Source organism: Lentzea miocenica (assembly GCF_033949945.1).
GTDB lineage: Bacteria > Actinomycetota > Actinomycetes > Mycobacteriales > Pseudonocardiaceae > Lentzea > Lentzea miocenica.
In genome coordinates this window covers 165,813-222,565 of the sequence record NZ_JAXAVW010000003.1, presented here as the reverse complement: position 1 = coordinate 222,565, position 56,753 = coordinate 165,813, and the positions used below count along the sequence as shown (strand labels likewise).

Here is a 56,753-nt window from a genome sequence, read left to right as displayed (position 1 = left end):
GACCAGGCCCAGGTCGGCTTCTCGCAGGCGGACGCGGTCGAAGGCGTCGAGGGTGCCTCCCGGTTGCGTGCGCTGGCGCGCATGCACGACGACTACCTGCAGGTGATCGTTCGCGCCGATCTGCCGGCGACGAAGCTGCGCGAGCTGACGGGACTGCGCGTGTCGATCGGCGCGACCGGGTCGGGCGTGGAGATCATCGCGAGCCGGCTGCTGCGGTCCGAGAACGTCACGCCGCAGGCCGTGAACCTCGGTCTCGACGACTCCGCCCAGGCGATGCAGGAGGGCAGGATCGACGCGTTCTTCTGGTCGGGCGGCCTGCCGACGAGCAAGATCACCGACCTCACCAAGGGCCTCGGCGTGCGGATGCTCGACCTGAAGGACGAGCTGCCGAAGTTCCGCCAGCAGTACCCGGTGTACGGCTCGGCGACGCTGCCCGCCTCCATCTACAACCTGCAGTCCGGCCCGGTCATCACCCTCGTCGTGCGCAACTTCCTGCTCGTCCGCGAGGAGATGCCCGACGACGTGGCCGAGGCGCTCGTGCGGCAGCTGTTCGAGGGGCAGCCCGATCTCGTGAAGGCGCACTCGGCGGCACGCACGATCGAACAGCGGTCGGCGATCGAGACGTCACCGGTACCGCTGCACCCCGGCGCGATGCGCTACTACCGCGAAGCCAAGGTCTAGGCGGCGGGCAGCTCGATCACGACCTTCAACCCACCGTCCTCCGGCGACTCCAGCCGGACGTTGCCGTCGACGCGCTCGACGACCAGCCGCACGATCGAGAGCCCGAGCCCTGACCCCGGCACGTTCTGGTGAGCCGGACTCCGCCAGAACCGGTCCGTCGCGCGTTCGAGCTCGTCGGGCTGCAGACCGGGCCCGTGGTCGGCGACGGAGAGGCGGATGACGCCGTCGGACTTGCGGGCGTCGACGACGATCAGCGTGCCCTCCGCGGTGAACTTCAGGGCGTTGTCGAGCAGCGCGTCCAGGATCGTCTCGACTCCGCGGGGCGGGACGAGGGCCATGCCGACCCGTTCCCCGTCGAGCACGAGGTGCACCTCCTTCGCCGCCGCGGCAGCCGACCACGCCGACAACCGCGCCGCCACGGACTTGTCGACGTCGACCGGAACCGGGTCCACGGAACTGGACTCGGCCCTGGCCATGGCGAGCAGCTCGTCGAGGATCCGGTTCAGCCGGTCGGTCTCGCTCAGCGCCTCGACCTGGTGCACCTCGGCCTCGGCGTCGACGTGGCCCTCCAGGTTGGACAGACGGAGTTTCAGGGCGGTCAACGGATTGCGCAGCTGGTGTGAGGCGTCGGCGACGAAGGCCCGTTGCGCGGCAAGCACATCGCTCACGTTCGCGGCCATCTGGTCGAACGACCGGGACAGCTGCCGCAGTTCCGGCGGCCCGCTCTCCGCGCCCACCGGCGGCACCGGCCGGCCCGACACCACGGCCGCGAGGAGCTTCCCCGTCGCGTCGTCCAGCGCCTGCACCGGCCGCAGCGTCCAGCGCACCACCGGCAGCGCCAGCAGCACCGCCAAGGCCAGCACCAGCAGCGATGCCGCGAGCAGCAGACCCCACCAGGCCAGCACCTCGAAGCGGGTCTTGGACGTCGGCGAGAACGTGATCACCGCGCCACGCACCTCGCCGTCGACCAGGACCGGTTCGGCGAGCACCACCACCGCGTCACTCCACGGCATGAACAACGGCGGCGCGACCGGCAGCCGTCCGGCCAAGGCCTTGCTCACCAGGTCCTGCACACCGGCGTCACCGAGCGCGAGGTCGTTGCGCGACGCCACCATCGCGACGGTCGGCGCGTCGCGGGCCACCACCGCCACGCCGATGTCGTAGAGCTCGTCGTAGCGCTCCAGCTCGGGCCGCAGCAGGTCCGGCTTGTCGTCGATCAACGGCCGCTGCGCCAGCGAGGCGAACCGGCTGGTGTCGGTGAGCCGGTCGAGGAACATCTCCTGCTGCTCGGCGGCCGCCACGCCACGGCCCAGCGGCACGCCCAGACCGACGAGCACCAGCACGATCAGGGCGAGCACCACGCCCAGCAGTCGGGACCTCACGAACCGTCACCCCACCCGGCCGCGACACGCCGAAGGAAGATCACCCAACGGAAGATCACCCAATTGAGATCACACCTGCCCCAGCCGGTATCCGACGCCGCGCACGGTCTCCAGCAGCGCGGGCCGGCCCAGCTTGGTGCGCAACGTCGCGACGTGCACGTCGAGTGTCCTGTTGGCACCCGACCAGGTCCGTCCCCACACCTCGGCCAGGATGCGCTCCCGCGTGCACACCGCGCCACCCGCCGCCATCACCAGCGCGAGCACCTGGAACTCCTTGCGGGACAGCGCGACCGACTCCCCCGCGACGGTGACCTCGTGCCGCCCCAGGTCGACCCGCACGTCGCCGGTCTCGAAGACCTCCGTCGACACCGCGCCCACCCCGACCGGGTCGGCGCCGCGGCGACGGCGGACGGCGTGCACGCGGGCGACGAGTTCGCCCACGTCGTAGGGCTTCACGAGGTAGTCGTCGGCCCCGGCGTGCAGGCCGAGGATCCGGTCGTCGATCTCCCCCCGCGCCGACACGACGATGATCGCGACGTCCGAGGCGGCACGGATGGCACGGCACAGCGTCACGCCGTCCATGTCGGGCAGGCCGAGGTCGAGCAGCACCACGTCGACGCCGGCGAGGCGGTCGAGCGTGCCGCGGCCCGTCGCCTGCCGGTCGACGTGGAAACCACGTCTGGTCAGGGCTGGGACCAAGGCCTCGGCGACCCTGTCGTCGTCCTCGACGAGCAGCACGCGCACTTTCGCTACCTCCCGGGCAACCGATGTCTGCCTGTGACAGAGTTGAGACCCTAAGTCTTGCTCAATGTCCTGGACTGGTGTGGTGGCGGACACCTAGGTTTCCGCCAACGCCGACGACCCCCAAATGGAGGACTGGATGACTGCCGCCTCTGCCCCGCCGATGATTCGTGTGGCGGGTGTGGACAAGTTCTTCGGCCCGTTGCACGTGCTCAAGAACGTGCAGCTGGAAGTGCCGAAGGGGCAGGTCGTGGTCGTGCTGGGGCCGTCGGGTTCCGGTAAGTCGACGCTGTGCCGGACCATCAACCGCCTCGAGCCGATTGATTCCGGTGTCATCGAGGTCGACGGGCAGCCACTTCCCGCCGAAGGAAAGGAACTGGCCCGCCTGCGCGCCGATGTCGGCATGGTGTTCCAGTCCTTCAACCTTTTCGCGCACAAAACCATCGTCGAGAACGTGATGCTCGCTCCGACGAAGGTGCGCAAGACCCCCGCGGCCGACGCCCGCAAGACCGCGATGGAACTGCTGGAGCGCGTCGGGATCGCCAACCAGGCGGAGAAGTTCCCGGCACAACTGTCCGGTGGGCAGCAGCAGCGTGCGGCGATCGCCCGCGCGCTCGCGATGAAGCCCAAGGTGATGCTGTTCGACGAGCCCACGTCCGCGCTCGACCCGGAGATGGTCCAGGAGGTCCTGGACGTCATGACGGGCCTCGCGAAGGACGGCATGACAATGCTGGTCGTCACGCACGAGATGGGCTTCGCCCGCAAGGCCGCGGACCGGGTGATCTTCATGTCCGACGGCGAGGTCGTCGAGGATTCCACCCCGGAAGAGTTCTTCTCGGCCCCGAAGTCCAACCGCGCGAAGGACTTCCTTGGCAAGATCCTGACTCACTAGTAGTCAGCCCACTTTCGAACGAATGGCAGGAGAAGGACGATGAGGGTTCGCACCCTTGCGGCGGTGCTGCTTACGGGCGCACTGGCCCTGACCGCGTGTGGCAAGGAGGGCTCCCCGACCGACCAGGCGGCGCCCGCCGGCCTCTTCGAGGTCGCCAAGGACGTCAAGGTCGACGGCTCGCCCACGTTCGAGAAGGCCAAGGCGCGCGGCAACCTCGTCGTCGGCGTCAAGGAAGACCAGCCGGGTCTCGGCTACAAGGACCCGACGACGAACAAGTACAGCGGCTTCGACATCGACATCGCGCGGCTGGTCTCCGCGAAGCTGGGTCTCGACCCCGAGAAGATCCAGTTCAAGACGGTCCAGTCCGCCGCCCGCGAGCAGGCGCTGATCAACGGTGACGTCGACTACTACGTCGGCACCTACACGATCAACGCCGGCCGCAAGGAGAAGGTCGGCTTCGCCGGGCCGTACTTCGTCGCCGGTCAGGACCTGCTGATCAAGGCCGACAACACCACGATCACCGGCAAGGACACCCTCAAGGGCAAGAAGGTGTGCTCGGTGACCGGCTCCACGCCGGCCAAGCGCATCAAGGACGAGGGCCTGACCGAGGCCGCGAACGTCATCGAGTTCCAGGGCTACTCGCAGTGCGTCACCAAGCTCCTCGAGGGTGAGGTCGACGCGGTCACCACGGACGACGCGATCCTCAAGGGCTACGCGGCCGCCGAGGAGGGCAAGCTGAAGGTCGTCGGCAAGACGTTCTCCCAGGAGCCGTACGGCATCGGCCTGCCCAAGGAGGACAAGGCCCTGCGCGACAAGGTGAACGACATCCTGCAGGCCTCGCTCGACGACGGCTCGTGGCAGAAGGTCTACGACGGCACCCTGGGCAAGTCGGGTTCGTCCGCGGAGAAGCCGAAGATCGACCGGTACTGACCGGCCGGGCACGTGGCCGGTGGATCCCACGTGGGTCCACCGGCCGTTCCTTTGATGGCGGACGACGGCAAGGAAACCGATGAGCGTCCTCACCAACAACCTACCGCTCTTCCTGGACCTGTTCTGGAAGACACTCCAACTCTTCGCGGTCTCCGCGGTGTTGTCGCTGCTGCTGGGCACGATCCTCGCCGCGCTGCGGGTCAGCCCGGTGCCGGTGTTCCGGGGCATCGGCACGACCTACGTGACGGTGCTGCGCAACACGCCGTTGACGCTGGTGTTCGTGTTCTTCGTCTTCGCGTATCCGCTGCTGGACATCCTGAAGATCGACAACTACACCGCGGCCGTCGTGGCACTGTCGCTCTACACGGCGGCTTTCGTGTGCGAGGTCGTGCGGTCGGGCATCAACACCGTGCCGGTCGGCCAGGCGGAGGCGTCCCGCGCGCTCGGTCTCACGTTCACGCAGATGCTCGGCAACGTGGTGCTGCCACAGGCGCTGCGCTCGGTGGTACCGCCGATGACGAGCACCATGATCGCGTTGCTGAAGAACACCACGGTGGCGTCCGGGTTCGCCGTCGCCCAGGCGGGCAACATCCGCGACTCGCTGGCGGAACAGGGTGAGAACGTCATGTTCGGCCTGCTGTGGGTGGCGCTCGGGTTCGTCATCCTGGTCATGCCGCTGACGTACGTCCAGCAGGCTTTCGAGAAGCGGTGGAGCGTGTCCCGATGAGCATGGTGCTGTTCGACGTCCCGGGCCCGAAGGCCCGCGTCCGACACAAGATCATGGCCGTCATCGGCATCGCGGCGGCGCTCGCGGCCGTCGCGTACGTGGCCATGCGGTTCGTCGCCACCAACCAGTTCTCCGCGCGCAGGCTCGACTGGATCAACTACAAGCAGATCCAGCTCTCGCTCGTCGAGGCCATCGGCAACACGCTCAGCGCGTTCGCCGTCGGCGCGGTGCTGGCGCTCGCGTTCGGTGCGATCTTCGCCGCGGCACGGCTCTCCGACCACGGCTGGGTGCGCGCTCCCGCGGCGGTGATCGTCGAGGTCTTCCGCGCGATCCCGCTCGTGATCATGATGTTCTTCTTCTACTACGGCCTTCCCGTGGCCGGGGTGAAGCTGACCGCGTTCACGGCGGTCGTGATCAGCCTGATGCTCTACAACGGCTCGGTGCTCGCGGAGATCTTCCGCGCGGGCATCAACTCGCTGCCGAAGGGCCAGAGCGAGGCCGCGTACGCGCTGGGCATGCGCAAGACGCAGGTGATGACGTTCGTGCTGCTGCCGCAGGCGTTGCGGGCGATGCTGCCGACCATCATCAGCCAGCTCGTGGTGCTGCTGAAGGACACCGCGCTCGGCTTCCTCATCACCTTCGAGGAGCTGCTGCGGTGGGGTACCCGCATCGGTGGTGACGCGGTGAACTTCGGCCGTCCGATGATCTCGGTGATGATCCTGGTCGCCCTGATCTACATCGGACTGTGCCTGCTGCTCTCGTGGCTCGCGACGTACCTCGAGAAGCGCAACCGCCGCAACAAGAAGGTCATCCACGTGGATGCCGACGACATTCCCGAGATGGCGCCGGTCTGACTCGCGGCAACCGAACGGGGCGTGTCCACGTCGGACACGCCCCGTTCGCTATTTCCAGACCAGGGATTCGCAGTTGTTCGCCACGTAGTCCGCGGCCAGTGAGCCGTCGCCCGCCTTGGCCTTCGCGGCCGTCTCGCGAGCGTAGCGCTGCCCGTCCGGGTCCTCCGGCGAGAACCTCGGCAGCACCTCGTCCATCACCTTCAGCGCGGCCGTCGCGGCACTCTGGTCGCCGCGCTTGCGGGCGTCCTCCCAGCCGAGGTACCAGGCGCACGAGTTGGTGATCTCCAGGACGATCCGCTCGCTGCCGGCCGGTGCCTCGTCCGGTCCCGGCCCGGATCTCTCCGCGAGCACGGTGAGGTCCGGCGTGCGCCCCTCCGGCCAGGTGAACGCGGAGGAGTTGTCCCGCATGGCTTTCGTGTACTGCTGCTGGTCGACGAACGACGCCGGTGCCGTGGCCGGTTGACGGGTGGCGCAACCGGCCACCAGCGCCACCGCGGCGAGCGCTGCGATCAGTTGCCGCTCCACCACAGCGTTCCTCCGACGGTGCCCGAGGTGTACGGGCTGTTCGACGCGAGGCAGAACTTGGTGCCCGCCTTGAAGTTCGTGCCGACGTGCTTGCGGGTCTCCTCCATCCGCACGAACGCTCCGCGCGTGTTGCGGTCGCCGCACTTGTACCAGGCGAGCTGCATGACGCCGCCCAGCGCGACCTGGGCGTCGATGTTCGACCCCGCGACGGTGATCGTGCGCGCGGTGGTGAACCACGTGATCTGGTTGTGCTTGAACGGCACCGTGATCGTGGTCGACGCCGCGTGGGCGGGCGTCGCCGACAGCATCGCGAAGCCCACGGCGAGCAGGCCGGCGAGAGCGCGTTTCATCGAGAGTCCCCTTCGGAAGGTCAGACGTTCCAGTCGACGACACCGCACCAGTCCTGACCCGCCCTGCCCACCACGTCGAGGCAGAACGTGGTGCCGGCGCGGAAGTTCGACCCGAGGCGGCGGCGCGAGCGATCCCCCGCCGGGAACAGCACGGGACTGCCGGCCACCCGGCGGTCGCCGTCGCGGTACCAGCGGATCTCCAGGTCGACGGGACTGGACGTGACCCGCAGGTAGACGTCCGAGCCGTCGACGGTGATCGTCCGGGTGGTCAGCAGATCGGCCGATGCGGTGCGCATGGCGCGGAACGTATCGACGTGAGCGGAACCGGGTCGTCTCACGAAGAGTGGATCTCTCGTCAACTTTCGCGGTACGCTCTGAGTTGGGGGATCTACCGCGGTGACGTCACATGAGTGAGGGGCATTGTGACGCGCGTGCTCGTTGTCGACGACCAGCCGTTGTTCAGAGCCGGCCTGGTCGCGTTGCTGAACGCTTCACCTGATCTGACCGTCGTCGGCGAGGCCGCGGACGGCGACACCGCCGTGCGCCTGGCCGAGTCGGCGGAGCCCGACGTGATCCTGCTGGACATCCGCCTGCCGGGGCTCACGGCGCTCAAACGCGTCGCGACGTCCGCGCGGGTGCTGGTGCTGACGACCTTCGACCTGGACGAGTACGTCCACGAGGCGTTGCGCCTGGGTGCCGCCGGGTTCGTGCTGAAGGAGTCCGAACCGGCCCGGCTGATCGCCGCCATCACGGCTGTCGCGTCCGGGGAGATGCAGTTCAGCCCCACGGTGATGCGCAGGCTCGTAGCGGCGTATCTGAGGGGCGATTCGGCGGTCTCGCCGTGGAGTTCGGTGGGGCTGGACGAGCTGACGGACCGCGAACGCGAGGTGCTGCGGCTGGTCGGCACGGGTCTGACGAACACGGCCATCGCGACCAGGCTGACCGTCACCGAGGGCACGGTGAAGACGCACCTCAACCGCGTGATGACGAAGCTGCGGCTGACCAGCCGGGCTCAGGCCGTCGTGATGGCCTACGAGTCCGGGCTGGTCATACCGCAGACCGTCGCTAAGACCGCCTGAACAGCTTGTTGCCGAGCCAGACGATCGGGTCGTACTTGCGGTCGGCCACGCGCTCCTTCATCGGGATGAGCGCGTTGTCGGTGATGTGGATGTGCTCGGGGCACACCTCGCTGCAGCACTTGGTGATGTTGCAGAGGCCGAGGCCGTGCTGCTCCTGCGCCTGGTCGACGCGGTCCGCCGTGTCGAGCGGGTGCATCTCGAGTTCCGCGACCCGCATGAGGAACCTGGGGCCCGAGAACGCCTCCTTGTTCTCCTCGTGGTCACGCACCACGTGGCAGGTGTTCTGGCACAGGAAGCACTCGATGCACTTGCGGAACTCCTGCGAGCGCTCGACGTCGACCTGCTGCATCCGGTACTCGCCCGGCGCCAGATCCTTCGGCGGCGCGAACGACGGCACCTCGCGCGCCTTGGTGTAGTTGAAGGACACGTCGGTCACCAGGTCGCGGATGATCGGGAACGTCCGCATCGGCGTGACCGTGATCGTCTCCGACTCCTCGAAGATCGACATCCGGGTCATGCACAGCAGCCGCGGGCGTCCGTTGATCTCCGCGGAGCACGAGCCGCACTTGCCCGCCTTGCAGTTCCACCGCACAGCGAGGTCCGGCGTCTGCGTGGCCTGCAGCCGGTGGATGATGTCGAGCACGACCTCACCCTCGTTGACCTCGACGGTGAAGTCCTCCAGCGCGCCGCCGGAGTCGTCACCGCGCCACACCCGGAACTTACCCTGGTAGCTCATGACAACTCCTCGGCGGTGAGGTACTTCTCCAGCTCGCTGCGGTCGAACAGGTCCAGCAGGTCGTTGCGGATCGGGATCTGCGGTTTCTCCTCGACGGAGACCGTCTCACCGGAGACGTTGCACACCAGCAGCTTCCGTCGCCATTCGGCGTCCATCCCGGGATGGTCGTCACGGGTGTGCCCGCCGCGCGACTCCGTGCGCAGCAGCGCCGCTTTCGCCACGCATTCCGACACCAGCAACATGTTGCGCAGGTCGAGTGCGAGATGCCAGCCGGGATTGAACTGCTGGTGCCCCTCGACCGTCAGCGACTGGGCGCGCTCCTTGAGCTTCTCCAGGCGCTGCAACGCTTCCTCCATCTCACCCGCGCGCCGGATGATGCCGACGAGGTCGTTCATCGACTGCTGCAGCTCCATGTGCAGCGTGTACGGGTTCTCGCCGCCCTCGCGCTGGAACGGGTTGAGCGCGGTCGCCCGTGCCTCGGTGATGGTCTCCTCCGGGCACACCGGCCGTTCGCCCATCGCCCGCACGTACTCCGAGGCGCCCGCGCCCGCACGCCGGCCGAACACCAGCAGGTCCGACAGCGAGTTGCCGCCGAGCCGGTTCGAGCCGTGCATGCCGCCGGAGACCTCGCCGGCGGCGTAAAGCCCCGGCACTGAAGAGGATCCGGTGTCCGGGTCGACCTCGACGCCGCCCATCACGTAGTGACAGGTCGGGCCGACCTCCATCGGCTGCGCGGTGATGTCCACGTCGGCCAGTTCCTTGAACTGGTGGTGCATCGACGGCAGCCGGCGGCGGATCTCCTCCGCGGGCAGACGCGTGGACACGTCGAGGAACACGCCGCCGTGCGGTGATCCGCGCCCGGCCTTGACCTCGGAGTTGATCGCGCGGGCGACCTCGTCGCGTGGCAGCAGTTCCGGTGGGCGCCGGTTGTTCGCCTGGTCGGTGTACCAGCGGTCGGCTTCTTCTTCGTTGTCGGCGTACTTGTCCTTGAAGACCTCGGGGATGTAGTCGAACATGAACCGCTTGCCGTCGGAGTTGCGCAGCACGCCACCGTCACCGCGCACGGACTCGGTGACGAGGATGCCCTTGACGGACGGCGGCCAGACCATCCCGGTGGGGTGGAACTGGATGAACTCCATGTTGATCAGCGAGGCGCCCGCGCGCAGGGCCAGCGCGTGGCCGTCGCCGGTGTACTCCCACGAGTTCGAGGTGACCTTGAACGACTTGCCGATGCCGCCGGTCGCGAGGATCACCGCGGGTGCCTCGAACAGCACGAACCGGCCGGACTCGCGCCAGTAGCCGAACACGCCGGAGATCCGGTCGCCGTCCTTGACGATGTCGGTGACGGTGAACTCCTGGAACACCCGCAGGCGTTCCTCGTAGTCGCCGAACTCCTTGTGGTCCTCCTGTTGCAGCGACACGATCTTCTGCTGCAACGTGCGGATCAGTTCGAGTCCGGTGCGGTCACCGACGTGCGCGAGACGCGGGTACTCGTGGCCGCCGAAGTTGCGCTGCGAGATCCGGCCGTCCTTGGTGCGGTCGAACAACGCGCCGTACGTCTCGAGTTCCCAGACCCGTTGCGGCGCTTCCTGGGCGTGCAGCTCGGCCATCCGCCAGTTGTTGAGGAACTTGCCGCCGCGCATGGTGTCGCGGAAGTGCACCTGCCAGTTGTCGTTCTCGTTGGCGTTGCCCATCGCGGCGGCGATACCGCCCTCGGCCATCACCGTGTGAGCCTTGCCGAACAACGACTTGCAGAGAACGGCGGTGCGCATGCCGTGCTCACGGGCCTCGATCGCGGCTCGTAGTCCGGCACCACCGGCGCCGATCACGAGAACGTCGAACGAGTGCCTTTCCAGCTCGGGCAAAACCACTCCTTAGTTGATGAAGCGGAGGTCGGAGATCGTTCCCGAGGCGACCAGCGCGACGTACAGGTCCGTGAGGCAGACGAAGATCAGCGACGCCCAAGCGAGCTGCATGTGCTTGTTGTTGAGCTTCGAGATCTGCGTCCACATCCAGTAGCGGACCGGGTGTTTGGAGAAGTGCTTGAGCCGCCCGCCCGCGATGTGGCGGCACGAGTGGCACGACAGCGTGTACGCGCCCAGCAGGGCGACGTTGGCCAGCAGGATGATGTTGCCCAGGCCGACGCCGGTGCCGAACGCGAGGACCGCGTCGTAGATGTTGATCAGCAGCAGGAGCGAGGCCGCGTAGAAGAAGTAGCGGTGCAGGTTCTGCGCGATCAGCGGGAACTTCGTCTCACCGGTGTACTTGCTGTGCGGCTCGGCCACGGCGCACGCGGGCGGTGACGCCCAGGCGGCCCGGTAGTAGGCCTTGCGGTAGTAGTAGCAGGTGATCCGGAAGCCCAGCAGGAACGGGATGATGATCACCGGCGGGGTGAGGAAGCCGGGCAGCGCCGGGAACCACTGACCGAAGTGCGCGGCCGCGGGGACGCACTCCTCCGTGAGGCACGGCGAGTACATCGGTGTGAGGTAGTGGTACTGGTCGACCCAGTAGAAGTCCCCCTGGAACGTGCGGAACGCCGCGTAGATCGAGATGAGCAGCAGGCCGACGAATGTCGTCAGCGGCGGCAACCACCATCGGTCCGTGCGCAGAGTCCTGGCGGCGATCTCTGCCCTCGCCATTGCTCACCTTTCTGGGGGTCCACGTCGTTGTGGAGGAACGCACCCAAAAGAAAATGGGTACGGCCCCCGCGTCAGGCGGGGGCCGTGTGATCAGCTCGGCTCAGGTCCGGTTGCGGTAGCCACCGAGTCCTTCGTCGTCTGCGTCCTTCCAGAGCGACTCGTCGTAGGGCGTGTCTGGCACGACCACGACCTCGCGTTCCACTTGAGGCGCTTCGCGCTGCCTCGGGGTGCTGAGGTCGACGAGTTCGGTGGCGTCGATGTCCATGCGTTCCACGTCGTTGGCGAGTCGCTGCACGGCCGCCACGTCGCCATACCTGCCGCGCAGCGCGCTGACGGCATGCCGCATCTGACCGATGACCCGGCGCAGTTCGACGATCTCCGTAGAAGTCATGGGACACCTCCGTTCCAAGGTCGTGCCCCGCACTCTGCCCAATCTCAAGCCATGTGACAAGCACCACACGCCAAGATTCAAAACTGGATCCCTCCCAGCTACTGAATCGTTTTTGTGTCTACGACCAGCCATGACTTACTGTGTGTGGCGTCACGCCCGTCCGTGGGACGCCACCGTTGTCGTCTCGTAAGGGCCCCACCACGGCCCGTGATGACCCGGAGACCCCCATGACCGAACTGCATCCTGTTCTGACAGAGGTGACACGCCGAATCGCCGCCAGAAGCGCGGACACCCGGCGCATCTACCTCGAACGTGTGGCAGCGGCCGCGCAGGACGGCACGTCCCGGTCCGGCTTCGCCTGCAGCAACCTGGCGCACGGCTTCGCCGGAATCACCGGCGGCGACAAGGCGGCGCTGCGGGCGCTGCGCAGGTCCAACGTCGCGATCGTGTCCTCCTACAACGACATGCTGTCCGCCCACCAGCCGTTCCAGGAGTACCCGGCCTGGATCAAGGACGCGGTCCGCGCCGTGGGCGGCGTGTCCCAGTTCGCCGGCGGCGTGCCCGCGATGTGCGACGGCATCACCCAGGGCCGTGACGGCATGGAGCTGTCGCTGTTCAGCCGCGACGTCATCGCCATGTCCACCGGCGTGGCCCTGTCGCACGAGATGTTCGACGCCGCCGTGCTGCTGGGCGTCTGCGACAAGATCGTGCCCGGCCTGCTGATCGGCGCGCTGTCGTTCGGCCACCTGCCGTCGATCCTGGTGCCCGCGGGCCCGATGGCGTCCGGCCTGTCAAACAAGGAGAAGGCCCGCGTCCGCCAGCTCTACGCGGAGGGCAAGGCCTCGCGCGAGGACCTGCTGGAGGCAGAGGCCGCCTCGTACCACTCCCCCGGCACCTGCACGTTCTACGGCACCGCGAACTCGAACCAGATGGTCGTCGAGGTCATGGGCCTGCACCTGCCGGGTGCCTCGTTCGTGCCGCCGGGCACGGGCCTGCGCCGAGCCCTGACCGAGCACGCCGGCCGTCGCGCCGTCGAGATGGCCAAGGGCGAGGGCTACACGCCGATCGCGCACATCGTCGACGAGAAGGCCGTGGTCAACGGCGTTGTGGCGTTGCTGGCCACCGGTGGCTCCACCAACCACACGATGCACCTGGTCGCCATCGCCGCCGCCGCGGGCATCGAGCTGAGCTGGGACGACCTCAACGACCTGTCGGCTGTCGTGCCGCTGATCGCGCGGGTCTACCCGAACGGCAGCGCCGACATCAACCACTTCCAGGCCGCGGGCGGCGTCCAGTTCGTCGTCGGCACCCTGCTGGACGCCGGCCTGCTGCACGGCGACGTCAACACCGTCGTCGGACACGGCCTCGACCGCTACCGCCAGGAGCCGATGCTGCTCGACGGCGAACTGGTGTGGGTCGACGGCCCCGGCCGCTCACTGGACCTCGAGGTCCTGCGCCCGGCCTCCGACCCGTTCGCCTCCGACGGCGGCCTGCGCATGCTCTCCGGCAACCTCGGCCGCTCGGTCATCAAGGTCTCCGCGGTCGCGTCGGAGAACCACGTCGTCGAGGCGCCCGCCCGCGTGTTCACCACGCAGGAGGCCTTCCAGGCGGCGTTCAAGGCGGGCGAACTCGACCGCGACGTGGTCGTCGTCGTCCGCCAGCAGGGTCCCCAGGCCAACGGCATGCCCGAACTGCACAAGCTGACGCCGCCGCTGGGCGTGCTCATGGACCGCGGCTACAAGGTGGCCCTGGTGACCGACGGCCGCATGTCCGGCGCGTCGGGCAAGATCCCGGCGGCCATCCAGCTGACCCCGGAGGCCGCTGTCGGCGGCCCGCTCGGCCGGGTCCGCGACGGCGACGTCGTGCGGCTGGACGCCACCGCCGGAACGCTGGAGGTCCGCGTGCCCGCCGAGGAGCTGGCGTCCCGGCCCCTCGTGGACTTCCCGCCGACCGGCCGCGAATGGGTCGGCACCGGCCGCGAGCTGTTCGCCGCCCTGCGCCGTACCGTCGGACCTGCCGACCGCGGCGCGACGGTGTTCGGCCCCATCACCGCCGACCACTTCGCCCCGGTCACGCACCACTGACCCAGCCCGGCACCACCAATATATTGCCCCCGACACCACCGCTGACCTGCCCCTTAGCAATGAGACTTTGGACTTCGTCCGCAAAGGACTCGTTGCAAAGGGGCGGTGACGCCCGACCCGGCCCACCCGCGGACCCGCCTCGGCGCCTCACCTCGCCCACCTTTGCAATGAGTCTTTTGCGGACGTCCGCAAACGTTTTTTGCATCCGGGCGGGGTGCGCGAGGGGTGTGGCAGCATGCGATATATCGGTTTTCGATCAAGGAGTGACTCGTGACCAGCGGTGACAATCCTCGGGCGACCACCGGAGCCGACCTGCTCGCGCTCTCGCCCGTCATCCCCGTCGTCGTGGTCGACGACGCCGACCACGCGGTGCCGCTCGCCCAGGCGCTGCTGCGCGGCGGCGTCCGCGTCATCGAGCTCACGCTGCGCACGCCGGCGGCGCTCGCCGCGATCGAGAACGTCGCGCGCGAGGTGCCGGAGATCGTCATCGGCGCGGGCACCGTCACGGCGCCGGAGCACGCCGAGCAGGCCGCCAAGGCGGGGGCGGCGTTCCTCGTCACGCCCGGCACCACCGACCGCGTGCTCGACGCCGCCGACGCGACCGGGCTGCCGTACCTGCCGGGTGCCGCCACGGTGTCCGAGGTGATGCGGCTGGCCGAGCGCGGGCTCAGCGCGCTGAAGTTCTTCCCGGCCGAGGCGGCCGGCGGGGTCGACTACCTGAAGTCGATCGGCGGCCCGATCCCGCACGTGAGGTTCTGCCCGACCGGTGGCATCACGCCGCAGACCGCGCCGAACTACCTCGCGCTGCCGAACGTCGGCTGCGTCGGCGGCTCGTGGCTCGCCCCGAAGGACGCCCTCGCCAACGGCGACTGGGACCGCGTCGAGACCCTCGCCCGCGAGGCCAGCCGGCTCGGCTGACACAAGCTGGGGTAACCCAGGTCACGAACCGGAAAATCGGCTCACATCACGAGACCGGCGTCCCACCTCGTTGGATTCTTCACCCAGCAGGCGGTGACGCCGGTCTCGTGTTGACCAAAGGTTGAGGAACGAAGAAGCGAACCAAAGCCTATTGAGATTTCTTCCGGAATAACGCTCAGCACCGCGGTGTCACACTTGCTCGTTGCAATGGCGCACGAGAGGAGCAGGTGTGACTGTCCAGGAAGCCGACGTCGCGGGGTTGGTCGGAGAACAGCTGACCATGTCGGCATTCAACCAGCTGTCCGGCAGTCTGGGTGGTTATTCCTTCGTCAAGGTGGTCGTCGATCGGCAGAACGAGACGATCCACTTCCTGAACAACGCGCGCCACGAGTTCCACGCGCTCTACATCGGCCAGGAGATCCTCGGCATCGGCGGCGAGGAGATGCGCGCACGGATCGACGAGTTCAACCAGAGCTTCTACCACGCCCCTGACCGGCGGTTCTTCCTCGGCATCCTGTCGCTGCACAAGCGCGAGGACAAGCGCATGTTCTCGCTGGAGACCGTCGAGGTCGACACCATGTCGGCCGACATGATCGAGTTCTTCTACGCGGAGGTGCGCCGGAACGTCGACGCCGCGACCCCGTTGTTCTTCAAACCCGCCAACCACCTCCAGGAACAGGCGGTGGCGGAACTTCCCGTGGAAAGACTGCCCCGGATCCTGGCGCACGAATTGTTCTCGACGGCGGAGTTCGTCGCGTTGAATCCCGGCACGACGAAAGGCCGGTTGCGCGCATTCCGCAGTGAGCAGGAGTACCGCGAGAACTCGCTGGAGTGGTACGACATCGTCGTGATGCACCGCGTTCCCGACGACATTCCGCGGTTGGCCGGCATCATCAACGCGAGCCACACCACTCCCCTGTCGCACACGAACGTCCTCGCGACCGGCTGGTCCATCCCGAACGCCATCCAGCGCGGCGCGTTCGACCTGATCGATCGGGAGAACCTCGACGGCCAGTGGGTCGAGTACGAGGTGTCGCCGCGCGGCGCCGAGGTCGGGCTGCGGCTGATCGACGAACCACAGGACCTCGGGCAGCGCCCCGCCTGGTACGCACAGCGCGTCACGCTGGAAGAGCCCGAACACACCTACAACGCGATCCTCAACCTCGGCAGGATCCGCTACAACGACAGCCACCGCTACGGCACCAAGGCCGCGAACCTCGGCGAGCTGCACCACGTGCTCGCGACCGAGACGCCGCGCCGCCTGCTCGGCTTCTTCTCGGTGCCGCGCCCGCCGCGCGACAACCTCATGCCGTATCTGGGAAAGCTGCTCGGCCATGAGGGTGACGACCTGCTCGCCGCCGCCCAGCAGCTGCTCGCGGAACGGGTCCGGGTGCCGCGCGGCATCGCGTTGCCGTTCTCGATGCACCAGGGCTTCCTGGAGTCGTCACCGAAGATCCAGCAGGCCATCGGCAAGCTGAAGATGGCGCTGGAGCTCAACGCCCGCGAGATCGAGCCGTTGTGCGTGGAGCTGCAGCAGCTCATCCGCAAGACCCGCGTGCCGGACTACCTGCTGTCCGAACTGGATTCCGCGCTCGTCGAGAACCTCGCGGGCGTGCGGACCTTCGTGGTGCGCAGCTCGTCGAACGCCGAGGACCTGGCCGGGTTCTCCGCCGCGGGCATCTACGAGTCGTACAACCACGTCACCAGCGCCGAGAGGATCGTGGAGTCGGTCAAGGAGGTGTGGGCCTCGCTCGTCTCCGCCCGCAGCGTGCGATTGCGGCAGCAGGCCGGCATCTCACTCGACGACTGCTTCATGGGTGTGGTGATCCAGGAGCAGGTCAAGGCGGACTTCGGTGGCGTCATGGTCACCACGAACCCCATGAACCGCAACGACTTCCGCAACGTCTACATCAACGTGTCGCCGAACGTCACCGACGTCGTCGAAGGCTCGAAGCAGCCGATGCAGTACCTCTACTCCACTGTGGAGGGTGGCGGCCGCACGGTCTCGCTCGGTGACGCCGAGGAGGATCTGGGCGTCGACGGGCACGCGCAACTGCAGCGGCTCGCCATCGTCGGCCGGTTGCTCCAGTCGCACTTCTCGCCGGACTACACGTTCGACTCGCCGGTCGACATCGAGTGGCTCGCCACCGACGAGGTCCTGTACGTCCTGCAGCTGCGGCCGTACTCGATCTGATGCTGGGACTTCGCGTACCGGCGACTCCGGATGTGGCGCGGGCCGTCCGCCTGACCTACGGCTTCCAGTTCTTCTTCGGGCTGCTGCTGTGGATCCCGATCTTCTACGAGTACCAGAAGCAGCTCGGGCTGAGCGACGCCGAGATCTTCGGCATCCAGTCGATCTACTACATCGCGTTCTGCCTGATGGAGATCCCGACCGGGATGGTCGCGGACCGCTTCGACTACCGCACGTCGTTGTGGCTCGGTGCGAGCGTGCTGGTCTTCGCGAACTTGGTGCCGGTGTTCGCCGGCAACTACACCGGGTTCCTGATCCACTTCCTGCTGATCGCGCTGGCCAGGTCGTTGATCTCGGGCGCGCAGAGCGCCTACCTGTACGAGTACCTCAACGCGCACAACGCCGGGCACCTCTACCTCAAGGTCGAGGGCGTCGGGCGGTCGTACAGCCTGGTCGGCAAGATCGTGTACTGGCCGGTGATCGGCTTGCTGATGCAGTGGAACATGCCGTCGCCGTACTGGCTCACCGCGATCAACGCCGCGATCGCCGTTGTCCTGGCTCTCAGGCTCCCGCCGATTCCGGGGTGGGAACGACCGGAGGGCAAGACGTCCAAGCTGCTCGCGGGTGTCGGTGGCGCGTTCGGCTCACTCAGAACCTCGCGCTGGCTGCTCCTGCTGATGGTCCAGGGCATCGCGATGTTCACGCTGGTGCGGATCCTGCAGGTGAACCTGTTCCAGCCGGTGCTCGAGTCGAAGAACGTCTCGGTCAACTGGTACGGCTCGGTCCTCGCCGCGATGACGATCTTCGAGGCCGTCGCCGCGGCACGACCGCACTGGTTGTCGAAGAAGATCGGGCCGGCGAAGTCGGTGTTCCTGCTGACCGTCGTGATGGCGTTGGCGATCGGCTTCATCGTGCCGTCCGGTGGCATCGTGACGATCGTGTTGCTGTGCCTGTTCTCCGTCACGGCGGGCATGAGCTTCCCCATCCAGAAGAAGCTGCTCAACGACGCGATCCCGGACTCCCGTTACCGCGCGACGCTTCTCTCGATGGAGTCCATCATGGACCGTGCCGTGTGCGCGGTCGTCGCGGTCGCGCTCGGCGCCTACCTCGCGGGCGGGCGGCTCAACGAGTTCCTGGTGCTGTCGTCCGTCGTCACCGTGATCCTGATGGCGTTGCTGGCGGGCCTGTTGATCGTCGTCAGGACCACAAGGCGGCGACGAGCTCAGCTCGTCCCGTGATGCCGAGCTTGCGGTAGGCGCTCGACAGGTGCAGCTCCACCGTGCGGCGGGTCAGGTGCAGGGTCTCGGCGATCTGCCGGTTCGTCAGACCCTGCGCCGCCATCCGCGCGACCCTGTTCTCCTGCTTGGTCAGGCCCTGCACCTGGTCGTCCCCGTCACGGACCTCGTCGCCGGCGAGCTTGGCCAGCGGGTGCGCGCTGAGGCGGCGGGCCAGTTCGTACGCCTGGCGCAGGTGCGGGGCGGCCGCCTCCATGCGGCCCTTGCGGCGCAGGTGGTGGCCGAGCCAGTACGTCGACTGGGCGTGCAGCAGGCGGTGCGGTGACGAGGCGAGAACCTGTTCCGCTTCAACGAGGACATCGACGTCGTCGGTGCTGATGCCCACGCTCATCAACGCGGTTCCCACGACACGGGTGGAACCCCACCTCTTGGCCAGGTCGAGTTCCTCGTGCGCGAGCCGGGCCGCGTCATCTCGGTTGCCCAACGCCAGATACGCGCGCACCGCGTGGTGCCGCCACGCGACCAAGGCTGGGTTGGGCATCTCGCGTGCGGCGAGCCGCCGGCCTGCTTCGAGCAGGTCCTCGAGCGCGCCCTCCGCGTGACACGACGCGAGCTTGAGCCGGCCGCGGGCGTAGACGAGGTTGATGTGCTGCAACAGATCGCCGTCTTCGGCGACCAGCGGGGCGGCCTCGTCGAACTGCCCCATCTCGACGCACACCTCTGCCAGTTTCGCGGTGGCCAGCAGGACCGCGGGGCAGTCGAGGTTGCCGGTCGAGACCGGTGGCGTCAGGAACGTGTAGGCGCGCGCGAGGTCACCGCTGTTGTGGAAGGCGGTGGCGCGGGCGATCATGCTGAGCATGCCGCGGCGCAGGTGCGGGTCGTACGAGACCGGCGCGGTGCTGTGCGAGAGCCAGAACTTGTTGGTGTGCTCGGGATCGTCGCCGAGCACCGGCACCAGGAACGTGAACAGGTAGGGCTCGCCGAAGACGTCGACCCACTCGCCGTCGAGCGCCTCCAGCGTGTGCCGGACGGCTTCGGCTGACGAGTCGCCGCTGCGGGCGTTGCCGACCGCGAGCAACGCCGACCGCGCGCGCTTGAGGCTCGGGTCCCGCGGAACGTCGCCGACGAGGTCGTCGAAGTACTTGCCCGCGCAGTTCGCCATCCGCGCGTCGCGGTTGGCAGCGAGCAGGTAGGTGGTGCAGACGAGGTTCCAGACCAGGTCACGGTCCTCCGGCAGCAGCCGGGCGATGACCATGATCGCCAGCGAGACCGCGAAGTGGGCGTCCGAGCCCGTGCACATGCGCTGGATCAACGACAGCGCGACGTTCGCGGCGAGGCGCGGGTCCTCGCACTGGACCAGCGCGTCGCGGACGCGGTCACGGCCGAGTGCGTTGTCCTTCAGGTGTTCCGCGTGACCCAGTTCGACCTCGATCGACAGCCGGTCCTCGTCGGACAGGTGCTCGTCGAGCGCCCGTTCCAGGTGCTCGACGCCGCCGACCTCCCGCAACAGGTCGACAGACCACGGCAAGCGGACCGATCTGGCTTTCAGCACGTGCTCGGCGACGCGTTCGTCGGGGGCGTCCGACTCGAACAGCAGCCAGGCGGCGCGGGCGTGCGCGGCGGACCGGACCGCGACCGGCATGTCGGCGAGGATGCTGTTGCGCACGAACGGATGCCGGAACGTCAGCGGGTCGGTGTCGGCGAGCACGCCGAGACGGACGAGCGTGTCGACGGCGGGCAACGCGTCGAAGCCGGTGAGCGCGGACAGCAGTTCGAGGCCGGCGTCACCGTCCAGCACGGCGGCGGACCGGGCGACCTCGGCGGCGCCGGTGTACTCGCGCAACCGCATGCCGATCATCTCGCCGACCGCGGCCGAGCCCTCGCCTTCCTCGCGCAGCAAGGCTTGCAGCAGGTAGGGGTTGCCGCCGGTGAGCTCGTGGCAGCGCTTCGCGTCCCGGTCGGGGAAGTTCTCGACGAGGCGTTCAACGGCCGTGACGTCGAGACCGTCGAGATCGATGCGGTGCGGGTGGCCGCCGGCGATCTCGGGCAGCGTCACCTCGTCCGTGGACAGGTAGCCCTGCGACGCGCCGAACGCGATGACGACCGGCATGTGCTGCAACCGTGGACGCAGGTAGGCGAGCGCGCGCTTGGAGAAGGTGTCGGCGACGTGCACGTCGTCGATGACCATCAGGATCGGCGCCTTGCGGGCGGAGTTCGCGGCGCGCGTGTAGAGCTCTTCGAGGTCGTGTTCGTTCGCGAGGCACGGCGCGAGCTGGCGGACCACCGCGCCTGGCAGGTGGCTCTCCAGCCGTGCGCTCTTGGCCAGGCGGACCGTGAAGCCGCGCTCACGGGCCTCGGCGGTGAAGGCCTCGAGCAGCGCCGACTTGCCGATGCCGAAGCCTCCGGTGACGACCACGCACGAGCCCGATCCGAGCACCGCGTCGTCGAGCAAACGTCCGAGAGCCGCGAGTTCCGCGTCCCGGCCGAGCAGTGGAGATGTCACCTCTGTCTACCCCTTGACTTCGGTACCGAGAGGACCGCAGGTCGAAGGTTTCGGTGTTCCTTCGGTGAGGACCGTAGAGACCTGCGCTTCGTCGTCGGGCAAACTTACCCACAGGTAACGGTTAACGGAACTGTGAGCTGTGCGGGAGCGAGCGATGATCTGGGCCAGGCTGGTGAGCGGATGGCTCCGCCTCGCCTGCGCGCTCGCGGACACGCTAACTGGCACGATCACCGCCACAGTCAGCGGGTCAGATCTGCCAGAACAGCGGAAACGGCTCGCCGCGAGCGGGCTCCGCACGCGTGAGGTTGCCGATCTCGACCGGGTCGTCGAGGTCGGAGGACCACGACTCGGCGACCGACAGCACCGCGGCCACGGCCACCACCACGCCCGCCGCCACCACCAGGATGCTGCGGGTGAGGCGACAGGGCGGATGCCCCACGGGCCGGCTGACGGCCTGACGCAGCACCGGCGCGAACATGCCGAAGTCGGCCGCGTCGCGCTGGCAGCTCTCGCACCCGGCTAGGTGCCGGGAGAAGATCACGTGCTGCGCGGGGTCGAGGACTCCGAGCACATACGCCGCGACATCACCGCACGGCCCTTCCGGGCTCGTGCGGTTTTCGTCGTCTGCCGCATCTCCGTCTACTGGGTCTACGTCCTCGTGATGTGGTTGACGAGTCACCATCACGCTAGCTCCTGTCCTGCAGCGCCCGGCGGATCGTGTGCATCGCCTTGTACAGCCGGGACTTGACGGTTCCTTCCGGGACTCCCAGAACGATCGCGGCCTCCTTCACTGTTCGTCCCAAGACATACGTTTCGTAGATAGCTGAACGGTGTTCATCACTCAATTGGCGTACTACGTCGGTAATGACCATCACCGAAAGTGTCTGTTCGGTGTCGTCCGGAGATTCAGCGATGTCCGGGCGAAGCAATTCCACTTCTTGCGGACGCGCCTGACGACTGCGCCATCCGTCGATCACAATGCGACGAGCCACAGTACAAAGCCAACCGCGCAACATCCCCGGTTCACGAACGAGATGTTCGGAGTTCTGCCAAGCCCTGATCAACGTCTCCTGAACAACGTCTTCCGTCCACTGACGGTCGTAGTTGGTCAGGCACAGGACCTGCGAGAACAACATCCGCTGGAACTGCCCGTAGAGCAGCGTGAGCAATTCCTCGTCCTGATGGGCTTGTGCGACCTTGCCCTGATCAGCCATGAAGCTTGCGACCTCCCCAGATATCGGCGACGTGTTCGCTTCGGGCGGCGGACCTAGCGACTCGGTGGCCGAGTGTGGAATCCACCGGATACTACATCGGGAACGCGAAAACCTCTCGGGTACGTAAATTCAGTCCAAATGGTTCGGCCGGACTGCTGTGATCCACGTCACATAAGCATTTGCGCATGTCCGGTGAACTACCAGCCGACCTGCGCGTATCACCTTCGAAGGCAGCTCGATCGCGGGGAGGAACGGGCACTATGCGTTACCGGCCGGGCACGCTGGGGCAGCACGCAGCGCTGTTTACCGCCCTATCTGTCGTATTTCTCGGGGCCCTTGTGGGAGCGGTCCCGGCAAACGCGCAGTCCACTGAAGTACAGCCGTCGGACCGCTCTTTCATGGTATCTCTGCGCCAAGCAAACTCTTGGTTGGTACCTGTGAGCAAAGACGCTCCGGCGCGCACGACGAATGCGGGGATCAGCAACGCAGGACGAGACATCTTCGAAGGCCACACACGACTCGACGTCGATCTTCTGAAATTCGCCACCGATCTCGGCGTGGTACTGCCGAACGACGTGAGCAGTGAACACCAGTCACTCATCAACGAGATGGCGGAACGCACTGGAGACAACCATGATCGCGCCTACGCGACGATCGTCCGGCAGGCCCAGGGCGGGCTTCTGGTAATGGCCACGCAAGCGCGGGCCACGACCCAGAACACCACAATCCGCACGCTCGCCCACCAGACCCTGCAAATGCTCATCCGCACGATGACGGTCCTCGAGAACACGGGACTGGTGGACCCGTCCGCACTCGAATTGGTGACGGCCAAGGCACAGGTGAACGCGGTCCGCGTCATCGGCCAGAACGTGGAACCGTCGGACCGGGAATTGCTCGTTCTGCTCACCCAGCACACGCTTTGGCAGAAACCGGCCAGCAGGGAGAGCTCCGATCGGGCACGGGACGCGAAGGTCCGCAAGGTCGCGGGCCAGCTCGCCGCCGAGCACAGCCAGCTCACCGCAGCGGTCGCCGATGCGGCCAAGCAGATCGGGGTGGACCTTCCGTCCGAACCGACGACCGAGCAGAAGTCGTGGGCGACCGCCATCTCGGCCAGCTCGGGCGAGGAGCTCGACCGCATGTACGCGAACCTGTCCCGAGCGGCCGACGGCTCGCTCATCGTCCAGGTCGCCCAGGCCCGCGCGACGACCAAGAACCTCCCCGCCCGTGTCGCCGCGCAGACCGGCCTGACCTTCCTGCTCAAGCACATGCTGCTGCTGGAAGGCACCGGCCTGGTCAAGTCGAACTCGCTGCAGATGACCGACCCGGCCATCGCCCAGACGAAGGCCAACACCAGCCCGCCACCCCAACCCGACGACTCGTCCACGAGCATCGGCTTCCTCACCGGGATCGCCGTCCTGGTCGTCGCCGGCGCCGGCACGCTCTGGCTGGTCCGCGCCGTCGGCCACCACGGCGAGCACCGCCGCTAGACCCACCGGTACATCGGCTGTCGCCCTCGCCAACCGATGTGTCACCGCCCGCCTCAGGCCTTGGCAATGAGTCTTTTGACGACGTCGTCAAAAGACTCATTGCCAAGGCCGAGGTCAGCGGGTTGCTGGGTTGACATAATCAACGTCGAAGGCGAAACGTGCCGAGCACCTCGATGTTGGGACGTCCACCGGTGCCACCGCCGTTGCCGGTGTCGCGGACGACCGCGACATGGTCGGCTTCAGGCGGTACGGGCACCACGACGGTGAGGACGCGTGGGGTGTCCGAGCTGGTATGTGGATCTTGGGGGAAGGTTTCGACGGTGCTGCCGAGGCCCGTCCGCACCGGCACGCGGCTCACGGTCTGGCCGTCGCGGTCGCGGACCTCGACGTAGTCGCCGGCCTGCTGGGCGCCGAAAATGCCGACGGTGACGTTCACCGGGTGCTGCTCCAGCAGCCGGACGCCGTCCGCGGTGAACTCGAAGATCATGCGCACGGACCTGGCCGGCGGGGCGTCGGTCATGGCGAGCTCCTCCAAGGGGTGGGCAGGGCCCTTGTAGGAGGCATCGGCCGCGGGGCTAAGTACGTGTCGACGTTTGTGCTGTGTCCACCCGTTCGACGGCATGCGCCTCGGTGACGTCGACCGTCTCCCACTTGTCGACGAGCCGGTCGATCACCGCGGCCGGGACCGGTTCCGGACGGGCGCGGTTGCGGGAGTGGATCACGTTCCTCGGTGCTTCGAGCCCGACCAGGGTGACGCGGGCGCGGTAGTCCGCGGCGAGTCCGATGCACCGCTCACGCAGCTGCCGGGAGATGTTGGTCGCGTTCCAGACGAACCGCTCCCCGGCACGAAGCAACGTCCGCGCCTCCTCGAACGCCGCGGCCGCCACCGCGCGTTGGTCGCCGTCGGGGGCGATGCCGAGCCGGGAGCGCACGGAGTCGAGGCTCACCACGGGCCAGCCCGGCCGATGAGTGGCGATCCAGTGGTCCTTGCCGACACCCGGCAGGCCGGACAGCACCGTCACCTCGACGCGAGTGTCGTCGTAGGCGGCGTAGTCCGGGTCGCGGCCCGGTGTGCGGAAGTACTGGAACCGGGCGTGGTCGGACGCGAAGGCGCGCGGGCGGTCCAGGCAGTCGCGGTCGCGGCAGTACTCCTCGAACAGCGCAATGTTCTCCAGCACCGACTCGGCGTCGCCGCAGATCCGGCCGAGGATGTCGGCGCGGGCGAGCGTCGCCAGGTCGTCGTTGCGCGCGAGCAGGCTCACCCGGAACGCGATGCGGTCGAGATCAGGTCGCTCCAACGCCCAGAACGGCACCTGGTGGTGCCGCACCAGCGCGGCGACGTGCTCGCGCCAGGCGATCGGCCGTCCCATCTCCCACAACACCTTGCGCGCCAGCAGATCACCGGCGCGGGAGTGGCCGTGCGCGGTGATCCGGCCGTCGTCGATCTGCGTGCGGAACGGCTTCGCGACGTCGTGCAGCAGGACCGTGGCGAACAACCGCACGCGGTCCGGTTCCGGGCGGGCACGCCATTCCGGCAGCGACACCAGTGCCTCGCACGCCATGCGGGTGTGTGTGGCGACGTCGCCTTCCGCGTGGTGGATCGGGTCCTGCGGCACGCCTTCCATCGCGCGCACCCAGGCGAACGCCGAACGCACGGCGCCCCAGTCGACAGTCCACTGTGGACCAGTCGGGCAGAGTGACTCAAACACGCGACACCACCCGGTTCGGCAGGATCGGGCGGTCCTGCCAGTGGCTGCCCGAGTCCAGCACGGCCGTGTTGAACGTCGGCCGCACCCACTTGTACCGCTCGACCGTGCGCCCGTCCTCCTCCACCTTGATGTAGAGGCCTTCCATGTGGTCGTCCGAATCCGTTTCCGCGACAACGACTTCCGGATCCTGGCCCGCCACCCGCGCCGCCTCGACCAGCACGTCACGCCAGCCGGGCGTGCGGCACGTGGACGGCCCGATCAGCGCGGTCAGGTCCTTCACCGTGCGCAGCGGTCCCTCGTGCAGCACCGGCACGGGCACCACCGGCGTTCCGGAAAGCAGACGACGACGTTCCGGTGTGGACAGGAAGTCACCGGTCTCCCGGTCGAGCACGTCGAACTCGCAGAAGTGGTGCGGCAGTGCGTCGTAGAACACGGTGTGCTTGGCGTACAACCATTCCCCGTACAGAACAAAGCGCGTGCCGAGCCGCTCCCACAGCACTCCCTGATGCGTCGCGGCCCACGCCTTCAAGGGCGCGAACTGTCGCTCACGGGGTCCGCCGGCCAGGAAATGGCCGCGTGACTGCAACTTCAGCGTCCCGGCCGGGTCGAAGCTGATGCCCGCGTTGGCACCGTCGAGTTTCTCCTCGACGACGAGGTGCCGTCCCGCGATCGCGCGGAACGGCACCTGGTCGAGGTCCTCGTCGCCTGGTTGCAGGCGCGAGCCCTCGAGGTGGGGCGTTCGCGGATACTTGCGCAACATGCCCCGATTTGTAACCCGTCCGAGCGCCCGCTGGCGAACGGTTTACGCCTGACCGACGAACGCTGCCTTGTCGGAGTTGAAGCTCGGCTCGAACACGAGCTGCATCTCACCGGGCTGCGCGCCGACGGAGTACGCGACGTCGTAGGTGTAAGTCTTGCCGGGCAACACCGTCGCTGTGTCGTACGCGCTGCCGCAGCCGCCACCGTTGTCGAAGATCCGTTCAGCCTTCTGCCCGTTGAACTGCGCGTCGTTGCCCAGCGACAGCAGCGCGGTCTCGAACGCGGCGCTCGTCCCGTTGGTGATGGTGACCTGGAACTTCACCGCTCGCGCGATGTTCGACGGGGACGCGTACTGGCCGGGCGAGCACGCGACGGGCGCGGCGACGTCGACCGAGAGGCCGTTCTCCCACGTGTACCGCTTGCCCCAGGTCGGAGGTTCGATGAGGGCGTCCTGCTTCGGGGTCTCGCCCCCGACGCCGACCTGTCCCTGGTTCGTGCCGCCGTCGAGGATCTTGTCGAGCTCTTTGACCGCGGACTGTTGTGCCACCACGGTGAAAACGATCGCTGTGACACAAAGGCCGGCGCCGATGGTCGCCAGGATCTTGCGCGTGCCGAACAACGCGATGATGCCGAGCACGAGCCCGACGAACGCGGCGATCGCGGTGAGGTTGTTGAAGATGATGATCGGCGAGCCGACGACACCGACGATCCCGAGGATCAACGCGGTCCAGGCGAGCGCACCGAACCTCGCGGGCTTCTGCGGTGCGACCGGTGGCGGGGCGTAGGCGGGCTGCGTCGGGTAGGTCATCACGGCTCCTGGCGGTTGCGATGTGTGATCACGACGTCGATCGGTCCACGGCACCCGTTAGCCCTGGGCCGCAGCGTCACTCGATCGAGTTACGAGGGGCCAGTCAGCCGACTCCCGTCGGTAGCGAGACGGATACGATCCGTACAGGCTTGGCGTTGGATGCCATCCCTGAAAGGAACCCTGCACATGGCACGACGATTCGCGGGATCCCTGCTCGCGGCGATCGCGGTACTCGGTGTGACAACGGCACCCGCCCAGGCGGCCGTCGACTTCACCGGCACCGTGAAACTCGACAACTGTTCCGGTTCGCTGGTCCGCCTGCCTGGATCAGCGCCCGCGGACAAGGCGCTCGTTCTCACGAACGGGCACTGCGTCGAGCTCATGAAGGCGGGCCAGGTGTACGTCGACAAGACGCCGCCGCAGCCGCGCACCTTCAAGCTGCTCAACAGCTCCGGCGCGGAGATCGGGACGCTGAGCAGCACCAAGATCGTCTACGCGACGATGACCGGCACTGACGCCGCGTTCTACCAGCTCAACACGACCTACGGGCAGATCCAGCAGCAGTACCGCATCCCCGCGCTGGAGCTGTCAGCCTCGCATCCCGTTGCCAAGACGGACATCAGGGTCGTCTCGGGCTACTGGAAGAAGATCTACTCCTGCCAGGTCGACGGCTTCGTGCACCAGCTCAAGGAAGCCGGCTGGACCTGGCGCGACTCGCTGCGCTACACGTCGTCGTGCAACACCATCGGCGGCACCTCGGGCTCGCCGATCATCGACAACACGAGCGGCAAGGTCGTCGGCGTCAACAACACCGGCAACGAGAGCGGCGGCCGCTGCACGATGAACAACCCGTGCGAGGTCGACGCCGCGGGCAAGGTCACCGTCCGCAAGGGCATCAACTACGGCCAGCAGACGTTCGGCTTCGTCTCCTGCTTCGGTCCCGGCACGACGCTCAACCTGTCGCTGCCCGGCTGCAAGGTCGCCAAGCCGTAGCTTCTCCGGACATGGCGAAAGCCGGGGCGCCCCTGCCGCCCCGGCTTTCCGCTTCTACTAACGCGCCGCGCGCACGATCAGGTCGGCGACGGTTTGCGGCTGGGACACGGCCACCGAGTGCGAGGCGTCGCGGACCTCGACGACGGCACGGGCGTGGGCGCGCTCGGCCATCCACTTCTGCGCCGCGATCGGGATGTTTTTGTCCTTGCCCGCCACGACGAAGTACGACGGGATGGAGTGCCACGCGGGCTCGCCGGCCTTCTCGGTCAGCGCGGTGTCGTTGATCGGCCGCTGCGTCGCCGCCGCCAGCGCCGCGTCCTTGCGGGACACGTCGGCCGCGAACTGCTGCCAGTACTTGTCCTGCTGGATCGTCAGGTCCTTGCTGCCGTCACCGATGTCGATGACCGACAGCGTGTCGCCGAGTGTGCTGCCGGGGAACTTGTTCGACAGTTCCAGCGCGCTCTCGCCCTTCTCCGGCGCGAACGCCGCGACGTAGACCAGCGCCTTCACGTTCGGGTTGCCGAGCGCGGCCTGCGACTGGACCATGCCGCCGTAGGAGTGTCCGGCGAGGACGATCGGCCCCTCGATCGACGCGAGGACCTTGCGCAGGTAGTTCGCGTCACCGGTGACCGACCTCAGCGGGTTCGCCACCGCGACGACCGGGAATCCCTTGCGCTGCAGGCGTTCCACGACACCGTTCCAGCTGGCTCCGTCGGCGAACGCGCCGTGCACCAGCACGATGGTCGGCTTCTTGGCGCCGGACTTCTCGGTCTCGTCCGCGGCACCGGCACTCGACGGAACGACAGCAGCCAGGGCCAGCAGGGTTCCAAGAACGGCGAACACCTTACGAACTCGCATCGGTCTCTCACTCTCTCGTCGGCACCTTGGCGGTGGTGCATCGCGCTCGATTAGGTCGTGCACGATGTAAGTTACCCGACGAGTTACCTCGTGCGCGATGTGTTTCAGCTCACGAGCGCTCGGCGCCGTGCTTGACCCGGTTCAGCGCCTTGCGGAGAACGGTGATCTCCTCGAGTGTCATGCCGAGCGCCTTGCCGAGCTGGTTGAACATCTCGGCGCCGATCCACTGCAGGTCACGGCCCTTGTCCGTGAGCTGGACGAGCACCGAACGCTCGTCGTCGGGATGCGTGACGCGGACCAGCAGGCCGCTCTTCTCCAGCCGTTTGATCAGCGGAGACAGCGTGCTGTACTCGAGGTCGAGTTCGTGGACGAGCTCCCGGATCGGCCTCGAATCCCGCTCCCACAGCAGGAGCATCACCAGGAACTGCGGGTAGGTGATGCCCGCCTTGTCCAGGATCGGGCGGTAGAAGCCGGTGACCGCTCGCGACGTCGTGTAGAGGTCGAAGCAGAGCAGGTCGGAGACCGTGGGAGTCACGGCGGACGGCGCGTCGGGAGTGGTGCTCACAACTTTCAGGTTACTCGGGGCGGACCGGTCAGGCGGCGAGGTCGGGCAAGCGAGCCTGCCCGCCCTACGACCAGGGCTCGTCCAGAGCCGACGCCTCAGCGCCGGCCGAACGCAACTCGTCGCGCACCACGCGGTACGCGAGCCCTTCCGCGTAACCCTTGCGCGCCAACGCCCCCACGAGGCGGCGGATCTTCGCCGTCTCGTCCACGCCGGACATCGTGCGCAGCCGTTTGCGGACCAGCTCGCGCGCCTTCTCCTCCTCGGCCTCGCCGTCGACCGCGGCGACCGCTTCGGCCACCACCTCGTCGGCGACACCCTTGCGGCGCAACTCCATGGCCAGGGCGCGGCGGCCCAGGCCGTTGTGGTTGTGCCGGGAGCGCACCCACATCTCGGCGAACTCCGCGTCGTCGATCAGGCCGGCGCGGTCGAACTTGCCGAGCACCACCTCGGCGGCGCCAGGGCTGATTCCCTTGCGCAGCAAGGCGTCGTGCAGCTCTTGCCGGGAACGGGCGCGAGCGGTGAGCAGCGCGTAGCAGATGTCCCGTGCTTTGCGCTGCCCCTCAGCCTCGTCCAACCTTCACAGCCCCTAGAACTCGACGGGCGCGGGGACCGTCTCGTCGGCGTCGAGGGTGGCACCGATGCCGAGCTTGTCCTTGATGCGCTTCTCGACCTCGTTCGCGATGTCCGGGTTGTCCAGCAGGAACTTGCGGGCGTTCTCCTTGCCCTGGCCCAGCTGGTCGCCCTCGTAGGTGTACCAGGCGCCGGACTTGCGCAGGATGCCCTGGTCGACACCCATGTCGATGAGCGAGCCCTCGCGGCTGATGCCCTTGCCGTAGAGGATGTCGAACTCGGCCTGCTTGAACGGCGGCGCGACCTTGTTCTTCACGACCTTGACCCTGGTGCGGTTGCCGACGGGCTCGCCGCCGTCCTTCAGGGTCTCGATGCGGCGCACGTCCAGACGCACGGAGGCGTAGAACTTCAGCGCCTTACCGCCGGTCGTGGTCTCCGGGGAGCCGAACATCACGCCGATCTTCTCGCGCAGCTGGTTGATGAAGATCGCGGTGGTGTTGGAGTTGCTGAGCGCACCCGTGATCTTGCGCAGCGCCTGGCTCATCAGGCGGGCCTGCAGACCGACGTGGTTGTCGCCCATCTCGCCCTCGATCTCGGCGCGCGGCACGAGGGCGGCGACCGAGTCGATGACCAGGATGTCGAGCGCGCCGGAGCGGACCAGCATGTCCGCGATCTCGAGCGCCTGCTCACCGGTGTCGGGCTGGGAGACCAGCAGCGCGTCGGTGTCGACGCCCAGCTTCTTCGCGTACTCGGGGTCGAGCGCGTGCTCCGCGTCGATGAACGCCGCGATGCCGCCGGCCTTCTGCGCGTTCGCCACGGCGTGCAGCGCCACGGTCGTCTTACCCGACGACTCCGGACCGTAGATCTCGACGACCCGGCCACGCGGCAGGCCACCGATGCCGAGCGCCACGTCCAGCGCGATCGCGCCGGTCGGGATGACGGCGATCGGCGCACGGCCCTCTTCGCCGAGGCGCATCACGGAGCCCTTGCCGAACTGCTTGTCGATCTGCGCCAGGGCCAGCTCGAGCGCCTTGTCCCGATCGGGTGCTGCGGGTGCCATGTTGGGTCCACCTTTTGTCGTCTGCCGTTGCTTCGTCATGTTGGACCTGACGCTACTGGCGGGGTCTGACAATTTTGCGAAGCCGGGGGTCGGGGCCACTGTAGCCGAACACGTGTTCGAGCACACGTGACACTCCGAACCGCCGGATCAACGCCGATTTTCGGGAATCTCGAACGCGTCGCAGACCGCGATCCAGACCTCCTTGGCGCCGAGCCCCGCTTCCAGCGCCTCGTCGGCGGTGCGCCCTCCCAGTGACGACAGCACGTGGTCGTGGGCGATCATCTCGGCCCTGACCTGGCCGAACTCCCCGGCCATGAGTTTGCGGAACATGGTGATGCGCACCCGCAGACCCTAACGAACGGGCCTGCGCAGTGATGCGAAGAGGCACACGACCAGCAGCGGCAGCGCCGTGAACCCGACGATCAGCCCGAGCGCCGCGTACGACCAGGCCGTCACGACGATCCCGGCCACCGCGCCACCAACGGCCCCGCCGACGTTCATCACCAGATCGGACAGGCCCTGCGCGGCGGGCCGGTCCTCCACCCGCACGGACTCCGTCAGCAGCGCGGACCCCGACACGAGCCCCGCCGACCAGCCGAACCCGAGCAGCGCCAGACCCGCGGCGAGCTGTGGAGCGTCGTGCGACGGCGCCATCCCCGCGACCCCGGACGCCGCCACCACCAGCGACGCGCCGATCGCGAGCACCGGCACGCGGCCCAGCCGGTCCGCCATCCACCCGAACAACGGGCTGGCGGCGTACATCGCGGCGACGTGCAGGCTGATCACCACGCCGACCACGCGCAACGACGACCCGGCGTGGTTCATGTGCACCGGCGTCATCGACATCAGCCCGACCATCGCGGTGTGGCACAACATCACACCAACGAGTGCGAGCCGGGCCATCGATCCGAGTGATCCCCAGATCTTCAGAGCACCGGGAGTCGCGCTGGAACCGCCGGCGCAGTGCGCGGGTTCGACCGGCCGGGTGCTTCTCACGACGACCAGCGGGTCCGGTCGCAGCCCGAACTGGATGACCAGCACGGCGGCCACGAGCACCACGGTCGCCAGCAGGAACGGTCCCACCCCCACCGGCATGCCCAGCCAGGCCGCCAGTCGTCCGGCGGGATCGGCGAGGTTGGGGCCGATGATCGCGCCGATCATGGCCGCCCACACCACGCGCGACAGCTCCCGCGCACGACGTTGGGGATCAGCCAGATCCGTTGCGGCGTAACGAGCCGCGTAGTTCGCGCTGGACGCCCCTCCGAACAGGAGGAGCCCTGCCAGCAGCACCTGCCACCAGCCGAGGCCCACGGCGACGGCGGCGACCAGCGCACCGAGCGCGCCCATGCCGTAGCCGAGGATGAGAGCGGGGCGACGCCCACGGCGTTGCGCGAGACGTGCACCGGGCAACGCGAGCACCGCGGCACCGGCGACGGCCGCCGTCTGCGCGAGTCCGCCGACGGCCTCGGACCCGGACAGCGACGCGGCGATCAGCGTGCTGAACGCGAGGCCGATCGTCACGGCCGCCGACCCCAGGATCTGGGTGCCGGTCAGCACGCGGACGACCTTGCGCTGCACGCGTTCGACCTGCGGCGCGACGGTCACCATGATCGCGATGGTGGCATGCCCGGACGGCGTGCCGACAGGTCCATCAGGGGCGGTTACTCCCCCGGTTGCACGGCCTTCTCGAAGAAGTCGGCCATTTCGTCCGCCTTGAGCTCGTCCGCGTTCTCCTCGGCGTTCTTCGTGAGGATGCCGAACATGGGGCGTCCCTTGGCGGTGAACACCAGCACGCCGGTGCCGCTCGAGGTCGCCGCGCGGTAGTCGCCCTCCAGGCCGTTGCCGGTCCAGTCGGCCTCGACGCGGTCGGTCTGGAACGACTTCGAGATGGCGGCGGCGTTGTTCTCGGCGCCGGTGACGCTGTCGGTGAGGATGTACTGGACCGAGTAGCCGTCGCGGACGCTGCAGCTGACGACCGTGCCCTTGATCTCCTCCATGCCGGTGATCTGCGCGGAGTCGGCCTTCTCGCAGCCACCGCCGTCCGGCACGTGGCCCGCGAGCTGGCGCAGGCACTTGGTGAAGCCCTGGCCGTCCTGGGAGGTGTCGTCCTTGCACTCGTCCGCGCTGGGCAGGTCCGGGCCGGACAACGCGAAGACCGTGCCGATGACGCCCGCCAGCACGAGGACCGCGGCACCGACGGCGAAGAGGACCTTCTTGTTGTCCTTCTTCTTCGGCGCCTGCTGCTGCGGGAAGTTCATCGGGTAGCTGCCGCTGACGTTCGGGTTCACCTGGTAGGGCCCGGTCACGGGGTAGCTGCCGCTGGCGGAGTACGGCCCGCTCACGTTCGGGTTCGGGTACGAGCCGCTGATCACCGGGTTCGGCCCGCTGACGTTCGGGTTCACCGGGTGCGGGCCGCTCACGGCGGGGCTGACCGGCGCGGTCACGACGGTGGGCGGTTCGACGAACTTGGGCTTGTCGTCCTCGGGCTTGAGCGTGATCATCGCCCGGTCCACGACCTGCGCACCGGACGCGACGATCGTCTCCGGGTGGTCGGGGTTGGTCGGGACGATGCCGACCTTCTCCGCGATGACCTGCGCGACCAGCGGCATCCGGCAGGAGCCGCCGACGAGGTAGACGTGCTCTGGCGTGACACCGGCCTTGCGGACCGTGGAGATGAGGAGCTCGGTGGTACGGATCAGGCTCGGCCTGATCAACGCCTCCAGCTCGGCGCGCGTGACGACGACCTTCTCGAACGGCTCCGGCATCAGCACCTCGACCTGAGGCAGCTCGGAGAGGTCCTCCTTCGCGAGGCGCAGCTCCTCGCGCAGGCCGAGACGGGCGCGGTGGTCGTCGACGGTGGTCGGGCGCAGCAACCGCTGCCAGCCGGCCGGGTCCTTGTGCGAGACCGTGCGGCCGATGTGCTCGAGCAGCGCCTGGTCGATGTCGAGACCGCCGACGTCGCCGAGGCTGCCGTCGGCGAGGATGCGGTGCTCGGAGTCGAGCATCGAGACGTCGAACGTGTCGGCGCCGAAGTCGTAGACCGCGAGGGGGCGGCCGCCGCCGAGCGAGGCCACCGCGATGGCCTCGGGGACGGGCACCAGTTCACCGGTCATGCCCGCGAGCCTGGCCGAGGACAGCAGCTTGTTCCGCCTGCTCGGGCCCCATTCGGCGGGGTGCGTCAGGCGGATCTCGTCGAGCGGGGTGTCACCGAGCAACGGCGCGACGGCTTCCATCACGCGCGCGTAGATCGCCGCGAGCGCGTCGTTGACCGGCAGGTTCCGCTCGCCGAGCTTGAGCGTCGCCTTGTCGATGTGGCGCTTCGGGTTCGCCTCGTAGCGCGACGGGTCCTGGCGCGAGCGCCGTTCCGCTTCTCTGCCGACGTGCAGGGTGCCGTCCTCGTCGAGGTAGACGGACGAGGGCATCGTGGGCCCGCCGTCCACATCCACCACGCCGTGGTCGGACAGCACCGCAACCGTGTTGGCGGTGCCCAGGTCGACGGACAGGACGCGCACCGTGCTCCCCTCGAAGGACGTACTGGCGGTGATCGTGCCACAGCGGCCTTCGGCGGGTGCCCGGACCTGCGCAATCAGAAATTGTCAGACCCCGGCGTCATGATGGTCGCCATGGACGTGATGAAGGCATTCTCACCGGCGACCAGGCAGTGGTTCGCCGGGGCCTTCGCCGCGCCAACCCAGGCGCAGACAGGTGCGTGGGCGGCCGCGGCGGCGGGCGAGCACGCGCTGGTCATCGCCCCGACGGGGTCGGGCAAGACGCTGGCCGCGTTCCTGTGGGCGCTGGACCGGCTGGCTTCCGCCGGAACCCCGCCGGAGCCGAAACGGCGGTGCCGGGTCCTTTACGTCTCGCCGTTGAAAGCGCTGGCGGTGGACGTCGAGCGGAATCTGCGCGCGCCGCTGACCGGTATCCGGCAGGCGGCGCAGCGGCTGGGGCTGGCCGAACCGTCGATCACGGTGGGCATGAGGACCGGTGACACCTCGCCGGAGGAACGGCGGGCGTTCGGACGCACTCCCCCGGACGTGCTGGTGACGACACCGGAGTCGTTGTTCCTGCTGCTCACCTCGTCGGCGCGCGAGTCGTTGCGCGGCGTGGAGACCGTGATCATCGACGAGGTGCACGCGGTCGCCGGTACCAAACGCGGCGCGCACCTGGCGTTGTCGCTGGAACGGCTGGACGCGCTGCTCGAACGGCCGGCGCAGCGGATCGGGCTGTCGGCGACCGTGCGGCCGGTCGAGGAGATCAGCACGTTCCTCTCCGGCGGCCGGCCGGTGAAGGTCGTGCAGCCGAAGACCCCCAAGACCATCCAGGTCGAGGTGGAGGTGCCGGTCGAGGACATGTCGGTGCTCGGCCAGCCGACGGGTGAGGTGTCGGGATCGGCGGCCGGAGCCGAGCAGCGCACCTCCATCTGGCCGTCGGTCGAGGCACGCGTGCTCGAACTGGTGCGGGCCCACCAGTCGACGATCGTGTTCTCGAACTCGCGGCGGCTCGCGGAACGGCTGACCGCGCGCCTGAACGAACTCGCCGAGGAAGCGACCGAGCTGGAGTCCTTCCCGGCCGAGGCGATCGGCCAGTCGGGCCTGACCGTGCAGAAGACCGCTTCCGTGGCTCGTGCGCACCACGGGTCGATGTCGCGTGAGCAGCGCACGGCCGTGGAAGAGGATCTGAAGTCCGGGCGGCTTCCCTGCGTGGTGGCGACGTCGTCGTTGGAGCTAGGCATCGACATGGGCGCGGTCGACCTGGTGGTGCAGGTGGAGGCGCCACCGTCGGTCGCCTCCGGTCTGCAACGCGTCGGCCGCGCCGGGCACCAGGTGGGCGCGGTGTCGCGGGGCGTGATGTTCCCGAAGTTCCGCGGTGACCTCGTGTCGTGCGCGGTGGTGGCGGAACGGATGCGGGACGGCGCGATCGAGGCCGTGCGGTTCCCGCGCAACCCGCTGGACGTGCTGGCACAGCACGTCGTCGCGATGGTGGCGATGGAGACGTGGACGGTCGAGGAGCTGACCGCGCTGGTGCGGCGGGCGGCGCCGTTCGCGGGCCTGCCGGACTCGGCGCTGCACGCGGTGCTGGACATGCTGTCGGGCCGGTACCCGTCCGAGGAGTTCGGCGAGCTGCGGCCGCGGATCACCTGGGACCGGGTGAACTCCGAGCTGCGCGGGCGTCCTGGCTCGCAACGGCTGGCGGTCACGTCCGGCGGCACGATCCCGGATCGCGGGCTGTACACGGTGATGACGCCGCCGTCGGAGAACGGTCCCGGCTCCCGTGTCGGCGAGCTGGACGAGGAGATGGTCTACGAGTCGCGCGTCGGCGACACGTTCCTGCTGGGCACCTCGTCGTGGCGGGTCGAGGACATCACCCACGACCGGGTGATCGTGGTGCCCGCGCCGGGTCAGCCCGCGCGGATGCCGTTCTGGAAGGGCGACGCGCCGGGCCGTCCGCTGGAACTCGGCCGTGCGATGGGCAAGTTCCTCCGCGAGGTGTCCACGATGGAGGATTCGGCCGCTCGCGAACGGGCCGCCTCCGCCGGGCTGGACCAGTGGGCGACGGACAACCTGCTCGCGTACCTGGGCGAGCAGCGGGAGGCGACGCGGCACGTCCCGAACGACAGAACCGTGCTGGTGGAACGGTTCCGCGACGAGCTGGGCGACTGGCGGCTCGTCGTGCACTCCCCGTTCGGCGCCCAGGTCAACGCGCCGTGGGCGCTGGCGATCGCCGCACGCCTGCGCGAACGGCGTGGCGTCGAGGTGCAGGCGGCGCACTCCGACGACGGCATCGTGCTGCGGCTGCCCGACGCGCTCGACTACGAGGGCGTCGAGGTGACGGCGAGCGCCGAAGACGTGCTGCTGGACCCCGACGAGGTCGAGCAGATCGTGGTCGCGGAGGTGGGTGGCTCCGCGTTGTTCGCGGCCCGGTTCCGCGAGTGCGCCGCCCGTTCGCTGCTGCTTCCCCGCCGTGATCCGAAACGGCGCACTCCGTTGTGGCAGCAACGGCAACGCTCCGCCCAGCTGCTGTCGGTGGCCGCGAAGTACGAGCGCTTCCCGGTGGTCCTGGAGGCGATGCGCGAGTGCCTGCAGGACGTCTACGACGTGCCGGGCCTGCGCGAGCTGATGTCGGACGTCCGCGCGCGCCGGGTCCGCGTGGTCGAGGTGGAGACGCAGTCGCCGTCACCGTTCGCCCGCAGCCTGCTCTTCGGGTACGTGGGCATGTTCCTCTACGAGCTGGACGCTCCCCTGGCGGAACGCCGCGCGGCCGCGCTGTCGCTGGACTCGACGCTGCTGGCCGAGCTGCTCGGTTCCGAGGCGATCCGGGAGCTGCTCGACCCGGAGGTCGTGGCCGAGGTCGAGCGCAGCCTGCAACGCCTGACCGAGGATCGCCGGCCGCGGCACGCCGAGGACACCGCGGACCTGTTGCGGTTCCTGGGAGATCTCTCCGACGCGGAGGCGCTCGAACGCGGCGTGCCCCGCGAGTGGCTGGACGAGCTGGTGGCGCAGCGCCGGGTGATCCGCGTCCGGATCGCCGGTGAGGAACGCAGCATCTCGATCGAGGACGCGGGCAAGGTCCGTGACGCGCTCGGCGTCGCGCTTCCCGTCGGTGTCCCCGAGGCCTTCACCGAACCGGTGGCGGATCCGCTGGGCGAGCTGCTGAGCCGTTACGCCCGCACGCACGGCCCGTTCCCCGCATCCGAACCCGCCGCCCGCTTCGGTCTGGGCATCGCCGTGGTGACGGGTGTCCTGGAACGGATGGCGGCCACGGGCCGGTTGGTGCGCGGTGAGCTCCGTCCCGGTGGCACGCACACCGAGTACTGCGACGCGGACGTGCTGCGCCGCCTGCGGCGTGCCTCGCTGGCGCTGCTGCGCTCCGAGGTGGAGCCGGTCGAACCAGCCGCGCTGGGCCGGTTCCTGCCGCAGTGGCACGGACTGGGGCGCCGGCTGCGCTCGGCACCCACGGTCGACGACGTGTTCTCGGTGGTGGAACAGCTTGCGGGAGCACCACTTCCCGCGAGCGCGCTGGAATCGTTGCTGTTCCCGTCCCGTCTGCCGGGCTACTACCCGGCGCTGCTGGACGAGCTGACCGCGTCCGGCGAGGTGACCTGGACGGGCTGCGGTGCGCTGGCCGGTGGCGACGGCTGGATCGCGCTGGCCCCGACCGACGTGGCCGACCTGCTGCTGCCCGATCTGGTGCCGGAGTCGATCCCGGAGTCACCACTGCACACGGCGGTCCTGGAAGCGCTGTCCGGCGGCGCGCTGTTCTTCCGCCAGGTGGTCGACCGGGCCTCGGCGTCTGTGGAGTGCACGGACGCCGAAGTCGTCGGCACGCTGTGGGATCTGGTGTGGGCGGGCCTGATCACCAACGACACGCTGTCTCCGCTGCGCGCGCTGGTGTCCGGTGGCGGCGCGGCCCACAAGCCCCGCCGCAGCGCTCCGCGGGGTCGCTATGCCCGGCTGCGCGCCGCTCGTCCGGACATGCCCTCGCGCACGGGCCCGCCGACGGCCGCGGGCCGCTGGTCACTTGCCGTGCAACCGGCGGGGGATCCGACCCGCAGGGCACATGCCCGCGCCGAGGCGTTCCTGGAACGGCACGGCGTGCTGACCCGCGGCGCACTGGACACCGAACGCGTGACCGGCGGGTTCAGCGGCGTCTACAAGGTGCTGCGGGCGATGGAGGAATCGGGCCAGGTAATCCGCGGCTACGTCGTCGAAGGACTGGGCGCCGCCCAGTTCGCGGCACGAGGCGCGGTGGACCGGCTGCGGGCGTTGTCACGCCCGCCGGGTCAGCCCGCACAGTCCGATCAGGACGCGGTGGTGCTCGCCGCGGCCGACCCCGCCCAGCCCTACGGCGCCGCGCTGGCGTGGCCGGACCCGCTGGGCGAGGGCAAACACCGGCCGGGCCGCAAAGCCGGCGCGCTGGCGGTGCTGGTCGACGGCACCCCAGCCCTCTACGTCGAGAGGGGAGGCAAATCGCTGCTGTCGTTCACCGACGACGACCCGACCCTGCGCACCGCCGCGAACGCCCTGAGCCGGGCAGTCCGCGACGGCTGGCTGGGCCAGCTGGCGGTCCAGCGAGCCGACGGCGAGGTCGCCCTGACCTCACACCTGGCGACAGTCCTGCAGGAAGCGGGATTCCGCGCCACACCAAAGGGTCTGCGCCTGCGCGCCTGACCGCCGCACCGGACCCACCGCACCCCACCGGCCCCAGCAGAACCAACCGCACTCGCTTGCCACGCCAGACCCGCGACCCCAAATCCGCCACACCGGACCTGCCACGCCGGACTTGCCACGCCGGACCTGCCGGGCCGGGCCCTGCCACGCCGAGCCTGCGCGCAGACCCATCCACGCCGCCCTGTCACGCGCAGCCCACACGCCCGACCTGTCGGATCCGACCTGCCGCGCCTGCCCTGCCGCGTCCGGCCTGCCGCACCTGATCTGCTGCGTCCGGCCTGCCGCGTCTGCCCTGCCGCGTCTGCCCTGCCGCGTCTGCCCTGCCGCGTCTGCCCTGCCGCGTCTGCCCTGCCGCATCTGCCCTGCCGCGCCCGACCTGCCGCATCTGCCCTACCGCACCCGGCCTACCGCGCCAGCCCTACCGCGTCCCGGCCGGCAGACCCCAGGCCTGCCTGCCCCGGACCGCTAGGAGAACAGCGAGCTGTAGGCGTTGAGCGCCGGCTGGCCGCCGAGGTGGGCGTACAGGACCGTGGAGTCGCGGTCGATCTCGCCCGAGGACACCAGGTGGATGAGGCCTGCCAGGGACTTTCCCTCGTAGACCGGATCGGTGATCATGCCTTCGAGGCTCGCGCCCAGCCGCATGGCGTCCACGGTGGACTCGTCGGCGATGCCGTAGGTGCCCGCGTGGAAGCGGTCGTCGAGGAGGACGTCCTTTTCGGACACCTCGACCTCGCGGAGCTTGGCGGTGTTGTGCGCGATGCGGGTGATCTGGTCGAGGGTCTCGGCCGGCTTGGCGGAGGCGTCGATGCCCAGCACGCGGCGGTTCGAGTCGTTCGCGAAGCCGGCGACCATGCCGGCTTGGGTGCTGCCGGTGACCGAGCAGACGATGATGGTGTCGAAGAAGACGCCCAGCTGGGCTTCCTGCTGGCGGACCTCGTCCGCCCAGTTCGCGAAGCCCATGCCGCCCAGCGGGTGGTCGGAGGCGCCGGCCGGGATCGGGTAGGGCTTGCCGCCGGAGGCGCGGACGTCTTCGATCGCCTGTTCCCAGGCGGGTTTGACGCCGATGCCGAACTCGGCGTCCACGAGGCGGACGTCGGCTCCCATCATGCGGCTGAGCAGGATGTTGCCCACCCGGTCGCTGCCCACGTCGGACCAGTCGACCCAGCTCTCCTGCACCAGCACGGCTTTCAGGCCCGCGCGCGCCGCGGCGGCCGCTACCTGGCGGGTGTGGTTGGACTGGATGCCGCCGATCGACACGAGTGTGTCGCAGCCGGTGGCCAGCGCGTCGGCGACGAGGTACTCGAGTTTGCGGGTCTTGTTGCCGCCGTAGGCAAGGCCGGAGTTGCAGTCCTCGCGTTTCGCCCAGACCGCCGCGCCCCCGAGGTGAGTTGTCAGGCGGTCCAGGCGGTGGACCGGGGAGGGGCCGAAGAGGAGCGGGTATCTGTTCACAGTTCCTCCTGGAGGGTGCTCCAGTTCTTGTCGACCAGGGTGGAGGCCAGCGTGGCGTCACCCTGCTCGCAGGCTTCGATGATCTGCTGGTGCTGGGTGACGGAGTGGCGCGCGCCGGGCGAGGAGAAGCGGCTGTGCTCGGCCCGGCGGACCAACGGCGTGTAGCGGTCGATGGTCGCGGCGATCGCGAAGTTGTCGCAGCAGCGGACGGCCACGGCGTGGAACTCGTCGTCGGCGGCCAGCGCTGCGACAGCGTCGTTGGCGTCGAGCGCCTTCTTGAAGGTCTTGTTCGCGGCACGCATCGTGGCGATGTCGTCGGCCGTCAGCGACTTCCGATGGACGACCAGGGCCATGGCGAGGGCGTGCATCGATTGCACGACAACGAGAGCGTCGCGCACCGGCTCCGCTTCCAGTGCGGTGACACGGGTGTACGCGTGCGGCTTGGTCTCGACGAGACCCTCGTCGGTCAGCGTGGCGAGCGCCTCGCGCACCGGGGTGCGGGAGAGGCCGAGCTTCTCCGCCAGTTCGACGTCCTTGATGGCCGTGCCCGGTTCGAGGTCGCCGCGCACGATCGCCGATCGGATCTCGGCCGCCGCCCGCTCCTTCAGTGACCCATATCCAATATATTGCATATTGGCGAGCGTACGGCAAAACTCCCGAGCCGCAAGCAGCTCAGGAGTCGGGTTCCAGAACGGTCAGATGGTGCTGGTCAGGCGAGCGGAAGCACCCGGCCGAGCACCGCGAACGGGCGCGGGTCGCCGGTGAACTGGTAGTGCCGCAGCACGTCGACGAAACCGACGCGGCGGTAGAGCTTCCACGCCTTGCTCGGGCCTTCCGGCGTCGACAACAGCACGCGAGTGGACCGCACGCCCTCCATCAGCCGGCGCAGCAGGTCCTCGCCGAGGCCACGGCCCTGTGCGCGCGGCAGCACGTGCAGTTCGGTCAGCTCGAAGTAGTCGGTGAGCCAGTCGTCGACGACGGCGGGCGGCGAGACGGCCATCAGCCCGCGCCGCACCTGTTCGTGCCACCACTGACCGGCGGCGCCGCGGTAGCCGTAGCCGATGCCGACGAGTTCGTCCTGCTCCCCCAGCGCGACGACACAACGCCAGTCCTCGCGCATCATGTGCGCGAGCCACATCGGGGCTCGCTGCTCGACGGTGCCGGGCGGATAGTTCATCGCGGTCACGTACAGCGCGAGCGCCTCGCCCAGCCGCACGTTCAACTCGGAAGCGGTCATCTCGACGATGCGCTCCAGGCGCGGCGACGCCGTCATACCGACACCACCGCCACGCGGCCGCCCGTCAGCGCCACCAGGTCCGCGAAGGTCGTGGGATAGACGGCGTTCGGATGTCCCGCGGCCGCCCAGATCTCCTCGTAACCGGACAACGCACGGTCCACCACGGTCTCGATCGGTCCGGGGTGCCCGACGGGTGAGACACCGCCGATCACCTGACCCGTGTGCTCGCGCACGAACTCCGGATTGGCGCGCTTGACCGCGTCCGCACCCACCAGTTCGGCGATCATCGACGTGTCCGCGCGGTGCGCGCCCGAGGTCAGCACCAGCAACGGGGCCGACACGCCGTCGCGCACCACGGCGAACAGCAGGCTGTTCGCGATCGCGCCGACCTGCACGCCCACCGCCTCCGCCGCGGCCGCCGCGGTCTTCACCGCGTCCGGCAGCACGACGATGCGGCCTGCGGTAGCGACTGGCAGGGCGTCCGCGACCTTGCGGATTCCGGGGTGTTCGAGCGCACTCACATCACCATCAGACCACGACTCGCGCCCACGTGGTGGGCCGGGTTGAGGAATCCATCGGCCGGGAGCTACGCTGGACGGGACTCGAACATGTGTTCGAGTCGCACCATGCCTCGGAGGTGGGGTGGGGGAAGCACCCCACCTCCGAGAGCCGCCGGCTTCCCCTCGGCGGTGACGTCGTTCACCGACGCCACGAGGAGGCCGAGATGACAGCTGAGATTTCGAATCCGGCAGCCTTCCCCGTCCCGTTGCCACCCGCGTCCGCGTTCGCGCTGCTGCAGCAGGCTCGTGACTCGCTCGCCGAGTCCGAACGCACACCGGAGCCGTCCGAGCGGTTCGCGACCGCCTACCTCGCCGCGTTGCGTGCTGCCGCCGCGGTTCTCGCGTTGCGCGGAAGGCCTCATCGCGGGCGTTCGCGGCCGACCAGCGCGTGGGTGCTGCTCACCGCGCTCGCACCGGAAATGAGTGAGTGGGCCGTTTTCTTCGCCTCGTGGTCGTCCACGAGGGCCGCCGTGCTCGCGGGCATCACCCGGCACGTCAACGCGCGCACCGCCGACGACATGGTGCGCCAGGCCGATCTGTTCGTGACGCTCGTCGACCGCGTGATGAGTGAGGCGAGGAGGTGAACTCGCTCGACATCTTGCGCCGTGAGGCGGAACTGCTCGCCATGTCCGCGATCGGCCAGCCACCGCACAAGGGCGTGCCGGCCTGTCCAGGACTCAACCTCGGGGAGACCGTGCGGCACGTCGGCAGCGGCTACCGCAGCGCGCTGGAGTGGATCAGGCTCGGCCGCGAACCTCAGGACGGGGAGTGGCAGGACTATCCCGAGCCGGGAGAGGACCCGCTGGAGTTCATGCGGTCGGGCGCGGAGGCCGTGCTCGAGGTGCTCGGCGCGCACGACGAGGACGAGCCGTGCGCGACGTGGTGGCCGGATCAGCAGAACTACGGGTTCTGGCGGCGGCGGCTCGCGCACGAGACCACGTTGCACCGCATGGACGTCCAGGGCGCGGCGGCCATGGAGGTCAGCGCGGTCACCGACGAGGTCGCGATCGACGGCGTCGACGAGGTGCTCACGTTGTGGCTGGGGTACAAGCTGGACGTGCTCGGGGTGCGGGGCTCGCGGGACGGCCTGGTGGCCATCGAAGTCGGGGAACACGTGTGGCTCACCCGTTGCGGCCCGCACGGCGCGTCGGCGTGGCGTGTGGTCGACCCGGAGGACGCCCATGTCGCCGACGCGCAGGTGTCGGCGAGCCCGATGACGATGTACCGCTGGTTGTGGGGGCGACTGCCCGACCGGATGGTTCAGGTGCACGGCGACGACGACGCGATCGCACAGCTGTGGGCGCTACTGCGACTCGCGACCAAGTAGCACGGACGCCGTCTCCTCGCCCGTTGCCGACAACAGCCGGTAACGGGCGCGGCGGCCGTCGAAGTCCAGCAGTGCCACGGAGTTCCCGAAGTGCGGGCCGCTGGTCTTGCGCCAGCGCATCAGGTCCTCCGGCACGCCGGCCAGCGTCGCGAGGCGGCGGAACACCCACGAGGCGGCGCGGGACCACGACAGCCGGAACGCCGGCCGGAACACCCTCGGGGCCTCGTTGTGGACGGGCGAGCACACGAGCTGCGCCACGAGGGCCTTGGTGGGCCCGGGAAACTCGGCCTCGGCGACATAGCTGTGGTGGACGTCGCCGGACAGCACGCACACCGTCGCGGACCCGTTGTTCGCGGCCTTCTCGATCATGCGGGAGAGCCGGTCGAACGACTCGCGGAACGCCGGCCAGTGCTCCAGGTCGACCGCCTGCCTGATCTTCTCGGCGGCTTTGCCCTGCCAGCCCGGTTTGCGCGCGCCGATCTCGTTGAGGGACTGGAAGTGGCTGAGCGCGTGCGGCATCAGCCACGGCAGCGACGAGCCGATCAGCAGGTGGTCGAAATCGCCTTCGGAGTTGCGCTCGATCCACTCGAACTCCTCATCGCTGATCATCTGCCGCTTGCCGTCGGCGAGGATGCGGCCGCAGCGCGTGTCGACCATCAGCAGCCGGGCGCGGCCGAAGTCGCGGCGAAAGCTCCACCACGTGGACTTGCGGCCCTCGAGCTCCTTGTCCGCCTCCTCCGCGAACTCCTCCAGCAACGGCAGGACGTCCGTGCCCTGAGCCTTCACCTTGGCGTACAAGGGATCCCTGGCGAGCTCGTCCGGGCCGAGGTTGCCGAGGTGCTGGTACACCCAGTAGGAGGCGAGACCGCCGCGGATCCTGTCGCGCCACCACGGTTTGCCGGCCATTTCCGCGCGCCACACCGCGGACGTGTTCCAGTCGTCGCGCACGTCGTGGTCGTCGAAGATCATCGAAGTCGGGACGACCGACAGCAGCCAGCGGATCTCCGGGTCGCCCCAGGTCTCGTGGTAGAGGCGGGCGTACTCGGAGAAGTCCACGACCTCGCCGTCAGGCGCCTCCGTGTCATGCCGGCGGTCGCCCCGATGGTCACGCAGCCACTGCTTGGTGGCCTCGGTGGGTTCGTCGGCGTAGACCTGGTCTCCCAGCAGGATCATCGCCTGCGGCCACTCGGCCTCCGGCACGCTCATGAGCCGTTGCGCGAAGGCGTCGAGGGCATCGGGACCGACGGGCTGGTGCGGTGCGGCACGGCACGACCCGAAGGCGATCCTGCGCACCTCGCCGGTGCGGATGACCGGCTTGGGGAACTTGCTGCCGGCTTCCGGCCAGACCGGTTCCCAGGAGCCGCCGCTGCTCAGCCGGACGTCGTATTCCGTGCGCGGGCCCAGGTTCTCGAGTCTGACGAGGGCGAAGTGCTGACGTCCCGCCTGAAACGTGCGCGCGGTGTGCCCCGCGATCATGACGTCACACGACTCGTCCGTCTCGACCCACACAGTCGCGGACGTTTCGTTGACATGCCTGAGGAGCGGTCCGAGCACCAGCTTCGCCACGCGCGAGACAGTACCCTCGCACGCGTGGAAATCACGTTCGAGTCAGCCGATCCCCCAGCCCTGGCCGCGTTCTGGTCCGAGTTCGCCGGTGACGAGATCGAGCTGACGTTCGTGTGGAGCGACGTCCCGAAGATCGAGAAGAACCGGGTGCACCTCGACCTGGCCTCCACCTCGCCCGAACACCAGGCGGACATCGTGGCGCGGGCCCTGAAGCTCGGCGCCGAACACGCCGACGTCGGCCAGGCAGACGTGCCGTGGGTCGTGCTGCGGGATCCGCAGGGCAACGAGTTCTGCGTCCTGGAACCCCGGCCCGAATACCCCGGGGTGATCGCGGCGGTGGTCGTCGACTCCCCGGATCCGCAGGCTTCGGCGCGAGCGACCGGGCATCCGGTGGTGCGCAGCGGTGAGGGGTTCGCCTCGGTGCGGCCCGAGCCCGGCCCGTGGCTCGAGTTCGTGCGGACCGACGACCCGGAGCCGATCACCAACCGCGTACGTGTGCGGTGGGCCGACCCCAGCTGATGCCGGCGCAGCTGACCTGATATCCGATATATCAGTTATGCAAAAGACGTTTGCGGACGTCCGCAAACGTCTTTTGCATAAGGGTGGATTTGCGCTGTTCAGAGCGCTGAGGGCTAGAGGGCGGCGAGGCGCTCGCGGAGCGTGTCGAGGCCCATCGAGCCCATCTCCAGGGCTTCCTTGTGGAACTGCTTGAGGTCGAAGCCTGCACCCTTGCGGGCCCGCGCGTCCTCACGGGCGGCCAGCCAGAGGCGCTCGCCGATCTTGTACGCGGGTGCCTGACCCGGCCAGCCGAGGTAGCGGTCGATCTCGTCGCGGACGTGCGCGGGCTCGGACAGGGTCCTGGTGAGCATGAACTCCAGGCCCAGCTCGGGGGTCCAGCGCTCGCCCGGGTGGAAGCCGGTGCCGGCCGGGATCTCGAGCTCCAGGTGCATGCCGATGTCGATGATCACGCGGGCGGCGCGGAACAGGTGCGCGTCCAGCATGCCGAGCAGGTCGCCGTCGTCGTCGAGGTAGCCGAGCTCGCGCATGAGGCGTTCCGAGTACAGCGCCCAGCCCTCGCCGTGGCCCGACACCCAGCACATGAGGCGCTGGAAGTCGTTCAGCGTCTCCGACTGGTACACCGCCGTCGCGCATTGGAGGTGATGGCCCGGCACGCCTTCGTGGTAGACCGTCGACGTCTCGCGCCAGGTCGGGAACACCGACTTGCCCTCGGCGATCGACCACCACATGCGGCCGGGGCGGGAGAAGTCGGCGGTCGGCGGCGTGTAGTAGGCGCCGACGCCTCCGCCGGGCGGCGCGATCTTGCACTCGAGGTTCATCAGCGCGTCCGGCAGGTCGAAGTGCACGTCGCGCAGGTCGAGCAGGGCCTTGTCGGACAGTTCCTGCATCCACGCCTGCAGCCCGTCCTGGCCGTGCACCTGATAGCGCGGGTGCTCGTCGAGGTAGGCGGCGGTCTCGGCCAGGGTCGCGCCCGGCTTCAGGCGAGCGGCGACCTTCTTCATCTCGGCCTCGATGCCGAGGAACTCCTCCCAGCCCCACTCGTAGGCCTCGGCCAGGTCGAGCTTCGAGCCGGTGAAGTAGCGCGAGCCGAGGCGGTACCTCTCCTCACCGACGGCGTCCTTCGTCGGCGCCTGCGGAGCCAGTGTCGTGCGCAGGAAGGAAGCGAACTCGGCGTAGGCGGAGGAAGCAGCGGCGGCACCGGCGTCCAAAGAGGAACGCACCGCACCGTCGACGTCGGCCGACGCCGCGAAGGAGGTGAAGAACGTCGAGGCCCAGACGTCGCACTGCTCGGCGACCCTGGTCACCTGGCGCAGCGCGGAAACGTGACCACGGGAAGCGGCGTGCGAGAGAGAGGCGCGGAGACCTTCGAGAGAGGCCGGAACGGCGGAAAGACGACGTCCGATCGTGGCCCAGTCATCGGGCGTGTCGGTCGGCATCTGATCGAAGATGTCGCGCACCGACTGGATCGGGCTCGCGATCACGTTGAGCGCGGACTCGGCCTCGCCTGCCTCGTAACGCTCGTGCTCGAGACCCGTCCGTTCCAGGAAGACGGCTCGCGCGGCCTCCTCCGACGCATCCGCGGGCTGGGCGGCCGTGATGTCGGCGAGCGCGCGGACGGCGAGTTCGTCGCGCGCCGCGTGGCCTTCCGGCGAGAGGTCCGTCAGCTGGTCGTCGGACCCCGCGAAGCCCAGGCTGGTCGCGGTGATCGGGTCCAGAGCAACGTAGTCGCTGACGAACTTGTTGCTGATGTCGTGCACGGATGCCATGCGCCCAGACGCTACCTCGCGCCTCACGACACCAAAAGGTAGTTAGTCAAGCTCACGACTAATGGGGGGACTGCGTCGTTTGGACCGTGCTGGCAGGATGTCCGCCGTGCGTCGTTCCCGGGCACTTCTGGTGCCGGTCTTCTTGCTGCTCACCCTGTTTTCGCTGAGCGGTTGCGTTCGCGTGTACGCGGCCATGGCCGTGTCCGACGACGACCGCATCTCCGGGGAGATCGTCGCGGCCACTCCGCCCACGCAGGACAACGACCCCGGCCCGCAGCTCAAGGTGCCGCCGGAGCTCGCGAGCCGGGTCACCACCAAGCCGTACCGGGTGGAGTCCTACGCCGGTACGCAGCTGTTCTTCAACGGATTGTCGTTCGACGAGATGCGCACGCTCTCCATGTCGACCAGCTCGTCGAACAGCCGCTACAGCATGAACTTCCGCCGGTCGGGTGATCTTGTCACGCTGTCGGGGTCGGTCGACCTGACCCAGGTGCCGGTGGAACGAGCGGACATCCAGGTCAAGGTGAGCTTCCCCGGCAAGATCGTGAACACGAACGGCCGCGAGGAGGAGAACAACACGATCGCGTGGTCTCCGAAGCCCGGACAGGCGTCGATGCTCCAGGCGACCGTGCAGTACGCGGGTGAGAACTCCAGCTCGTTCTTCGGCTGGGCGCTGCTCGTCGCCGGGCTCACCGGCGGGGCCGCGCTGATCGTCGTCGTCCTCGCCCTCATCGCGCACAAGCGCAACGTGACGGTTTAAGCGCGCGCCACCAAACCCAGGCGCCCCAGCACTTCCTTCGTCGCCTTCGACCGGTTCATCGTGTAGAAGTGCAGCGCCGGAACACCTTCGTCGAGCAACCGCTGGCACATCTCGGTCGCGATGTCGATGCCGGTCGCGCGGAACCCCGCGACGTCGTCGGCGAACGGCTCCAGCCGGCGCGCGACGTCGGGCGGCAGGTCGGCGCCGGACAGCTCCACGATCTTGGACAGCCCGCGCGGCGACAGCATCGGCATGATGCCCGGCAGGATCGCCGCCTTGCAGCCCGCGGCGGCCACGCGGTCACGCATCCTCAGGAACGGCTCCGGCGCGTGGAACAGCTGCGCCACCGCGTAGTCCGCGCCCGCGTCGAGCTTGCGCAGCAGGTACTTCAGGTCGGTGTCGAGGTCGCCGGAACGCGGGTGCCCGTAGGGGAACGCCGCCACGCCCACGCAGAAGTCGCCGAGCTCGCGGACCAGCCGCACCAATTCGTCGGCGTAGTTGAGGCCCTCCGGGTGCGCGACCCACTCGCCCATCGGGTCGCCGGGAGGGTCGCCGCGCAGCGCGAGGACGTTGCGCACGCCGATCGCCGCGTACCAGCCGATCACGTTGCGCAGCTCGGCCACCGAGTGGTCGACGGCGGTCAGGTGGGCGACCGGCAGCAGCGTCGTCTCCTGCGCGATGCGGCCGGTGGCGCGGATCGTGCGGTCCCGGCGCGACCCGCCGGCGCCGTAGGTGATCGACACGAACGCCGGGTCGAGGCCTTCCAGTTCACGGACGGCCTTCCAGAGGATCTTCTCGTCCTCGGCGTCCCGCGGCGGCAGGAACTCGACCGAGAACTTGGGAGACTGCCCCTGCAGCCGCTCCACCACCGACGTCATGGGACCAACCCTAGTGCCACTTCCGCTAGGTGGGACATCAGCTCACGATGTGGTACGCGGCCCCCGGCATGCGGGTGGCCCCGGACACAGCGGACCATGGAGACGTGTCCCACCACCCAATCGATGTTGCCCTTCCTCAGCACGTCGACGAAGCGCTGACCACGTACCTGGCCTCCCGGCGCGCGTCCGGCGAGGCGATGGACCCGAGCTTCGCGAGTGCGGTGGACGCGCTCTCCGACTTCGTGCTGGGCGGTGGCAAGCGCATCCGCCCGACCTACGCGTGGTGGGGCTGGCGCGCGGCGGGCGGCGACCCGGACGGCGAGCTCGCCGACGAGGTGCTCACGGCCGTCAGTTCGCTGGAGCTGATTCAGGCGTGCGCGCTCATCCACGACGACCTGATGGACGCCTCCCACGTGCGCCGGGGCAAGCCGACCGTGCACATCGCGTTCGGTGAGCGGCACCGCGAGCAGGGCTGGCTCGGCTCGTCGGAGCGGTTCGGCATGTCGGCGGCGGTCCTGATCGGCGACATCGCGCTGGCGTGGGCGGACGACATGCTGTTCGCCGCCGGGCTGCCGGCGGAGGTGCTGCGCCGGATGAGCGAGCCGTGGCGGGACATGCGCACCGAGATGCTCGCGGGCCAGTACCTGGACGTGCTGACGCAGGCGCGGGGTGACTCGTCCCCGGACGCGGCGCTGCGGATCGACCGGCTCAAGACGGCCGCGTACACCGTCGAACGGCCGTTGCACATGGGTGCGGCGATGGCGGGCGGCTCACCGGAGCTGATCGACGGGCTGCGGGCGTTCGGCGCCGACATCGGCGTCGCGTTCCAGCTGCGCGACGACCTGCTCGGCGTGTTCGGCGACCCCGAGGTCACCGGCAAGCCCGCCGGCGACGACCTCGCCGAGGGCAAGCGCACGCTGCTCGTGGCCCTGGGCATGCAGTTCGGCGCCGATGTGCTGGACATCGCGCTGGGCAAGCCCGACCTCGACCTCGACACCGTCGAAGAGGTCCGGCGCGCGCTCGTGAAGGTCGGCGCCGTCGACGCCGTCGAGGAGCGCATCGAGGAGCTGACGAAAAGCGCGCTGGCCGCCCTCGACGCGGCCCCGGTGGCCGAGCCCGCGGCGGCCAAGCTCGCCGATCTCGCGATCAGTTCCACGAAGCGGGCTTTCTGAAGTACCGGGCTTTCAGAACTTCAGGGTTTGATTAAGTCCTCGTGACCAGTGTGGCCCGTTGCTTGCTGACGCCTTCGCGCCTTGTGCAACGATGTTCGGGCGATGGCTGCAACTCCGTCCCTCCCCCGCACGAGCTCCGAGGCATCTCCACAGGAGCTTTCACCTGTCGTGCGCACGAACACCTACGCCATCCCCATCCGCACCACCATGCTCGGCCTGCTGGGCGTGGCGCTGATCGCGCTGGGTGGCATGGGCGCGGGCGCCATCCTCGAGCGTGATCCGCTGCTCGCCCAGGTCGGGCTGAGCTGGCTGCGCTACGGCCACGGTCACGACCTCGCGAGCATGGTGCTGTACCTGGGCCTGGGCCTCGTCGTCTGGGCGTGGGTCCGGCTCGGCAGGCTCGTCCGGTGGGGTGAGATCGGCGACTTCGCGGTGCTGGTCGCGGTGACGGTCTGGACGTTGCCGCTGCTCTTCGCGCCGCCGCTGTTCAGCAAGGACATCTACAGCTACCTCGCGCAGGGCCAGCTCGCGCTGACCGGCTACGACCCGTACACGGTCGGCCCGGCGGTGCTGCAGAGCACGCTCAGCGAGAACGTCAGCTGGGTGTGGCAGCACACGCCGGCGCCGTACGGGCCGTTGTTCATCCTGATCGCCAAGGCGATCGTGTGGGCGACGAACGCGAGCGTGATCCTCGGCGTCGTCGCGATGCGGTTCGCGCTCGCCGGCGGCCTCGTGCTGCTGTGCTGGGCGCTGCCGGGCCTGAGCCGCCACCTCGGCGGCAAGTCGGCGATCGCGCTGTGGCTGGTGGCCGCGAACCCGTTGCTGCTGATCCACCTGATCGGCGGCGCGCACAACGACCTGCTGATGATCGGGCTGATGGCCGCGGGCGTGCTGCTGGTGCTCGACCGCAGGCACGTGCTCGGCTTCGTGCTGCTCGCGCTCGCGTTCTCGGTGAAGGCGACGGCGGTCGTGATCGCGCCGTTCCTCGTCTGGATCTGGGCGGCGCGGCTCGAGGGCGACAAGCGCGCCCAGTTCCGCAAGGCGCTGCTGCCCGGCCTGCTGGCGTTCCTCGGGACGTTCGCCGTGTGCACGCTGGTCGCCGGGGTGAGCCTCGGCTGGATCCCGGCGCTGCGCAGCTCGTCGATGATCATCAACTGGCTGTCGATCCCTAGCGCGGTCGGCGACTTCGTGCGCATGATCGTCAACTGGTTCGTCTACGTCGACGGCGGCATCTTCATCGGCGTCGCGCGGGCGCTCGGCTCGGTGGTGCTGATCTGGATCGCGTACACCCAGTGGTGGGCGGCGCGCGACGGCGACGTCCGCGACGGCATCCGGCGCGGCACCCTGACCATGCTGGCCGTCGCGCTGCTCTCTCCCGCGACGCTGCCGTGGTACTTCAGCTGGCCGCTGGCGCTCGCCGCCGGGTTCGCGTGGAGCACGGGCGCGCTGGTCACGATGACGATCGCGTCGGTGTTCCTGCTGCTGGTGACGTTCCCGAACGGTGACACGGCCCTGTACTCGTGGGGCTACCTGTTCTTCGCGCTGATGGTGTCTGTGCTGGCCGCGCGGTCATTGGTGAAGCCGGACCCGTTCGGCCTGTCCACCCGCTACGAATGAGCGCCGGCACAGCCAGCCTGACCTCCGCCTACGCCGCCTGCCGCCGGGTGAACGCGCGGTACGGCAAGACGTTCTTCCTGGCCACGACCCTGCTACGGCCCGAACAGCGGCCGGCCGTGCACGCGCTCTACGCGTTCGCGCGGTGGGCCGACGAGATCGTGGACGCCGCCGGGGTCGACGACCGCGAGGGCGAGCTTGACCGCCTGGAGCGGCTCCTGGACGGTTCCATCACCAGCAGGCCCCCGTCGAACCCGGTCCTGCGCGCACTGGCGGACACGATGCGCCGCTACGACATCGACCGGTCGCTGTTCACGGACTTCCTCGCGTCGATGCGGATGGACCTCGACGTCACCGAGTACGCGGATCTCGACGCGCTCGGTGTCTACATGCACGGCTCGGCGGAGGTCATCGGGCTGCAGATGCTGCCGGTGCTCGGCACCGTCGTGCCCCGCGCGGACGCCGAACCGTACGCGGCCAGGCTCGGGGTGGCGTTCCAGCTGACGAACTTCCTGCGCGACGTCGGCGAGGACCTCGACCGCGGCCGGGTCTACCTGCCGCAGGACGTCCTCGGCGCGCACGGCGTCGACCGCGACCTTTTGCAATGGTGTCGTCGTCATCGGCGCGCAAACGACCGGGTGCAACGGGCGCTCGACGACCTCGTCGCCCACTCATATGCGATATATCAGTCGGCCGAGCCTGGCATCGCGATGCTGTCGCCGTCGTCGCGCCCGTGCATGCAGACTGCATACATGTTGTATCGCGACATCCTCGCGCTCGTCGGCTGCGAGGTGCTGTGGCGGCGGGTGGCCGTGCCGAACACCAGGAGGCTCGCGGTGGCAGTGCCCGGAGCCGGCCGGGCACTGCTAGCGCGTGCGATGACGAGATGAGCCCCGCTTTAGATCAGGACCACTCCGACGATGTTGGACGTCGCCGAGGCGTAAACGCTCGTGCCGGGGAAGTAGAGACGCAGATCAGCGGACGCGTCGATGGTGAACTTCGCGGTGAACGTCGCGTTCGGCTGGCAGTTCCTGGTGTAGATGCTGCTCCACGCGGAGGCACCGACCCTGACCTGGGCGAACACGTCGAGTCCGAGCGTCAGCTGACGGTCGCCGCTCCGGGCGCCCTGGGCGCCGAGCTTGCCCTTGATCTGGAGCTGGTTGCCCTTCTTCAGCTTGACAGTGGCGCCGCCCGCGTCGAGTTCCAGCGTGGTCGGCTTGGCGTGCACGGCCGGGGCCGCGCCGGAGGTTCCAGGCGCCAGCAACAGTCCGACCGAGGCGAGACAGGCAAGGAGAGTCTTGGTGATCATGTGCACCAGTTCAGGGGTTCCAGACGCCTCTCGCCTGCCGAGACGCCTGGAACCGCTGCTTCGGGTGAACTAGAAGCCCATGGCCTGGGCGCGTCGCTTTACCTCACGCCCACGGTCACCGCGCAATGCTTCGATCGGAGTGCCAGGGAGGCTTTCGTCCTCCGTGAAGAGCCAGCGCAGAATCTCGTCCGTGGAGAAGTTCTGGTCGCGCAGCACCGTGATGGTGCCGGGCAGACCCTTCACCACGGCTGCGGCGGCGAGGAATGCTTCGGGAACGACGAGGACGCCGTCCCGCCGCACGGCGAGCAGTTGCCCGTCGCGCAGCAGTTGATGGACCCGGGTGACCGGAAGTCCCATTCGGTCGGCCACCTCGGGGAGAGGAAGAACCTCCAGGTCGGCAGCCAATACATCCGCAGCGGCAGGAATCGCACTCACGGGGGTCACGATGCCATAACCGAACTGGGAACGCCCTTCCGCCAACCGGGTCATCCTGAGCTTTACCATCTCGCACTGTGGAGAGGTCGGTTTCGAACGTGATGGGTGGACTGCTGGAGCAGCGCTACCGGGTGGACTCCGTGCTCGCGCGCGGTGGCATGTCCACCGTCTATCGAGGTCGCGACACTCGCCTCGACCGCGATGTGGCAATCAAGGTGATGGATCCGCACCTGACGGCGGACCCGGCGTTTGTCGCGCGCTTCGAGCGTGAGGCACGCGCGGCGGCCCAGTTGCATCACCCTGCCGTGGTGTCCGTGCACGACCAGGGCGTCGACGGTGACCAGGTGTACCTGGTGATGGAGCTGATCGACGGCGGCAACCTCCGTGACCTGCTCAACCAGCGCGGCAAGCTCCCTCCCGCCATCGCGTTGAGCATCCTCGGCCCGGTGCTGTCGGCCTTGGGCGCCGCGCATCGCGCCGGGCTGGTGCACCGCGACGTGAAGCCGGAGAACGTGCTGATCGGACCCGGTGGCCAGGTGAAGGTCGCGGACTTCGGGCTGGCCAGGGCGATCGCCGAGAACGGCGTCACGAGCGACAGCGAGATCCTCGGCACAGTCGCCTATCTGTCACCTGAACAGGTGGAGACCGGCGCCGCGGACGCACGCAGTGACGTCTACTCGGCCGGCATCGTGCTCTACGAGATGCTGGCGGGGCAGGCCCCGTACCGCGGCGAGACGCCCATCTCGGTGGCCTACCAGCACGTGAACTCGGACGTCCCGTCGGTTCCGGAGATCCCGCTGGCGCTCGACACGCTGGTGCGCAAGTCGACGCGGCGTGACCCGTCGCTGCGGCCGGCCAACGCCGACGCGTTCCTCGGCGAACTCGAACGCGTGGGCGCTGAGCTGGGGCTCACGCCGCAACCGGTGCCCGTCCCCGGCACGGCGCCCGAGAACGACAGGACCGTCATCATGCGGCCGGTCCCGGTCGCGGTCGGCGCCACTCCCCCGTCGGCAGCCGAGGCGACCAGGCCGGTGACTCCGTCGGCGGCGATGACCGCGGTGATGTCTTCTGGGATGACGACCGTCAGCACCGGCCCGCCGACGCCGCCGCCCGGCATCGCCGGCACGCGCGCGATGCAGCGGCCGGAACAGCCGCGCCGCCGTCCACCGCAGAAGAAGAAACCCAAGGTCGACCCGGTCGAGGAAGAGCGCAAGCGGCGCAAGAAGCTCTTCATCATCTGGGGCTCCGTGGTCGCCGTGCTGGCGCTGATCGTCGGCCTGTTCTCCTGGTACCTCGGCGCGGGCCGCTGGACGGCGGTGCCTGCGGTGGTCGGCCAGTCCGAGCAGAACGCGGTGCGGCTGGTGCAGGGCGCGGACCTCACGGCGCTGATCGACAAGGTGCCGTCGGACGACGTGCCGAACGGCCAGGTCATCAGCACCGATCCCGGCCCGGACGCGGAGCTGCGCAAGGGACAGTCGGTGAAGGTCGTCGTGTCGCGCGGCAAGCCCGTGGTGCCGTTCATCAACGTCGGTGCCGAGGTGGACGCGGCGAAGAAGGAGATCGAGGCAGCGGGCCTGAAGACGGTCACCGACCCCACGAAGGACGCCTTCCACGACACCGTGCCGATCGGCAAGGTCGTGGCGCTGGACCCGCGTCCCGGCACCGCTCTCAAGATCGACAGCCCGGTCACCCTCGTGCTCAGCAAGGGCCCGTCGCCGCGCACGCCGGTGCCGAACGTCGCGGGCAAGACGAAGGACGAGGCGTTCGCGGAGCTGCAGCGAGCCGGTCTGGAGCCGGTCGAGGCCGGTGGCGAGGACGCCGCGGAGAACGGCGAGTCGCGGGTGGCGCGGACCGATCCGCCCGCCGGCACGGTGCTGGAGGGGACGGGCAACAAGCGCGTCACCGTGTTCTTCCAGAACAACCGCGAGGTCGAGGTCCCGGACGTGACCAGGCAGAAGGTGCGCGATGCCAAGGAGGCGCTCGAGCGGGCCGGCCTGAAGGTGAAGGTCGAGTTCAACAAGAGCGGCAACGCGACGGTCGTGAACCAGTCGATCCCGCCGCGCACACGGGTGCAGCGAGGTACCGAGATCACGATCGTCGGCCTCTAGCCAGGGCAAAGCGAAGGGCCCCGCGTTCTCGACGCGGGGCCCTTCGTTCTTCAGCTCGTCTTCAGGAAAGTTTCGAAACTCGCTACGAGCGGAGCATCTCGGCGACGAGGAACGCGAGCTCGAGCGACTGCTGCGTGTTCAGGCGCGGGTCGCACGCCGTCTCGTAGCGGCCGGCGAGGTCGTCGTCGGAGATCTCCTGGGCGCCACCGAGGCACTCGGTGACGTCCTCACCCGTGAGCTCGATGTGGATGCCACCGGGGTGCGTGCCCAGGCGGCGGTGCACCTCGAAGAAGCCCTGGACCTCGTCGACGATGCGGTCGAAGTGCCGGGTCTTGTAGCCGGTCGACGACTCGTGCGTGTTGCCGTGCATCGGGTCGCACTGCCAGATGACCTTGTGACCGGAGGCTTCGACCTTCTCCACGATGGCGGGGAGCACGTCGCGCACCTTCTGGTTGCCCATGCGCGAGATGAGCGTCAGGCGGCCCGGCTCGTTGCGCGGGTCGAGGCGCTCGACGTACTCGACGGCCATCTCCGGCGACGTCGTCGGGCCGATCTTCAGGCCGATCGGGTTCGCCAGCATCTCGGCGAACGCGATGTGCGCGCCGTCGAGCTGACGGGTGCGCTCACCGATCCACACGAAGTGCGACGACAGGTCGTACAGCCTGGGCTCGTCGCGCGTCGTGTCGAGGCGGAGCAGCGCGCGCTCGTAGTCGAGGAGCAGCGCCTCGTGCGAGGCGAAGATCTCCGTGCCGTGCAGCGACTGGTCGTTCACGCCGCACGCCGACATGAACTTCAGGCCGCGGTCGATCTCGCCGGCCAGGGCCTCGTAGCGCTCGCCCGCGGGCGAGGTGCGCACGAAGTCGCGGTTCCAGTCGTGCACGCGGTGCAGGTCGGCCAGACCCGCGCCGGTGAGCGCCCGCAGCAGGTTCATCGCCGCGCCGGCGTTCGCGTACGCGCGGATCATGCGGCCGGGGTCCGCCACGCGGGCCTCGGGCGTCGCGACC

General features: G+C 68.7%; 54 protein-coding genes (2 of these 54 cut by a window edge). 21 read left to right on the top strand and 33 right to left on the bottom strand.

Going from position 1 to position 56,753, the window contains the following annotated elements; all coding sequences use genetic code 11:
- Positions 1-681, top strand: partial view of a TAXI family TRAP transporter solute-binding subunit gene (locus SK803_RS05205; protein ID WP_319964595.1) — the 3' portion only. The gene continues 210 nt to the left of window position 1, outside the view; the window shows 681 of its 891 coding nt (coding positions 211-891); its start codon lies off the left edge, out of view; its stop codon occupies positions 679-681.
- On the opposite strand, the gene SK803_RS05200 is transcribed toward SK803_RS05205, so the two are convergent.
- Positions 678-2,063 (bottom strand): sensor histidine kinase, encoded by a 1,386-nt coding sequence (locus tag SK803_RS05200; protein WP_319964594.1) that lies wholly within the window; start codon positions 2,061-2,063, stop codon positions 678-680. The two genes, SK803_RS05205 and SK803_RS05200, sit on opposite strands and share 4 nt — an antisense overlap.
- 69 nt (positions 2,064-2,132) lie before the next feature.
- Complete coding sequence (locus SK803_RS05195; protein ID WP_319964593.1) at positions 2,133-2,807, bottom strand: response regulator transcription factor; 675 nt, start codon at positions 2,805-2,807, stop codon at positions 2,133-2,135.
- Positions 2,808-2,967: 160 nt separating this feature from the next.
- On the opposite strand from SK803_RS05195, the gene SK803_RS05190 reads away from it, so the two are divergent.
- The 4 genes from SK803_RS05190 (at position 2,968) to SK803_RS05175 (ending at position 6,207) form a co-directional block, all read left to right on the top strand.
- Entirely contained in the window at positions 2,968-3,696 is a 729-nt protein-coding gene (locus SK803_RS05190) for an amino acid ABC transporter ATP-binding protein (protein ID WP_319964722.1), read from the top strand.
- Positions 3,697-3,735: 39 nt separating this feature from the next.
- Positions 3,736-4,626: a glutamate ABC transporter substrate-binding protein gene (locus tag SK803_RS05185; protein ID WP_319964592.1), complete on the top strand. Its 891-nt coding sequence runs from the start codon at positions 3,736-3,738 to the stop codon at positions 4,624-4,626.
- 79 nt (positions 4,627-4,705) lie between these two features.
- Positions 4,706-5,353: an amino acid ABC transporter permease gene (locus tag SK803_RS05180; RefSeq protein ID WP_319964591.1), complete on the top strand. Its 648-nt coding sequence runs from the start codon at positions 4,706-4,708 to the stop codon at positions 5,351-5,353.
- The gene (locus SK803_RS05175) at positions 5,350-6,207 is read left to right on the top strand and encodes an amino acid ABC transporter permease (protein ID WP_319964590.1); all 858 of its coding nucleotides are present in this window, start codon (positions 5,350-5,352) and stop codon (positions 6,205-6,207) included. The genes SK803_RS05180 and SK803_RS05175 overlap by 4 nt, the downstream gene beginning before the upstream one ends.
- 48 nt (positions 6,208-6,255) lie before the next feature.
- On the opposite strand, the gene SK803_RS05170 is transcribed toward SK803_RS05175, so the two are convergent.
- Genes SK803_RS05170 through SK803_RS05160 form a run of 3 tightly spaced genes read right to left on the bottom strand, consistent with a single transcriptional unit; the run spans position 6,256 to position 7,378 of the window.
- The gene (locus SK803_RS05170; RefSeq protein ID WP_319964589.1) at positions 6,256-6,732 is read right to left on the bottom strand and encodes a hypothetical protein; all 477 of its coding nucleotides are present in this window, start codon (positions 6,730-6,732) and stop codon (positions 6,256-6,258) included.
- Positions 6,717-7,082, bottom strand: a complete 366-nt coding sequence (locus SK803_RS05165; protein WP_319964588.1) for a hypothetical protein — start codon at positions 7,080-7,082, stop codon at positions 6,717-6,719. The genes SK803_RS05170 and SK803_RS05165 overlap by 16 nt, the downstream gene beginning before the upstream one ends.
- A gap of 20 nt (positions 7,083-7,102) precedes the next feature.
- Entirely contained in the window at positions 7,103-7,378 is a 276-nt protein-coding gene (locus SK803_RS05160) for a hypothetical protein (RefSeq protein WP_319964587.1), read from the bottom strand.
- Positions 7,379-7,513: 135 nt separating this feature from the next.
- On the opposite strand from SK803_RS05160, the gene SK803_RS05155 reads away from it, so the two are divergent.
- A complete protein-coding gene (locus SK803_RS05155) occupies positions 7,514-8,161 on the top strand; it encodes a response regulator transcription factor (protein ID WP_319964586.1) in 648 nt (215 codons plus the stop codon).
- On the opposite strand, the gene SK803_RS05150 is transcribed toward SK803_RS05155, so the two are convergent.
- The 4 genes from SK803_RS05150 to SK803_RS05135 all read right to left on the bottom strand — a co-directional run bounded on the left by SK803_RS05150 (position 8,148) and on the right by SK803_RS05135 (position 11,927).
- Positions 8,148-8,897: a succinate dehydrogenase/fumarate reductase iron-sulfur subunit gene (locus SK803_RS05150; protein ID WP_319964585.1), complete on the bottom strand. Its 750-nt coding sequence runs from the start codon at positions 8,895-8,897 to the stop codon at positions 8,148-8,150. The two genes, SK803_RS05155 and SK803_RS05150, sit on opposite strands and share 14 nt — an antisense overlap.
- Positions 8,894-10,762, bottom strand: a complete 1,869-nt coding sequence (locus SK803_RS05145) for a fumarate reductase/succinate dehydrogenase flavoprotein subunit (RefSeq protein ID WP_319964584.1) — start codon at positions 10,760-10,762, stop codon at positions 8,894-8,896. The genes SK803_RS05150 and SK803_RS05145 overlap by 4 nt, the downstream gene beginning before the upstream one ends.
- A 9-nt stretch (positions 10,763-10,771) precedes the next feature.
- Positions 10,772-11,536: a hypothetical protein gene (locus SK803_RS05140; RefSeq protein ID WP_319964583.1), complete on the bottom strand. Its 765-nt coding sequence runs from the start codon at positions 11,534-11,536 to the stop codon at positions 10,772-10,774.
- A gap of 100 nt (positions 11,537-11,636) precedes the next feature.
- On the bottom strand, positions 11,637-11,927 hold the full coding sequence (locus SK803_RS05135; RefSeq protein ID WP_086666490.1) for a hypothetical protein: 291 nt from the start codon (positions 11,925-11,927) through the stop codon (positions 11,637-11,639).
- 227 nt (positions 11,928-12,154) lie between these two features.
- On the opposite strand from SK803_RS05135, the gene edd reads away from it, so the two are divergent.
- The 4 genes from edd (at position 12,155) to SK803_RS05115 (ending at position 18,358) form a co-directional block, all read left to right on the top strand.
- The gene (gene edd, locus SK803_RS05130; RefSeq protein WP_319964582.1) at positions 12,155-14,011 is read left to right on the top strand and encodes a phosphogluconate dehydratase; all 1,857 of its coding nucleotides are present in this window, start codon (positions 12,155-12,157) and stop codon (positions 14,009-14,011) included.
- 270 nt (positions 14,012-14,281) lie between these two features.
- Positions 14,282-14,929, top strand: coding sequence for a bifunctional 4-hydroxy-2-oxoglutarate aldolase/2-dehydro-3-deoxy-phosphogluconate aldolase (eda, locus tag SK803_RS05125; RefSeq protein WP_319964581.1), 648 nt, complete (start codon positions 14,282-14,284; stop codon positions 14,927-14,929).
- Positions 14,930-15,158: 229 nt separating this feature from the next.
- Positions 15,159-17,123: a PEP/pyruvate-binding domain-containing protein gene (locus SK803_RS05120; RefSeq protein ID WP_319964580.1), complete on the top strand. Its 1,965-nt coding sequence runs from the start codon at positions 15,159-15,161 to the stop codon at positions 17,121-17,123.
- Complete coding sequence (locus SK803_RS05115; protein ID WP_319964579.1) at positions 17,123-18,358, top strand: MFS transporter; 1,236 nt, start codon at positions 17,123-17,125, stop codon at positions 18,356-18,358. Before SK803_RS05120 ends, SK803_RS05115 begins: the two co-directional genes overlap by 1 nt.
- Here SK803_RS05115 and SK803_RS05110 read toward each other — a convergent pair.
- From SK803_RS05110 to SK803_RS05100, 3 genes are all read right to left on the bottom strand, one after another.
- Positions 18,318-20,858, bottom strand: coding sequence for a LuxR C-terminal-related transcriptional regulator (locus tag SK803_RS05110; protein ID WP_319964578.1), 2,541 nt, complete (start codon positions 20,856-20,858; stop codon positions 18,318-18,320). The two genes, SK803_RS05115 and SK803_RS05110, sit on opposite strands and share 41 nt — an antisense overlap.
- Before the next feature lie 247 nt (positions 20,859-21,105).
- Positions 21,106-21,540, bottom strand: coding sequence for a zf-HC2 domain-containing protein (locus SK803_RS05105; RefSeq protein WP_319964721.1), 435 nt, complete (start codon positions 21,538-21,540; stop codon positions 21,106-21,108).
- Positions 21,541-21,544: 4 nt separating this feature from the next.
- Positions 21,545-22,072, bottom strand: a complete 528-nt coding sequence (locus SK803_RS05100) for a sigma-70 family RNA polymerase sigma factor (RefSeq protein ID WP_319964577.1) — start codon at positions 22,070-22,072, stop codon at positions 21,545-21,547.
- 185 nt (positions 22,073-22,257) lie between these two features.
- Between SK803_RS05100 and SK803_RS05095 the strand changes: the two genes are divergently transcribed.
- On the top strand, positions 22,258-23,559 hold the full coding sequence (locus tag SK803_RS05095) for a DUF4142 domain-containing protein (protein WP_319964576.1): 1,302 nt from the start codon (positions 22,258-22,260) through the stop codon (positions 23,557-23,559).
- Between the two features lie 139 nt (positions 23,560-23,698).
- Here the strand turns inward: SK803_RS05095 and SK803_RS05090 are convergent, their stop codons facing one another.
- From SK803_RS05090 to SK803_RS05075, 4 genes are read right to left on the bottom strand one after another with little or no spacing between them, the layout of a single operon-like run.
- Positions 23,699-24,079, bottom strand: a complete 381-nt coding sequence (locus SK803_RS05090) for a hypothetical protein (protein WP_319964575.1) — start codon at positions 24,077-24,079, stop codon at positions 23,699-23,701.
- Between the two features lie 55 nt (positions 24,080-24,134).
- The gene (locus SK803_RS05085; RefSeq protein WP_319964574.1) at positions 24,135-25,214 is read right to left on the bottom strand and encodes an AAA family ATPase; all 1,080 of its coding nucleotides are present in this window, start codon (positions 25,212-25,214) and stop codon (positions 24,135-24,137) included.
- Between the two features lie 46 nt (positions 25,215-25,260).
- The gene (locus SK803_RS05080; RefSeq protein WP_319964573.1) at positions 25,261-26,028 is read right to left on the bottom strand and encodes an RNA ligase family protein; all 768 of its coding nucleotides are present in this window, start codon (positions 26,026-26,028) and stop codon (positions 25,261-25,263) included.
- Between the two features lie 42 nt (positions 26,029-26,070).
- Entirely contained in the window at positions 26,071-26,835 is a 765-nt protein-coding gene (locus tag SK803_RS05075) for a hypothetical protein (RefSeq protein WP_319964572.1), read from the bottom strand.
- 186 nt (positions 26,836-27,021) lie between these two features.
- Here SK803_RS05075 and SK803_RS05070 point away from each other — a divergent pair, with 186 nt between their 5' ends.
- Positions 27,022-27,828 (top strand): S1 family peptidase, encoded by an 807-nt coding sequence (locus tag SK803_RS05070; protein WP_319964571.1) that lies wholly within the window; start codon positions 27,022-27,024, stop codon positions 27,826-27,828.
- 57 nt (positions 27,829-27,885) lie between these two features.
- On the opposite strand, the gene SK803_RS05065 is transcribed toward SK803_RS05070, so the two are convergent.
- The 7 genes from SK803_RS05065 to SK803_RS05035 form a co-directional block, all read right to left on the bottom strand.
- The gene (locus tag SK803_RS05065) at positions 27,886-28,686 is read right to left on the bottom strand and encodes an alpha/beta fold hydrolase (RefSeq protein WP_319964570.1); all 801 of its coding nucleotides are present in this window, start codon (positions 28,684-28,686) and stop codon (positions 27,886-27,888) included.
- Between the two features lie 109 nt (positions 28,687-28,795).
- Entirely contained in the window at positions 28,796-29,251 is a 456-nt protein-coding gene (locus SK803_RS05060; protein WP_319964569.1) for a MarR family winged helix-turn-helix transcriptional regulator, read from the bottom strand.
- A gap of 64 nt (positions 29,252-29,315) precedes the next feature.
- Positions 29,316-29,825: a regulatory protein RecX gene (locus SK803_RS05055; RefSeq protein ID WP_319964568.1), complete on the bottom strand. Its 510-nt coding sequence runs from the start codon at positions 29,823-29,825 to the stop codon at positions 29,316-29,318.
- 12 nt (positions 29,826-29,837) lie between these two features.
- Entirely contained in the window at positions 29,838-30,881 is a 1,044-nt protein-coding gene (gene recA, locus SK803_RS05050) for a recombinase RecA (RefSeq protein WP_319964567.1), read from the bottom strand.
- A 147-nt stretch (positions 30,882-31,028) separates the two neighbouring features.
- The gene (locus SK803_RS05045; protein ID WP_319964566.1) at positions 31,029-31,223 is read right to left on the bottom strand and encodes a DUF3046 domain-containing protein; all 195 of its coding nucleotides are present in this window, start codon (positions 31,221-31,223) and stop codon (positions 31,029-31,031) included.
- A 9-nt stretch (positions 31,224-31,232) separates the two neighbouring features.
- Complete coding sequence (locus tag SK803_RS05040; protein ID WP_319964565.1) at positions 31,233-32,489, bottom strand: MFS transporter; 1,257 nt, start codon at positions 32,487-32,489, stop codon at positions 31,233-31,235.
- Positions 32,490-32,542: 53 nt separating this feature from the next.
- Positions 32,543-34,393 carry an Hsp70 family protein gene (locus SK803_RS05035; protein WP_319964564.1) on the bottom strand — a complete coding sequence of 617 codons (1,851 nt, stop codon included), beginning with the start codon at positions 34,391-34,393 and terminating at the stop codon, positions 32,543-32,545.
- 111 nt (positions 34,394-34,504) lie between these two features.
- Here SK803_RS05035 and SK803_RS05030 point away from each other — a divergent pair, with 111 nt between their 5' ends.
- Positions 34,505-39,049, top strand: coding sequence for an ATP-dependent helicase (locus tag SK803_RS05030; protein ID WP_319964563.1), 4,545 nt, complete (start codon positions 34,505-34,507; stop codon positions 39,047-39,049).
- Between the two features lie 465 nt (positions 39,050-39,514).
- On the opposite strand, the gene SK803_RS05025 is transcribed toward SK803_RS05030, so the two are convergent.
- The 4 genes from SK803_RS05025 to SK803_RS05010 all read right to left on the bottom strand — a co-directional run bounded on the left by SK803_RS05025 (position 39,515) and on the right by SK803_RS05010 (position 42,256).
- Positions 39,515-40,498 carry a 1-aminocyclopropane-1-carboxylate deaminase gene (locus tag SK803_RS05025; RefSeq protein ID WP_319964562.1) on the bottom strand — a complete coding sequence of 328 codons (984 nt, stop codon included), beginning with the start codon at positions 40,496-40,498 and terminating at the stop codon, positions 39,515-39,517.
- Positions 40,495-41,130, bottom strand: coding sequence for a GntR family transcriptional regulator (locus SK803_RS05020; protein ID WP_319964561.1), 636 nt, complete (start codon positions 41,128-41,130; stop codon positions 40,495-40,497). The genes SK803_RS05025 and SK803_RS05020 overlap by 4 nt, the downstream gene beginning before the upstream one ends.
- Positions 41,131-41,207: 77 nt before the next feature.
- Positions 41,208-41,771, bottom strand: a complete 564-nt coding sequence (locus SK803_RS05015; protein ID WP_319964559.1) for a GNAT family N-acetyltransferase — start codon at positions 41,769-41,771, stop codon at positions 41,208-41,210.
- A complete protein-coding gene (locus SK803_RS05010; RefSeq protein ID WP_319964558.1) occupies positions 41,768-42,256 on the bottom strand; it encodes a YbaK/EbsC family protein in 489 nt (162 codons plus the stop codon). The genes SK803_RS05015 and SK803_RS05010 overlap by 4 nt, the downstream gene beginning before the upstream one ends.
- A 203-nt stretch (positions 42,257-42,459) precedes the next feature.
- Between SK803_RS05010 and SK803_RS05005 the strand changes: the two genes are divergently transcribed.
- Together SK803_RS05005 and SK803_RS05000 are read left to right on the top strand one after the other, a co-directional pair.
- A complete protein-coding gene (locus tag SK803_RS05005) occupies positions 42,460-42,879 on the top strand; it encodes an SAV_6107 family HEPN domain-containing protein (RefSeq protein WP_319964557.1) in 420 nt (139 codons plus the stop codon).
- Positions 42,876-43,622, top strand: coding sequence for a maleylpyruvate isomerase N-terminal domain-containing protein (locus SK803_RS05000; protein ID WP_319964556.1), 747 nt, complete (start codon positions 42,876-42,878; stop codon positions 43,620-43,622). The genes SK803_RS05005 and SK803_RS05000 overlap by 4 nt, the downstream gene beginning before the upstream one ends.
- Here SK803_RS05000 and SK803_RS04995 read toward each other — a convergent pair.
- A complete protein-coding gene (locus tag SK803_RS04995; RefSeq protein WP_319964555.1) occupies positions 43,599-45,188 on the bottom strand; it encodes an alkaline phosphatase D family protein in 1,590 nt (529 codons plus the stop codon). The genes SK803_RS05000 and SK803_RS04995 overlap by 24 nt on opposite strands.
- A gap of 24 nt (positions 45,189-45,212) precedes the next feature.
- Here SK803_RS04995 and SK803_RS04990 point away from each other — a divergent pair, with 24 nt between their 5' ends.
- A complete protein-coding gene (locus SK803_RS04990) occupies positions 45,213-45,707 on the top strand; it encodes a VOC family protein (protein WP_319964554.1) in 495 nt (164 codons plus the stop codon).
- 113 nt (positions 45,708-45,820) lie between these two features.
- On the opposite strand, the gene SK803_RS04985 is transcribed toward SK803_RS04990, so the two are convergent.
- Positions 45,821-47,473, bottom strand: a complete 1,653-nt coding sequence (locus tag SK803_RS04985; protein WP_319964553.1) for a DUF885 domain-containing protein — start codon at positions 47,471-47,473, stop codon at positions 45,821-45,823.
- A 106-nt stretch (positions 47,474-47,579) separates the two neighbouring features.
- Between SK803_RS04985 and SK803_RS04980 the strand changes: the two genes are divergently transcribed.
- Positions 47,580-48,233 (top strand): DUF3153 domain-containing protein, encoded by a 654-nt coding sequence (locus SK803_RS04980; RefSeq protein ID WP_319964552.1) that lies wholly within the window; start codon positions 47,580-47,582, stop codon positions 48,231-48,233.
- Here SK803_RS04980 and metF read toward each other — a convergent pair.
- Positions 48,230-49,111: a methylenetetrahydrofolate reductase [NAD(P)H] gene (metF, locus tag SK803_RS04975; RefSeq protein ID WP_319964551.1), complete on the bottom strand. Its 882-nt coding sequence runs from the start codon at positions 49,109-49,111 to the stop codon at positions 48,230-48,232. The genes SK803_RS04980 and metF overlap by 4 nt on opposite strands.
- A 68-nt stretch (positions 49,112-49,179) precedes the next feature.
- On the opposite strand from metF, the gene SK803_RS04970 reads away from it, so the two are divergent.
- The 3 genes from SK803_RS04970 (at position 49,180) to SK803_RS04960 (ending at position 52,787) form a co-directional block, all read left to right on the top strand.
- Positions 49,180-50,283 (top strand): polyprenyl synthetase family protein, encoded by a 1,104-nt coding sequence (locus tag SK803_RS04970; RefSeq protein ID WP_406601487.1) that lies wholly within the window; start codon positions 49,180-49,182, stop codon positions 50,281-50,283.
- 168 nt (positions 50,284-50,451) lie between these two features.
- The gene (gene mptB, locus SK803_RS04965; protein WP_319964550.1) at positions 50,452-51,900 is read left to right on the top strand and encodes a polyprenol phosphomannose-dependent alpha 1,6 mannosyltransferase MptB; all 1,449 of its coding nucleotides are present in this window, start codon (positions 50,452-50,454) and stop codon (positions 51,898-51,900) included.
- Positions 51,897-52,787 (top strand): phytoene/squalene synthase family protein, encoded by an 891-nt coding sequence (locus SK803_RS04960; RefSeq protein WP_319964549.1) that lies wholly within the window; start codon positions 51,897-51,899, stop codon positions 52,785-52,787. The genes mptB and SK803_RS04960 overlap by 4 nt, the downstream gene beginning before the upstream one ends.
- An 8-nt stretch (positions 52,788-52,795) precedes the next feature.
- Here SK803_RS04960 and SK803_RS04955 read toward each other — a convergent pair whose 3' ends face one another.
- Both SK803_RS04955 and SK803_RS04950 read right to left on the bottom strand, forming a co-directional pair.
- Complete coding sequence (locus SK803_RS04955; RefSeq protein ID WP_319964548.1) at positions 52,796-53,206, bottom strand: hypothetical protein; 411 nt, start codon at positions 53,204-53,206, stop codon at positions 52,796-52,798.
- A gap of 69 nt (positions 53,207-53,275) precedes the next feature.
- Positions 53,276-53,641: an Rv2175c family DNA-binding protein gene (locus tag SK803_RS04950; RefSeq protein ID WP_319964547.1), complete on the bottom strand. Its 366-nt coding sequence runs from the start codon at positions 53,639-53,641 to the stop codon at positions 53,276-53,278.
- Between the two features lie 101 nt (positions 53,642-53,742).
- Here SK803_RS04950 and pknB point away from each other — a divergent pair, with 101 nt between their 5' ends.
- Positions 53,743-55,749: a Stk1 family PASTA domain-containing Ser/Thr kinase gene (pknB, locus tag SK803_RS04945; protein ID WP_455032241.1), complete on the top strand. Its 2,007-nt coding sequence runs from the start codon at positions 53,743-53,745 to the stop codon at positions 55,747-55,749.
- Positions 55,750-55,831: 82 nt separating this feature from the next.
- Here the strand turns inward: pknB and SK803_RS04940 are convergent, their stop codons facing one another.
- On the bottom strand, positions 55,832-56,753 hold the 3' portion of the coding sequence (locus tag SK803_RS04940; protein WP_319964545.1) for a class II 3-deoxy-7-phosphoheptulonate synthase. It continues 467 nt past the right edge of the window; 922 of the gene's 1,389 nt are visible here — the last part of the coding sequence; its start codon lies off the right edge, out of view — the gene reads right to left on this strand; it ends in the stop codon at positions 55,832-55,834.

What these genes read in the sequence shown, in the direction of transcription:
- SK803_RS05115 (WP_319964579.1), top strand. Translation starts at nt 17,123, where the DNA reads ATGCTGGGACTTCGCGTACCGGCGACTCCGGATGTGGCGCGGGCCGTC.
- SK803_RS05160 (WP_319964587.1), bottom strand. Translation starts at nt 7,378, where the DNA reads ATGCGCACCGCATCGGCCGATCTGCTGACCACCCGGACGATCACCGTC.
- SK803_RS05150 (WP_319964585.1), bottom strand. Translation starts at nt 8,897, where the DNA reads ATGAGCTACCAGGGTAAGTTCCGGGTGTGGCGCGGTGACGACTCCGGC.
- SK803_RS05015 (WP_319964559.1), bottom strand. Translation starts at nt 41,771, where the DNA reads ATGACGGCGTCGCCGCGCCTGGAGCGCATCGTCGAGATGACCGCTTCC.
- SK803_RS05185 (WP_319964592.1), top strand. Translation starts at nt 3,736, where the DNA reads ATGAGGGTTCGCACCCTTGCGGCGGTGCTGCTTACGGGCGCACTGGCC.
- SK803_RS05095 (WP_319964576.1), top strand. Translation starts at nt 22,258, where the DNA reads ATGTCCGGTGAACTACCAGCCGACCTGCGCGTATCACCTTCGAAGGCA.
- SK803_RS05180 (WP_319964591.1), top strand. Translation starts at nt 4,706, where the DNA reads ATGAGCGTCCTCACCAACAACCTACCGCTCTTCCTGGACCTGTTCTGG.
- SK803_RS05080 (WP_319964573.1), bottom strand. Translation starts at nt 26,028, where the DNA reads ATGTTGCGCAAGTATCCGCGAACGCCCCACCTCGAGGGCTCGCGCCTG.
- edd (WP_319964582.1), top strand. Translation starts at nt 12,155, where the DNA reads ATGACCGAACTGCATCCTGTTCTGACAGAGGTGACACGCCGAATCGCC.
- SK803_RS04955 (WP_319964548.1), bottom strand. Translation starts at nt 53,206, where the DNA reads ATGATCACCAAGACTCTCCTTGCCTGTCTCGCCTCGGTCGGACTGTTG.
- SK803_RS04970 (WP_406601487.1), top strand. Translation starts at nt 49,180, where the DNA reads ATGCGGGTGGCCCCGGACACAGCGGACCATGGAGACGTGTCCCACCAC.
- SK803_RS05065 (WP_319964570.1), bottom strand. Translation starts at nt 28,686, where the DNA reads ATGCGAGTTCGTAAGGTGTTCGCCGTTCTTGGAACCCTGCTGGCCCTG.
- SK803_RS05070 (WP_319964571.1), top strand. Translation starts at nt 27,022, where the DNA reads ATGGCACGACGATTCGCGGGATCCCTGCTCGCGGCGATCGCGGTACTC.
- SK803_RS05005 (WP_319964557.1), top strand. Translation starts at nt 42,460, where the DNA reads ATGACAGCTGAGATTTCGAATCCGGCAGCCTTCCCCGTCCCGTTGCCA.
- SK803_RS05135 (WP_086666490.1), bottom strand. Translation starts at nt 11,927, where the DNA reads ATGACTTCTACGGAGATCGTCGAACTGCGCCGGGTCATCGGTCAGATG.
- SK803_RS04960 (WP_319964549.1), top strand. Translation starts at nt 51,897, where the DNA reads ATGAGCGCCGGCACAGCCAGCCTGACCTCCGCCTACGCCGCCTGCCGC.
- metF (WP_319964551.1), bottom strand. Translation starts at nt 49,111, where the DNA reads ATGACGTCGGTGGTGGAGCGGCTGCAGGGGCAGTCTCCCAAGTTCTCG.
- SK803_RS04985 (WP_319964553.1), bottom strand. Translation starts at nt 47,473, where the DNA reads ATGGCATCCGTGCACGACATCAGCAACAAGTTCGTCAGCGACTACGTT.
- SK803_RS05020 (WP_319964561.1), bottom strand. Translation starts at nt 41,130, where the DNA reads ATGCAATATATTGGATATGGGTCACTGAAGGAGCGGGCGGCGGCCGAG.
- SK803_RS05175 (WP_319964590.1), top strand. Translation starts at nt 5,350, where the DNA reads ATGAGCATGGTGCTGTTCGACGTCCCGGGCCCGAAGGCCCGCGTCCGA.
- SK803_RS05140 (WP_319964583.1), bottom strand. Translation starts at nt 11,536, where the DNA reads ATGGCGAGGGCAGAGATCGCCGCCAGGACTCTGCGCACGGACCGATGG.
- SK803_RS05165 (WP_319964588.1), bottom strand. Translation starts at nt 7,082, where the DNA reads ATGAAACGCGCTCTCGCCGGCCTGCTCGCCGTGGGCTTCGCGATGCTG.
- SK803_RS05030 (WP_319964563.1), top strand. Translation starts at nt 34,505, where the DNA reads ATGGACGTGATGAAGGCATTCTCACCGGCGACCAGGCAGTGGTTCGCC.
- SK803_RS05100 (WP_319964577.1), bottom strand. Translation starts at nt 22,072, where the DNA reads ATGGCTGATCAGGGCAAGGTCGCACAAGCCCATCAGGACGAGGAATTG.
- pknB (WP_455032241.1), top strand. Translation starts at nt 53,743, where the DNA reads ATGGGTGGACTGCTGGAGCAGCGCTACCGGGTGGACTCCGTGCTCGCG.
- SK803_RS05040 (WP_319964565.1), bottom strand. Translation starts at nt 32,489, where the DNA reads ATGGTGACCGTCGCGCCGCAGGTCGAACGCGTGCAGCGCAAGGTCGTC.
- SK803_RS05105 (WP_319964721.1), bottom strand. Translation starts at nt 21,540, where the DNA reads ATGGTGACTCGTCAACCACATCACGAGGACGTAGACCCAGTAGACGGA.
- SK803_RS05090 (WP_319964575.1), bottom strand. Translation starts at nt 24,079, where the DNA reads ATGACCGACGCCCCGCCGGCCAGGTCCGTGCGCATGATCTTCGAGTTC.
- recA (WP_319964567.1), bottom strand. Translation starts at nt 30,881, where the DNA reads ATGGCACCCGCAGCACCCGATCGGGACAAGGCGCTCGAGCTGGCCCTG.
- SK803_RS05075 (WP_319964572.1), bottom strand. Translation starts at nt 26,835, where the DNA reads ATGACCTACCCGACGCAGCCCGCCTACGCCCCGCCACCGGTCGCACCG.
- SK803_RS05190 (WP_319964722.1), top strand. Translation starts at nt 2,968, where the DNA reads ATGATTCGTGTGGCGGGTGTGGACAAGTTCTTCGGCCCGTTGCACGTG.